At 28.0% G+C, this 57,671-nt stretch carries 57 protein-coding genes, 1 tRNA gene and 1 other RNA gene (2 of these 59 running past the window's edge); 38 read left to right on the forward strand and 21 right to left on the reverse strand.

The window, feature by feature from the left end; all coding sequences use genetic code 11:
- The 6 genes from BFL38_RS08135 to BFL38_RS08160 form a co-directional block, all read right to left on the reverse strand.
- On the reverse strand, positions 1-104 hold the 5' end (the start) of the coding sequence (locus tag BFL38_RS08135; RefSeq protein WP_069726590.1) for a leucine-rich repeat domain-containing protein. The gene continues 979 nt to the left of window position 1, outside the view; 104 of the gene's 1,083 nt are visible here — the first part of the coding sequence; its start codon is at positions 102-104; its stop codon lies beyond the left edge, outside the window.
- A 142-nt stretch (positions 105-246) separates the two neighbouring features.
- A complete protein-coding gene (locus BFL38_RS08140; protein ID WP_069726591.1) occupies positions 247-900 on the reverse strand; it encodes an invasin in 654 nt (217 codons plus the stop codon).
- 11 nt (positions 901-911) lie between these two features.
- Positions 912-1,577, reverse strand: a complete 666-nt coding sequence (locus tag BFL38_RS08145; protein ID WP_069726592.1) for a tia invasion determinant — start codon at positions 1,575-1,577, stop codon at positions 912-914.
- Between the two features lie 19 nt (positions 1,578-1,596).
- On the reverse strand, positions 1,597-2,304 hold the full coding sequence (locus BFL38_RS08150) for a hypothetical protein (RefSeq protein WP_069726593.1): 708 nt from the start codon (positions 2,302-2,304) through the stop codon (positions 1,597-1,599).
- A 15-nt stretch (positions 2,305-2,319) separates the two neighbouring features.
- Positions 2,320-3,303 carry a hypothetical protein gene (locus tag BFL38_RS08155; protein ID WP_069726594.1) on the reverse strand — a complete coding sequence of 328 codons (984 nt, stop codon included), beginning with the start codon at positions 3,301-3,303 and terminating at the stop codon, positions 2,320-2,322.
- 21 nt (positions 3,304-3,324) lie between these two features.
- Positions 3,325-3,825 carry a hypothetical protein gene (locus BFL38_RS08160; RefSeq protein ID WP_069726595.1) on the reverse strand — a complete coding sequence of 167 codons (501 nt, stop codon included), beginning with the start codon at positions 3,823-3,825 and terminating at the stop codon, positions 3,325-3,327.
- Between the two features lie 713 nt (positions 3,826-4,538).
- Here BFL38_RS08160 and BFL38_RS08165 point away from each other — a divergent pair.
- From BFL38_RS08165 to BFL38_RS08190, 6 genes are all read left to right on the forward strand, one after another.
- On the forward strand, positions 4,539-4,961 hold the full coding sequence (locus BFL38_RS08165; protein ID WP_008727228.1) for an HIRAN domain-containing protein: 423 nt from the start codon (positions 4,539-4,541) through the stop codon (positions 4,959-4,961).
- 47 nt (positions 4,962-5,008) lie between these two features.
- Positions 5,009-6,025: a DNA polymerase III subunit delta gene (gene holA / locus BFL38_RS08170; protein WP_069726596.1), complete on the forward strand. Its 1,017-nt coding sequence runs from the start codon at positions 5,009-5,011 to the stop codon at positions 6,023-6,025.
- 364 nt (positions 6,026-6,389) lie between these two features.
- Positions 6,390-7,064 (forward strand): late competence development ComFB family protein, encoded by a 675-nt coding sequence (locus BFL38_RS08175; protein WP_069726597.1) that lies wholly within the window; start codon positions 6,390-6,392, stop codon positions 7,062-7,064.
- Positions 7,065-7,125: 61 nt separating this feature from the next.
- The gene (locus tag BFL38_RS08180; RefSeq protein WP_069726598.1) at positions 7,126-7,677 is read left to right on the forward strand and encodes a hypothetical protein; all 552 of its coding nucleotides are present in this window, start codon (positions 7,126-7,128) and stop codon (positions 7,675-7,677) included.
- Between the two features lie 115 nt (positions 7,678-7,792).
- Positions 7,793-8,179, forward strand: a complete 387-nt coding sequence (locus BFL38_RS08185; protein ID WP_069726599.1) for a Fur family transcriptional regulator — start codon at positions 7,793-7,795, stop codon at positions 8,177-8,179.
- Between the two features lie 134 nt (positions 8,180-8,313).
- Positions 8,314-9,900, forward strand: coding sequence for a glycoside hydrolase family 57 protein (locus BFL38_RS08190; protein ID WP_069726600.1), 1,587 nt, complete (start codon positions 8,314-8,316; stop codon positions 9,898-9,900).
- A 183-nt stretch (positions 9,901-10,083) separates the two neighbouring features.
- On the opposite strand, the gene BFL38_RS08195 is transcribed toward BFL38_RS08190, so the two are convergent.
- The 4 genes from BFL38_RS08195 to BFL38_RS08210 all read right to left on the reverse strand — a co-directional run bounded on the left by BFL38_RS08195 (position 10,084) and on the right by BFL38_RS08210 (position 13,078).
- Complete coding sequence (locus tag BFL38_RS08195; RefSeq protein ID WP_069726601.1) at positions 10,084-10,485, reverse strand: hypothetical protein; 402 nt, start codon at positions 10,483-10,485, stop codon at positions 10,084-10,086.
- Between the two features lie 24 nt (positions 10,486-10,509).
- Positions 10,510-10,860, reverse strand: a transfer-messenger RNA (tmRNA) gene (gene ssrA, locus BFL38_RS08200).
- An 85-nt stretch (positions 10,861-10,945) separates the two neighbouring features.
- On the reverse strand, positions 10,946-12,769 hold the full coding sequence (locus tag BFL38_RS08205; protein WP_069726602.1) for a LysM peptidoglycan-binding domain-containing protein: 1,824 nt from the start codon (positions 12,767-12,769) through the stop codon (positions 10,946-10,948).
- Between the two features lie 30 nt (positions 12,770-12,799).
- The gene (locus tag BFL38_RS08210; protein WP_069726603.1) at positions 12,800-13,078 is read right to left on the reverse strand and encodes an acylphosphatase; all 279 of its coding nucleotides are present in this window, start codon (positions 13,076-13,078) and stop codon (positions 12,800-12,802) included.
- Positions 13,079-13,165: 87 nt separating this feature from the next.
- Here BFL38_RS08210 and BFL38_RS08215 point away from each other — a divergent pair, with 87 nt between their 5' ends.
- A complete protein-coding gene (locus BFL38_RS08215; RefSeq protein WP_069726604.1) occupies positions 13,166-13,801 on the forward strand; it encodes a class I SAM-dependent methyltransferase in 636 nt (211 codons plus the stop codon).
- Here BFL38_RS08215 and BFL38_RS08220 read toward each other — a convergent pair.
- Positions 13,792-14,469: a phosphatase PAP2 family protein gene (locus tag BFL38_RS08220; RefSeq protein WP_069726605.1), complete on the reverse strand. Its 678-nt coding sequence runs from the start codon at positions 14,467-14,469 to the stop codon at positions 13,792-13,794. The two genes, BFL38_RS08215 and BFL38_RS08220, sit on opposite strands and share 10 nt — an antisense overlap.
- Before the next feature lie 169 nt (positions 14,470-14,638).
- Between BFL38_RS08220 and BFL38_RS08225 the strand changes: the two genes are divergently transcribed.
- The 6 genes from BFL38_RS08225 to BFL38_RS08250 all read left to right on the forward strand — a co-directional run bounded on the left by BFL38_RS08225 (position 14,639) and on the right by BFL38_RS08250 (position 21,440).
- Complete coding sequence (locus tag BFL38_RS08225; RefSeq protein WP_069726606.1) at positions 14,639-15,391, forward strand: pyridoxine kinase; 753 nt, start codon at positions 14,639-14,641, stop codon at positions 15,389-15,391.
- Positions 15,379-16,422 carry a hypothetical protein gene (locus tag BFL38_RS08230; protein WP_069726607.1) on the forward strand — a complete coding sequence of 348 codons (1,044 nt, stop codon included), beginning with the start codon at positions 15,379-15,381 and terminating at the stop codon, positions 16,420-16,422. Before BFL38_RS08225 ends, BFL38_RS08230 begins: the two co-directional genes overlap by 13 nt.
- Before the next feature lie 207 nt (positions 16,423-16,629).
- Positions 16,630-19,770, forward strand: coding sequence for an efflux RND transporter permease subunit (locus BFL38_RS08235; RefSeq protein WP_069726608.1), 3,141 nt, complete (start codon positions 16,630-16,632; stop codon positions 19,768-19,770).
- A gap of 25 nt (positions 19,771-19,795) precedes the next feature.
- Positions 19,796-20,668, forward strand: coding sequence for a ribokinase (locus BFL38_RS08240; RefSeq protein WP_069726609.1), 873 nt, complete (start codon positions 19,796-19,798; stop codon positions 20,666-20,668).
- Between the two features lie 101 nt (positions 20,669-20,769).
- Positions 20,770-20,997, forward strand: coding sequence for a hypothetical protein (locus BFL38_RS08245; protein WP_069726610.1), 228 nt, complete (start codon positions 20,770-20,772; stop codon positions 20,995-20,997).
- Between the two features lie 29 nt (positions 20,998-21,026).
- Positions 21,027-21,440 carry a hypothetical protein gene (locus tag BFL38_RS08250; protein ID WP_008728865.1) on the forward strand — a complete coding sequence of 138 codons (414 nt, stop codon included), beginning with the start codon at positions 21,027-21,029 and terminating at the stop codon, positions 21,438-21,440.
- Positions 21,441-21,442: 2 nt separating this feature from the next.
- Here BFL38_RS08250 and BFL38_RS08255 read toward each other — a convergent pair whose 3' ends face one another.
- Both BFL38_RS08255 and BFL38_RS08260 read right to left on the reverse strand, forming a co-directional pair.
- Positions 21,443-22,153, reverse strand: a complete 711-nt coding sequence (locus BFL38_RS08255) for an LrgB family protein (RefSeq protein ID WP_069726611.1) — start codon at positions 22,151-22,153, stop codon at positions 21,443-21,445.
- Positions 22,150-22,515, reverse strand: coding sequence for a CidA/LrgA family protein (locus tag BFL38_RS08260; protein WP_069726612.1), 366 nt, complete (start codon positions 22,513-22,515; stop codon positions 22,150-22,152). The genes BFL38_RS08255 and BFL38_RS08260 overlap by 4 nt, the downstream gene beginning before the upstream one ends.
- A gap of 213 nt (positions 22,516-22,728) precedes the next feature.
- On the opposite strand from BFL38_RS08260, the gene rpmG reads away from it, so the two are divergent.
- From rpmG to BFL38_RS08315, 11 genes are all read left to right on the forward strand, one after another.
- Positions 22,729-22,905 carry a 50S ribosomal protein L33 gene (gene rpmG, locus BFL38_RS08265; protein WP_008723772.1) on the forward strand — a complete coding sequence of 59 codons (177 nt, stop codon included), beginning with the start codon at positions 22,729-22,731 and terminating at the stop codon, positions 22,903-22,905.
- 32 nt (positions 22,906-22,937) lie between these two features.
- Positions 22,938-23,010 (forward strand) — tRNA-Trp (locus BFL38_RS08270).
- A gap of 41 nt (positions 23,011-23,051) precedes the next feature.
- Positions 23,052-23,372, forward strand: coding sequence for a preprotein translocase subunit SecE (gene secE / locus BFL38_RS08275; protein ID WP_069726613.1), 321 nt, complete (start codon positions 23,052-23,054; stop codon positions 23,370-23,372).
- A gap of 5 nt (positions 23,373-23,377) precedes the next feature.
- On the forward strand, positions 23,378-23,965 hold the full coding sequence (gene nusG / locus BFL38_RS08280; protein WP_069726614.1) for a transcription termination/antitermination protein NusG: 588 nt from the start codon (positions 23,378-23,380) through the stop codon (positions 23,963-23,965).
- 46 nt (positions 23,966-24,011) lie between these two features.
- Positions 24,012-24,434 (forward strand): 50S ribosomal protein L11, encoded by a 423-nt coding sequence (gene rplK / locus BFL38_RS08285; protein WP_008723779.1) that lies wholly within the window; start codon positions 24,012-24,014, stop codon positions 24,432-24,434.
- Positions 24,435-24,508: 74 nt separating this feature from the next.
- On the forward strand, positions 24,509-25,210 hold the full coding sequence (gene rplA, locus BFL38_RS08290) for a 50S ribosomal protein L1 (protein WP_069726615.1): 702 nt from the start codon (positions 24,509-24,511) through the stop codon (positions 25,208-25,210).
- 105 nt (positions 25,211-25,315) lie between these two features.
- Positions 25,316-25,840 (forward strand): 50S ribosomal protein L10, encoded by a 525-nt coding sequence (gene rplJ, locus BFL38_RS08295; RefSeq protein WP_069726616.1) that lies wholly within the window; start codon positions 25,316-25,318, stop codon positions 25,838-25,840.
- A 60-nt stretch (positions 25,841-25,900) separates the two neighbouring features.
- A complete protein-coding gene (rplL, locus tag BFL38_RS08300; protein WP_008728857.1) occupies positions 25,901-26,287 on the forward strand; it encodes a 50S ribosomal protein L7/L12 in 387 nt (128 codons plus the stop codon).
- Positions 26,288-26,417: 130 nt separating this feature from the next.
- Positions 26,418-29,942 carry a DNA-directed RNA polymerase subunit beta gene (rpoB, locus tag BFL38_RS08305; RefSeq protein ID WP_069726617.1) on the forward strand — a complete coding sequence of 1,175 codons (3,525 nt, stop codon included), beginning with the start codon at positions 26,418-26,420 and terminating at the stop codon, positions 29,940-29,942.
- A gap of 19 nt (positions 29,943-29,961) precedes the next feature.
- The gene (gene rpoC, locus BFL38_RS08310) at positions 29,962-34,164 is read left to right on the forward strand and encodes a DNA-directed RNA polymerase subunit beta' (RefSeq protein ID WP_008728854.1); all 4,203 of its coding nucleotides are present in this window, start codon (positions 29,962-29,964) and stop codon (positions 34,162-34,164) included.
- Positions 34,165-34,254: 90 nt separating this feature from the next.
- The gene (locus BFL38_RS08315; RefSeq protein WP_069726618.1) at positions 34,255-35,196 is read left to right on the forward strand and encodes a TDT family transporter; all 942 of its coding nucleotides are present in this window, start codon (positions 34,255-34,257) and stop codon (positions 35,194-35,196) included.
- A 134-nt stretch (positions 35,197-35,330) separates the two neighbouring features.
- On the opposite strand, the gene hisD is transcribed toward BFL38_RS08315, so the two are convergent.
- Together hisD and hisG are read right to left on the reverse strand one after the other, a co-directional pair.
- The gene (gene hisD / locus BFL38_RS08320; RefSeq protein WP_069726619.1) at positions 35,331-36,605 is read right to left on the reverse strand and encodes a histidinol dehydrogenase; all 1,275 of its coding nucleotides are present in this window, start codon (positions 36,603-36,605) and stop codon (positions 35,331-35,333) included.
- Positions 36,606-36,617: 12 nt separating this feature from the next.
- Positions 36,618-37,238, reverse strand: a complete 621-nt coding sequence (gene hisG / locus BFL38_RS08325) for an ATP phosphoribosyltransferase (protein ID WP_069726620.1) — start codon at positions 37,236-37,238, stop codon at positions 36,618-36,620.
- Between the two features lie 282 nt (positions 37,239-37,520).
- Between hisG and BFL38_RS15160 the strand changes: the two genes are divergently transcribed.
- Entirely contained in the window at positions 37,521-37,661 is a 141-nt protein-coding gene (locus tag BFL38_RS15160) for a hypothetical protein (RefSeq protein ID WP_176720562.1), read from the forward strand.
- Here the strand turns inward: BFL38_RS15160 and BFL38_RS08330 are convergent.
- Positions 37,654-38,778 carry an ATP phosphoribosyltransferase regulatory subunit gene (locus BFL38_RS08330; protein ID WP_069726621.1) on the reverse strand — a complete coding sequence of 375 codons (1,125 nt, stop codon included), beginning with the start codon at positions 38,776-38,778 and terminating at the stop codon, positions 37,654-37,656. The genes BFL38_RS15160 and BFL38_RS08330 overlap by 8 nt on opposite strands.
- Before the next feature lie 174 nt (positions 38,779-38,952).
- Between BFL38_RS08330 and BFL38_RS08335 the strand changes: the two genes are divergently transcribed.
- On the forward strand, positions 38,953-40,692 hold the full coding sequence (locus tag BFL38_RS08335) for an RNB domain-containing ribonuclease (protein ID WP_069726622.1): 1,740 nt from the start codon (positions 38,953-38,955) through the stop codon (positions 40,690-40,692).
- 68 nt (positions 40,693-40,760) lie between these two features.
- Here BFL38_RS08335 and BFL38_RS08340 read toward each other — a convergent pair whose 3' ends face one another.
- Complete coding sequence (locus BFL38_RS08340; protein ID WP_069726623.1) at positions 40,761-42,566, reverse strand: methyl-accepting chemotaxis protein; 1,806 nt, start codon at positions 42,564-42,566, stop codon at positions 40,761-40,763.
- A gap of 187 nt (positions 42,567-42,753) precedes the next feature.
- A complete protein-coding gene (locus tag BFL38_RS08345) occupies positions 42,754-43,437 on the reverse strand; it encodes a pseudouridine synthase (protein WP_069726624.1) in 684 nt (227 codons plus the stop codon).
- A 323-nt stretch (positions 43,438-43,760) separates the two neighbouring features.
- On the opposite strand from BFL38_RS08345, the gene BFL38_RS08350 reads away from it, so the two are divergent.
- The 7 genes from BFL38_RS08350 to BFL38_RS08375 all read left to right on the forward strand — a co-directional run bounded on the left by BFL38_RS08350 (position 43,761) and on the right by BFL38_RS08375 (position 47,862).
- On the forward strand, positions 43,761-44,489 hold the full coding sequence (locus BFL38_RS08350; RefSeq protein ID WP_083249409.1) for a flagellar filament outer layer protein FlaA: 729 nt from the start codon (positions 43,761-43,763) through the stop codon (positions 44,487-44,489).
- Between the two features lie 18 nt (positions 44,490-44,507).
- Positions 44,508-45,212 (forward strand): flagellar filament outer layer protein FlaA, encoded by a 705-nt coding sequence (locus BFL38_RS08355; protein ID WP_069726626.1) that lies wholly within the window; start codon positions 44,508-44,510, stop codon positions 45,210-45,212.
- A gap of 140 nt (positions 45,213-45,352) precedes the next feature.
- On the forward strand, positions 45,353-45,499 hold the full coding sequence (locus BFL38_RS15165) for a hypothetical protein (RefSeq protein ID WP_176720563.1): 147 nt from the start codon (positions 45,353-45,355) through the stop codon (positions 45,497-45,499).
- A gap of 14 nt (positions 45,500-45,513) precedes the next feature.
- Entirely contained in the window at positions 45,514-46,014 is a 501-nt protein-coding gene (locus tag BFL38_RS08360; protein WP_069726627.1) for a hypothetical protein, read from the forward strand.
- 13 nt (positions 46,015-46,027) lie between these two features.
- Positions 46,028-46,822, forward strand: a complete 795-nt coding sequence (gene mazG, locus BFL38_RS08365) for a nucleoside triphosphate pyrophosphohydrolase (protein ID WP_069726628.1) — start codon at positions 46,028-46,030, stop codon at positions 46,820-46,822.
- On the forward strand, positions 46,819-47,292 hold the full coding sequence (locus BFL38_RS08370; protein ID WP_069726629.1) for a glutathione peroxidase: 474 nt from the start codon (positions 46,819-46,821) through the stop codon (positions 47,290-47,292). The genes mazG and BFL38_RS08370 overlap by 4 nt, the downstream gene beginning before the upstream one ends.
- Positions 47,293-47,433: 141 nt before the next feature.
- Complete coding sequence (locus tag BFL38_RS08375; protein WP_069726630.1) at positions 47,434-47,862, forward strand: ankyrin repeat domain-containing protein; 429 nt, start codon at positions 47,434-47,436, stop codon at positions 47,860-47,862.
- A 183-nt stretch (positions 47,863-48,045) separates the two neighbouring features.
- Here BFL38_RS08375 and BFL38_RS08380 read toward each other — a convergent pair whose 3' ends face one another.
- Genes BFL38_RS08380 through BFL38_RS08390 form a run of 3 tightly spaced genes read right to left on the reverse strand, consistent with a single transcriptional unit; the run spans position 48,046 to position 52,069 of the window.
- Positions 48,046-49,698: an amino acid ABC transporter ATP-binding/permease protein gene (locus tag BFL38_RS08380; RefSeq protein WP_069726631.1), complete on the reverse strand. Its 1,653-nt coding sequence runs from the start codon at positions 49,696-49,698 to the stop codon at positions 48,046-48,048.
- Between the two features lie 33 nt (positions 49,699-49,731).
- The gene (locus BFL38_RS08385) at positions 49,732-51,480 is read right to left on the reverse strand and encodes an ABC transporter ATP-binding protein/permease (RefSeq protein ID WP_069726632.1); all 1,749 of its coding nucleotides are present in this window, start codon (positions 51,478-51,480) and stop codon (positions 49,732-49,734) included.
- 31 nt (positions 51,481-51,511) lie between these two features.
- Entirely contained in the window at positions 51,512-52,069 is a 558-nt protein-coding gene (locus BFL38_RS08390; protein WP_069726633.1) for a TetR/AcrR family transcriptional regulator, read from the reverse strand.
- Between the two features lie 719 nt (positions 52,070-52,788).
- On the opposite strand from BFL38_RS08390, the gene BFL38_RS08395 reads away from it, so the two are divergent.
- The 5 genes in view from BFL38_RS08395 to BFL38_RS08415 are tightly spaced (at most 53 nt apart) and all read left to right on the forward strand, a layout consistent with a single transcriptional unit that may run on beyond the window.
- Positions 52,789-53,796, forward strand: coding sequence for a SagB/ThcOx family dehydrogenase (locus BFL38_RS08395; RefSeq protein WP_069726634.1), 1,008 nt, complete (start codon positions 52,789-52,791; stop codon positions 53,794-53,796).
- A gap of 53 nt (positions 53,797-53,849) precedes the next feature.
- A complete protein-coding gene (locus tag BFL38_RS08400; RefSeq protein ID WP_069726635.1) occupies positions 53,850-54,941 on the forward strand; it encodes a streptolysin associated protein SagC in 1,092 nt (363 codons plus the stop codon).
- 18 nt (positions 54,942-54,959) lie between these two features.
- Positions 54,960-56,306: a YcaO-like family protein gene (locus tag BFL38_RS08405; RefSeq protein ID WP_069726636.1), complete on the forward strand. Its 1,347-nt coding sequence runs from the start codon at positions 54,960-54,962 to the stop codon at positions 56,304-56,306.
- Positions 56,263-56,943: a CPBP family intramembrane glutamic endopeptidase gene (locus BFL38_RS08410; protein ID WP_256097229.1), complete on the forward strand. Its 681-nt coding sequence runs from the start codon at positions 56,263-56,265 to the stop codon at positions 56,941-56,943. The genes BFL38_RS08405 and BFL38_RS08410 overlap by 44 nt, the downstream gene beginning before the upstream one ends.
- Positions 56,940-57,671 carry the 5' portion of a SagF family protein gene (locus BFL38_RS08415; RefSeq protein WP_069726638.1) on the forward strand. The gene runs 15 nt beyond the window's last position, so only the first 732 of its 747 coding nucleotides appear in the window; the start codon lies at positions 56,940-56,942; its stop codon lies beyond the right edge, outside the window. The genes BFL38_RS08410 and BFL38_RS08415 overlap by 4 nt, the downstream gene beginning before the upstream one ends.

The following is a 57,671-nucleotide window of genomic DNA, read 5'->3' on the forward strand; positions in this document are numbered from 1 at the left end:
GGTGAAGATATTTGATCATTTGAATTTGAAGGCGATGTTGTACCATTGCTGCATGATATAAATAGCAATGATACAAATAATAAATATTTTATATAATTAAACATATATTATGCTCCTACTTTCTTTAAAGTAATTTTGATTCACTATTACATATAATATAATATAATAAATAAAAAAACAAGATAAAATATTTTTGCTTTAATTTATATTTTTTTGTACATTACTAATAATAAATTAAATAGAATATTATATTTTAGGAACTTTAAATCTTAATCCTAATAATACCTCATGATATCCATTGGCCTTTGTATCTATTAAATACCTATATCCTAAATCAATGGACATATATGTAAGTACATTAAAAGCAAATCCTCCATTGATTCCGAAAACTAATGTACTTTCTGCACTTCTCATTTTTATATTATTTGCAGTATTGTCGGTATTTTGACTACATTCACAATCTTTTATTTTTCCTCCTATAGATAAACCCAAATAAATAGTAAAAGGTGGATATTTATCAAGCAATGTTTGCTTATAACTTTCATCAGTTAATTTTTCTTTTATAAGGAAAAAGTTAATATCAAAATATACAGAACCTAAAAGTGTATGCAAAGATATATCATCAGACATACTTATTATTCTTCTTCCTAAATATTCAAATTCAAATCTTACGGGAGATGATTTATTAATACTAGGTATGCTGTATCCTAATGAAAATCCGCCTCCTAAATAATTAAAATACCCCTTTTCTCCATTTCCTTTATCATAATAATAATTTCCATCATGTGAGAATATTAATTTAGGCGTTATATATAAACCTGTAGGTATCATAGAAAATAGTTCTTGAGTTCCATAAAATAAAAATACAAGCATAAATACTATTATATAATGTCTTTTCATCTGAACAGCTCCTAAAAATTAAACCTTAAAGATGTTACAATATCATGACTGTATTTAGCATTTATATTAAGTAGTATTCTATAGCCTAAATCTAAACTAATTAATGGAGTTATATGAAATGCTAATCCTCCTCCAAATCCAAACATAAATTCAAATTTATTGTAATATGTACTTGTCTTGAAAATGCCATTATAATCAAAAGTTGAAGACAGAATATATGAGTTGAAAGCTCCTCCAAATAACATGCCTAAATAAACAGACATAACAGGTCTTTTACCATTATTTAATTTGCTTCTGACAGAGTCTTCATTGTTATAGTTTACATATAAGAAATTAATATCATAATACATGCCAAATAAAAAAGTATGTGTTTGTATGGATTGTATATTATTAGAATATGCATTTCCTGGTATTGGATTTCTATAAAGATATTCAAATTCTGCCCTTACAGTAGAGTATTTATGCAGTATATCAAAATTATATCCTATGGCAGCACCGCCTCCTATATACATATTCATAGTATTTTTTTTATTTTCTTTGTTTTGTATTCCAGAATCTCCAATATTAAATATAAATTTAGGTGATAAATAAGCTCCTATATCCATAGACATAAGCATATTAGTAAGGCATGCAGTCGATATACATATAATCAAAAATTTTTTTATTAAAAACTTCATAAAATGCTATCCTTAAACATCAAAACAATATTCCTATAGCAAATCTTGGCAGAGGAACAATTCTTATTATGCTTTTATATGAAAATCCTATATCTATTATTGATATATCAAAGAAAGGACGAACACCGCTGTTAATACCTAAACTTCTTGAAATATCTATTCTAAATCCCATCTCGCCTGATATATAAAAATCCCATATATTACTATTTCTATTAGTATAAGTTAATGTTTCTTTTTCCAATTCTCTTCCTTGAGTTATGAACAATGTTGTTCCTACTTTAGGCATTAAGAAAAAACCTGAAGCTCTGTCTTTACTATTAAAATAAAATCTGCCGCCTATAGAAAGCCCAAGTCCGTATACATTTCCACTGTATTGTCTTTTTGAATTATTATAATAAGTTTTCATAGAATAAAAGCCTGTATCTACATTGATATCTGCTTTTTCTGATACTCTAAAAGTGTATGTAAGATCTAATCCGAAAGTACCTTGAAGTTTCAAATTGTTGATGTCATTTGATGGAATTAAAAGATTTACAACAGAGGGAGCTAACAGCATATAAAAAATTGTAGTTCCGAAATTGACACCTATAGAATTTCTATGTGAATTTATTCCATTTTCATTGGTATTATTTCTGTGTTTTTCTACTACAATGTTTGAAATATCATTAGCAAATGTGATATTAGCAAGTATAAATAAAAATAAAATTATTAATATATTCTTTCTCATACCATTTATACCTCACTAAAATCTTAAGCTGAAACCTATTCTAGGGAATAGAGAAAATCTTATTGCAGAAACATAATTTATCCAAGAAGGAAAAGAATTCCAAGTAGGTATCATGGCATTTATATCAACTAAACCGCTTCCGAAAAATCCGATTCCCTCATGAATGTCTGAATAAAGCCCAGGTATTCCGGATCTTATATAATATCCTATTTCAAATAATGATATATCTATATAAGGTTTTACAGGCCATTCTCTTGTAGGGAATAACTCTATAGTCCAACCTAATTCATAGGATAGATACATTGTAGTATCAACGGTATGTCTTTTTGTATGCAGTCCCAAAATTCCATTTTCGGTTTCAATATCATATATTAATACCTCTACGCCAAATCTGAATGTATTTACAATTTGTCTGTTTTTACCTCCAAAAAATTTTATCCCTATTGTTGCCGGAAAATATATTAGAGATGCTTTGAGATAAGTATCTGAACTCACTAAAGTATCAATAATATTATCTGTAACATTATCTGTATTAGGAATATCTGTTCCAGGTATATTTACTTCAGGTACATTTAGTCCAGGAATAAAATCAGCCGCCAAATCTCCAGCTTTATCTTTAGGCACTCCAAGCTGAAATGACATAGCCTGCACTCCAAATCCTATTTCCACACCTATGCGGGGGTGAAGTAATAATGTATATGATACATTTGGAACATACCAAAAACTAGATTTAGCTTCTATAGCACTTAAATATTTATCAAATTGACTTAAATCAAGACCAGCTAAACCTGTAAAAGTTTGATAATTATCAAATATTGTATTAATTAAAGGCGGAATTAATCCAGCATATCCAGGATTTAAATTCACACTTACAATTTGTCTGCCTTTAATCCAGCTATAAGTATTAGTATCCGATTGTGTAGACATAGGTATGCCATTGGCATATAGATTAATAATTGATATATTAAATACTATAATAGCTGTAATAATTCTTTTCATATCGTAACCTTAAATAAGGAATTATTTAGATGTTGCTGTTTCAACTTTACCAAAATGTAATCCGCTTAGTATTTCTCCTATTTTGTTTTTTTCTTCTTCTGTAACTTGGGCAGTTCCTATTACATCTTCAGGTTTAATATTACTTGGGTCCTTGCTGTTTGCTATTCCATTAATAACTCCTATAGCATTTTCCTGTCCCACTATATTTATTATTTCTTTAACACCATCTGTACTTCCTCCATCTGTGCTAATAGTTACTAAATTTCCAAGAGGTGCTGCTATTACATAATCATTGCCGTTAGCAAAAATACCTGCTATTCCTAATATAGAGTCTTCAAATTTGTAATTTTGACCATCAAGAGTTAATGTATCTCCATTTATAGTAACGCCATTCCAACTGCCTTTTAATAGTTTGTTTAAAATGTATTCAGGTCCTGGCTGTGTTACTGTAAGTTCTGTTTTTTTACATGAAAATATAGTTAATAAAGCAAAAATTATTAATATATATTTATTAAATTTCATTGTGCTTCCCCTTAAAATAAAAATTATATTTTTAAATTATATAATTTTTATTAATAAAAACAACTAATAAAAATAACTAAATAAAAATCCATCAATATAACTCGGATATATATACATTAAAATTTAATATTTATGTAGTATTAAAATAAATAAAATATTATATTTGTTTTGATATACTTAACTAAGTTATTTTAAATTTTACAATATAATAAATAGTATTAATTTAATATTGTTTTGTAACTAATTAGTAAGATTTTTAAAATAGTTTTTGTTTTATATTCATATAAGTTTTTATTTGCTTAGTATATTTTACATATAATAAACTTGCTTCAAGACTAATTTTATTTATAATTGCGGTAACTAGCTGCCATTTTGTGCGTGCCGATGAGGTCAGTCTTGTTAAGCGTGTCTTCAGCAGATGTTGTTAGAGTAAAGACTGCATATTTATATAATAAAATAATAATTTATACAACATGTAAAACATTATTTTTATGGTTTATAAATTACGAAATTTTTATATATGATTTTTTCAGGTACTTTTGAAATAAGTCTAATATTCAACACTAGTATTAAAAATACTATAAATATTAATTGGTTTTTGAAATAATTTCATTAATATAATATGAATTGTATTATAAATGCTTGACAGAAAATTTGAATTGAAGTAAAATTCTTCAATACGCATTAAAGAATTAGGGTAAATTTCTTGTCTTATGGATAAAAATACAGAACATATAACTTGTCTAATTAATCATGAAGAGAGTTTTAAAAGGATTATTATAAATAGGAATTACAAAACAAAAAGATATTATATAGATTTTTTTGTTGCAGGATATAAATACAATAATGGTAAAGATGTTATAGATTTATTACTTAAAAATGAGCCTATAAATTTGCTTCGTGATATAACAAATCCTTATGATAGATTTGCTATAGCCATTTACGACAGAAGTTTTGATTTCAGGTTAGGATATGTTCCAAGTATTATATCTCCTTTAATATCATACAAGTTAGAAGATAAGCGAAATAAAGTATATGCCAGAATAAAGAATGTAAAATTAGATGCTATAGATGAGTGTAAAATAGAAATAAGAGTATTTATAGATATAGATAAAAATAAGAAGAAAGCTGTATGAGATATTATATTGATTATAAAAAAAATATATGATATCATATATTCATTATGAATAAAGTTTCAGTAAAAACAGAAATAGAATTTCAAAAAATTAAAGATAATTATATAAAAGAACCATTTAAACATTGTGTTTATATACTTACAGGCAAAGAAAGACTTTTTAAAAAAGCATTTATAGCAGCTATGCATTCAAGTATGTTTCCAGATGAAGGAGACAGTGAAATGAATTACAGTGTATTTTATGATAAAAATGATGCTGTAGGTTTTACTCCTTTAGAGGTAGCAGATACTCCTCCATTTGGCTCTAAATTAAGACTTATTATAATTTATAAATATAATAATTTTCAGGAAGATTTTTTAGATTATTGCTCAAATCCTTCAAAAACTTCTGTAGTCATACTTGAAACCGAAAGTTCATTAGATGAAGATCCTATATATAAATATTTTTCTAAAAAGAAAGAGGTCAATAATATATATTTTATAGATTTTCCGCTTCCTGATGAAAGAGATTTTAGGGGCTTAATAAATGCTTATATTATTAAGCAAGGAAAAAAAATATCTTCTGAAGCTATAGAATATCTTATTAATAATATAAATTTGGATTATGATTCGCTTTACTCAGAGCTTGGAAAAATATGCAGCTATAACGATAAAGAATATTTAAATGTTGAAGATATAGCAGATTTTACTTATGTATCAAAAAATAGGAATATATTTGATTTTTTAGATGCTCTATTTGAAAGAGACAGAAAAAAATGCTTCAGTATAATGCATAGATTGGATCAAGATGCCTCAAATTCTTTAACTTTAATGATGAATAATTTTTTGGCTGTATATTATATGAAGATATTTCCTCCCCAAACTACATTAGGTGAGATAAGCAAATTAACTAAGATTCCGGAGTTTATATTGAAAAAGAAAAAAACTTCATTAAAACTATTTTCATTGGAGGAAATAGTAAAAATAATATCCAAAATATCATATTTAAACACTTTAAGTGTTACAACACCTGTTAATATTTTTAAAGCTCATTTTGAATTATTTTTATTTACAATAACGAAATAATTTTATAATGCATTTTGTTTTTAGAGTAAAAATTTCATTAGAAAATTTATTAATTATTTTAAAATCATATAGTAATAATTATAAAAAATTAAAAGAGTTATTTATTATATTTGAAAAAAATTCTGTTCTAGTTTATGATAATTCATATAATTATTAATTAATAAAGATTTAAAATATATATTTTATATATTGATTATTTCTTATTTAATTTTTTAAATTAAGAAAATATTTTTTAATGGAAAGATTATATAAATAAATATTTTTTATATTACAATTTATAAATTTATTTTATATTAATAGAATTTTCTTTGACAAATAATCGTTTGTTTTGTATAATATTATATATATTTGGAGGGCGGTTTTTATGTATTTAGTAAATCTTATGGAACAAAAAGTTTCAAAACTAGCAGACTCATACTTAAAAGAAAAAAATATTCCCGTTAATACTAATATGCGTATGGATATAATAGCTTATACTTTGAATAGAGTTCAGCCTCAGTATGTTACAAGTGCTAGAGGAGTTCTTCATAGTTATAATAAAGATACTATACAAAGCAATACAGAAATATTGAGTATTATAGCAGATGCTTGTGAAATAGTTACTAGAAGAAAGGAAAATACATTACTTGAGTCGGTTCCTTCTATTGATGAAAGCGGATATTATTTAACTTATCCTAGTATAATGGGTAATATTACAGCTTCTAATAATTTTGGAAAAATAGAAAATGCTTTAGTTTATATATTTTCTGAAGGAAAAATACTTCAAGGTTATGGAGTTAATTTTCCTAATCCTGCTATAGTATCAAGCAATGTTCCAGGCAAATTTATGTTCTGCTTTATGCCGAAAAAAGTTGATTCTAATGAAGAGGTTGAAGTTAAGCTTGATATGGTTATAGAATCAGAAAAGTTTATGCAATATGAAAATGTATTAACTTACAAGTTGAAACCTTCATACTACAATGCAGGAGATATGCCGTTGTTTTGTATAGAAGAGGTTAATGATATACTGCTTATAGAAAATCATAATATAGCTAATTAACTATAATATATTTACAACTGTCAAATATATGCTGTTTGTTTAGAGATTTGAAGAGAAGTTGATGAAAGTAATTAGATTTATAGTATTTGCATGTTTTTTGGTTATTTTTATAGTTATAGCAAACATAATTCATAAGAATATTAATTCGTATGAAGTTGTAGACATAAAAAATCCGTTTACTTATTATAATTTAATAACATATAGTAATAATGAAATTAAGTCATTAGCTTCTTTATCATTTAAAGATTCATTTGAAAGTTTAGCTGAAATGTTTGATATAGATGCCTTCTTTGCAGTAAATAATATACTAAAAAAAAATATAAAGATTAGAGAAGATGATGCTCAATTAGTTGTATTTACCGGAAGTAATTATATAATGCAAATAACCATTAATAGCAGCTATAATGTTGATACTTTATTTGATAATATATTGAACAGTTTGAATTCTAATAATATACAATTAGAAAAGTATTCTTTAGATGATGAAGAGGGGGATATTTTAGCTGAAATTTATACTCATAAAACTGATAATTATAAAATAGTCATAACGAAGAGTTATATGTCAAATTCTAGTAATTTATCCATAGATTATGTTAATTTATTAGAATTATGATATTTTTTCTGTATTATTTGTATAAAAAATTATTTTTTTCTTGACAAATAATTTACTTGATATAATATTACTAAATAAGATTGATTATTAATTGCTTTAGTAAGGAAATTAGGTTATGAATAATACAAGAAATACAATACAAAAGCAGGTGATTTTAAATGCTGTTAGAGAGCTTAAAAATCACCCAACTTCAGAAGAAGTTTATAATTATATAAAACCAAACTTTCCATCTATAAGTTTGGGTACAGTGTATAGAAATCTAAATTTGCTGTCAGAAACTAAAGAGATTCAAAAATTATCTATAATAGATGATGCTGTTCGCTTTGATCATATAACTAACGATCATTATCATTTTCAGTGTGGTAAATGTAAGAAATTGTTGGATATACCTATGGAATATCAGAAAAAACTAGATGAATTAGTTTCCAAAGAATATGATGTAGATGTATTTAAACATGATATTGTATTTACAGGTACTTGCAAAAATTGTAAAGATTGTTAATTAATTTGTGAATTTTCATAGCATAAATTTATTATGATTTTTATTTTTTGATGATTAAGTATATTGAAAGTCTTGATTTTAATATTTATATTTTATATACTAATTATATAACATTTTAAATTTAAGGAATAATTATGTCAAAAGGCTATTTAGCTTTAGTGCTGCATGCTCACTTACCTTATGTGAGACACCCTGAACATGAAAATTTTTTGGAGGAAGAATGGCTGTATGAAGCTATCACAGAAACTTATATACCTCTACTAGATGCTTATGACAGAATGGTTAATGATGGTGTTAACTTCAAGATAACTATGAGCGTAACTCCTCCTCTTATGAATATGCTTGCTAATGAATTGCTTCAAAATAGATATGTTAATTATATAGAGAAGTTAATAAAATTATCAGAATTGGAGTGTGAAAGAACTTCATTAGATCCTAGTTTTCATTATACTGCTGAATTCTATAAAAATAAGTTTAAAAAGATAAGAGATATTTTTGTTTATAAATATAATAAAAATTTATTGAATGGTTTCAGATACTTTTTAGAGAGAGGGAATTTAGAGATAATTACCTGCGGTGCGACACATGGATTTTTCCCATTTATGCAGGAATATCCTAAAGCAATAGAAGCCCAATTAAAAATGGCTGTAAAAACCCATGAAAAACATTTGGGCAGAAAGCCTACAGGAATATGGTTAGGCGAATGTGGTTTCTTTCCCGGACTTGAAAAGCATCTTGCCAATAATGGTATTAAATATTTCTTTGTTGATACTCATGGTATAATGTATGCTGATAAAGTACCTAAATATGGAGTTTATGCTCCTTTATACTGTTCAAGAGAGAGTAGGGTAGCAGCTTTCGGAAGAGATATAGAGAGTTCAAGAAGCGTGTGGAGTGCCGAAGTAGGTTATCCGGGAGATTTCAGATACAGAGAATTTTATAGAGATATAGGTTATGATTTGCCTTTCGAGTATATTAAAGATTTTATACAGAGCAACGGACTTAGAAAAAATACAGGAATAAAATACTATAGAATTACAGGAAAAGACTGTCCAAAAGAGCCTTATAATCCAGAGTGGGCTATGGAGGCAGCTGGAGAGCATGCTGGAAACTTTATGTTCAACAGAGAAAAACAAATCGAGTATTTAGATTCTGTTATGGACAGACCTCCTATAGTTGTATCTCCTTATGATGCTGAACTTTTTGGGCATTGGTGGTATGAAGGTCCTATGTTCATAGAGTTTTTAATGAGAAAGATACATTATGATCAAAACACTATAGAAACCATTACTCCTAAAGAATATTTAGAAAGACATCCTGTAAATCAAATATCAATGCCTTCAATGTCAAGCTGGGGAGCTAATGGATACGGAGAAGTTTGGCTTAATGGTACTAATGGCTGGATATACAGGCATTTGCATAAAGCTGCTGAGAGAATGATAGAATTGGCACATGATTATTATAATGAAACAGGGCTTTATGAAAGGGCATTGAATCAGGCGGCCAGAGAATTACTGCTTGCTCAAAGCAGCGACTGGGCTTTCATTATGCATACAGGTACTATGGTTGAATATGCTGTTAATATGACAAAATTATATATAAAGAGATTCACAGACCTCTATTATGCTATTAAAAACAGAGATTTGAATGAAGAATGGCTAAGAAAAATAGAGTGGCGTGATGATATATTCCCAGAGATGGATTTTAGAATATACAGTTAAATAATTTTTTTAAGTAAATATAAAAGAGTATGCGTATTTATAATGCATACTCTTTTTTTAGCTATATAAAGACTTATTTAAAAATTACTTGACAATATTAGTTTTGATACAAGTTTAATTTATAAAGATTAAATGATTTTTTAGCATTATGAAAATGACAAGAAAAAATTATTTAGCTATAAATTACAATAATTTACTATTATATTTTTTTATTATAATTGATATGGGAATATTTTTATTTATTTCTTCTTCAAGATTATAATTGTTTAGTATGTATAGTAATTCATAACCATTCGGCATTATTCTTATATAGGCATCTGATAAATCTTCAATATTTACAGGATAATAAGGTATTCCTAAGCATTTATTATCATATAAAATCTGTATATGATTTATAAAATTATTTCTTTTATTTTGATAATCATTTTCTATTTTTGCATTTGATTCATTTAATTCGTTTTCTGATATTTTATTTTCATTGTATACATCGAATTGTTTTGATAAACTGCTTCCAATTATTTGATAAGAAGAACTATTATATATAAACTCAAAAATATCTTTAATAAGATTAAAATCTATTTTCATGATTGTAATATTATTATAAAAAATTTGGAGATGGCGGGACTCGAACCCGCGTCCTACGAAGCGTACCACATTCGTCTACATAGCATATCTTATCTTTAAGAATTTCGCCTTATAGGTAGAAGACAAGCAGAAAAACTACAAGACTAGCATGAGTATACTTAATATCAGGCTCATACGGCACCCAATACAAGTTCTATGTGTTTTGGCACCGAAAAAGTAACCCATAGACAAACTACTTAATCAGCGGCAGCTTTAATTAAGCTGCAAGTGCGTATTCGTCTGCACTTATTGTTCAGTATGATATTAACGTGCATACACCTAGCACGACTATGCAAAATATGTTCCAACCATCGCAGTCGAAGCCGGAGCATCCCCCCTTCAAAGATCAAACATGTATTTATGATATCATTTATACAAAAATTGTCAATACATTTTTAACATATATTTTTTATAAATTTTATTAGCTTTTTGGAAGAAGTTTTACAGGATCTATAGATCTTCCCTGATAAGAAATTTTAAAATATAATTCGCTTCTGTCTATCATACCTGTATTTCCTATATCTCCTATATAATCACCTTTTTTCACAATATCCCCAAGTTTAACATTTATTTTAGAAAGATGGGCATAAGAGGTATTATATCCGTTTTTATGTTTAAGTATAATAACAGTACCGAATCCTCTTATATTATCAGCATATTCCACGATTCCATCATCAGAAGCTATAACTTTATCGCCTACATCTCCTAATATATTTACACCTCTGTTTGCAAGTTTATCAGAAGCTACTCCATATCCTGAAATTATTATTCCTTTATAAGGCCATATAAAAGAACTTTCAGGCAATAAACTGTCATCATTAAAAGAGTATGGAACCATTTTGGCTATTTTTATTTTTATATTTGCTCCTGCATATAATTTATATTCATTCGCATTTTTTATATTATTAAGCTGCATTAAATCTCTTAAATCCATTTTATGTTTTTGAGCTATGGAATATAAAGTATCTCCGCTTTGTACTTTATAATTTGATATTACTAAAGCAGTTGTTTTTTTAGGATTAGCATATACTTTAAGAGTATCTCCAATTTTCAAAATATATTTATCATTTATATTATTTATGGAATATAACTCTACTAAATCCATTCCCCTTGCTAATGCTATTTCGCTTAAAGTATCTCCGTTTTTAACTTTATAATTTTCTAAGGTTCTATATGAAGATTGTTTTGAAGAACTGCTTATATTAATATTATCATATATTTTTAAAGTATCTCCGATTTTTAGTACATAATTATTATTAAGATTATTTAACTCAAGCAGGTCTTTTAGAGACATAGAATTTTTTAATGCTATTTCTCCAAGAGTATCTCCGTTTTTTACTTTATATGTTTTTATAGTTTTGCTTTGTGCATTAGATGTATTTGCTCTTGCATATATTTTTAATTTTTCACCTGTTCTTAATTTATATTTTAAAGGATCATCTATATTATTAATTTTTAGAAAATCATTTACGCTGATATCATTTTGAAATGCTATTCCATATAAGGTATCGCCGCTTTTAACAGTATAATATTCTATTTCTTTTTCTGCCTCTTTTTCATTATTTGTATTATTTTCTTTTTTAGATGATTTTACATACATAGTTTTACCTACATATAGTTTATATTTATCAGGATCATCTATATTATTTATCTTCAAAAATTCACTTGCTGTCATACCATGAGAGAAGGCTATTCCATATAAAGTGTCTCCGCTTTTTACTTTATAAGTATCATAACTTTCTGTATTGTTATTATTAATATTATCTATATTATTATTTGAACTTGAAGCATTACTTTCTTTTTGATTGTTTGCCACTTTAAGAGTTTCTCCAACTCTAAGATTGTATTTATTGGCATCTTTAATATTATTTATAGCCAGAAATTCATTAGCAGTCATTCCATGTGCGAATGCTATGCCAAATAGAGTATCTCCATTTTTTACTTTATAGTCTTTATATGAGCTTCCTTCCTCTCCTTTCAAGCCGAAAACTTTATTATCAGAATCATACACAAGAGTATAGCCTTTTTCTTTTACTTTTAAAATTTCTCCAACTTTAAGATTATATTTATCAGGATCTTTAATATTATTTATTTTTAAAAATTCATTTGCACTCATGTCATGGGCAAATGCTATTCCAAATAAAGTATCTCCATTTTTTACTTTATAATCTGTATAATCAGCAGCAAAATTTAGAGAAGCGAAAGTGCATCCTATAATAGAAGCATATTTAAAAATATTTTTCATAATTATTATTTTCAGTTCAATTCTGAGGCTTTAATTTGCTATTTCAAAAACATCATCCATAGGCGGATCAGAAGGCATAACTGTAACAGTTACCTCTTTAACACTAGACATCTGAGGTCCTATTTTGATTTTTTCTATAAACTCATCAATATCATTTTTAGTCTGTAAATATCCTATGACTTCTACAGAACCGTCATAATTATTCCATACTTTTCCGCTGACTTTCATTTCATCAGCTACCTGTTTGGCATAGTACCTGAAACCTACGCCTTGAACTCTTCCTTTTAATATAATATCTACTTTAAACATATATAGATTATCGGAAATATATTTTATTGAATTTATATGAATAAATAAAAATTGACAATTTATACGAAGGGTTATAAAATACTTAAAATGTACAATATAGAAATTACTATAAAAAATATTGATTTAAAATTTATTTCAAATGATAAGTTATTTTCGCCTAAAAATATAGATATAGGAACATTATCTATGATTGATGAGGTAAATTTTGAAAATGAGAATAAAATTTTAGATTTAGGATGCGGATACGGAGTTGTGGGAATATTAGCAGCAAAGATAATAGGTGAAAATAAAGTAGTTATGTGCGATATAGATTCTGAAGCTGTAGAAGCATCAAAAAATAATGCTGTTTTAAATAATGTTTCAAATATCAGTATTGTTCAAAGCGACGGATTAAAAAGCATAATTGATAAAGATTTTTCTATGATACTTTCTAATCCGCCTTATCATACAGACTTTTCTGTTGCTAAGCATTTTATAGAATCAGGTTTTTATAAACTAACATTGAATGGTAAATTCATTATGGTAACTAAAAGGCTTGATTGGTATAAAAATAAACTTTCATCTGTTTTCGGCGGTGTAAAGGTGAAAGAGAAAAATGGATATTATATTTTTATATCTGAAAAGAGAAATATGCTTGACTCAAATAAATTAAAGAAAAGATTAAAAAAAGAGAATAGAGATACTCTTAAAAGTATGAAATCTAATAAAAAGAATTATAAATGACCTATTATAGGAAGTCCTGTTATATAGAAAAATAATATATTAGCCAAAAAGCCTATTATAGTACCAAAAATTATACCGAATATTACATCAAAAGGATAATGAAGTCCTACATATACACGGCTGAATGCTATAAGAGATGCTATAGGGTAAAACAGCAAAGCAGAATATAAACTATAGCTTCCCATAGAAAATGATACCGAAAAAGCTACCATTGTATGACCTGATGGAAATGAATGCTTATCAGGAGGGTACATAAATGGTATTTTGGCATGCTTTTGATAGGGACGCGTTCTGCTGAAGAAACTTTTTATATATAAAAATAAAAATATGCAGATAAATATTCCCGTTACGGCTCTTGAAAAATATAAAGGGGCATAATCTATTCTAAACATATAAAATATCAAATAAATTATCATCCATATATATCCGTCTCCCATTCTGCTCATAAATTTCATAAAGGTTTTTACAGGACCTTTTCTATTATCTTTAAATATTTTTAAGAATAATTTACTGTCTATATTAGACATAAATCTTATCAATGGAAGATTATTTATATAGCTGAGCCTTTTTTGCTTTCTTCGCTTTTTTAGAATTTTTTTAATTTTTTTTCTAATTTTTCTCTGATTTTTTGGGCTATCATCATTAATGTTATTTTGTTTGTTTTCCATAAAAAGAAGTCCGATTTAATGATCTATAATAAAATACCATAAAATATAAATAAATCAACTATTAAAAAATATTATAATGTATATTAATTTTAAAATATTTAGTGAATTTTGTAAAGTTTCCGAAAATAAAATAAACATATAAAAAAATTCATTTTTAGGATATGAAAAGGTGCTTGTAGGAAATGATGCTTATGAAAAGTTTATCGATTATATAGAAAATATTATAAACTTTAATTTTTTATCTCATATACCCGGTTCTGATGATACTGTAGAAATGCAAAGAGAATCTATTATTAATATAGTGAAAAGATCAAATACTAATGAATCTTTTTTAGAATATATATCATATACATATACGATATTTGAAAATGATATAATCAGACAATTACTATCTATTTCTTGGATTAAAGGAAATGGGGAAGAAGATAAAATAATCAATGATGATAAGTTTGAACTAAATAATGAAGAATTAGTTAATTATGTATCTATACTTCTAGTTTTAAGAGATATAATGCATACAAGTTATATAGCATCTCTTCCTCTATATTATGAATATAAATATGAGCAGAAAGAGTTTATTGATAAAGCAAGAGAAATGATAGAACATTCTGTATCTAATATATCTACTTTAGAGAATATTAATCCCATATTTATATCAATAGCGGCAAAAAGTGTTCTTCCTTATTCTATGACAAATGATGAGCTTTCTTCCTCATCTAAGCTTATAGCAATACTTTTTAATTTATCAAGAATAATGGCTTCATATCCTTATACTGATAAGATTATTGAAAATACTCAGCCTATATTCTCAAGTGCTTTATATAATTTGGTGAATAATGCTTCTTTCTTGGGATTGGATTATAAGATGATAAGAGTGATATACGATAAAGCAAAGATAGGAGAAATAAATTGGAAAAATTAAGTAAATATAATATAAACTTTATAGTATCTGCTATATCATCTTTAGTTATAATATCAATGTGTGCTTATATGATTTTAAATTTACCGGCATATATCATGAAAATATTGATGTTTATAGAATTTTTATGTTCTTTTTATTTTGTATGTGTTTTATTTTACAAAATGAATAAATATTCAAGAATTGAGACTTTTTTTTATTTAATTATATATTTAGTTCCTTTTATACTGTCTATACTTGGACTTTTTTACATAACTAACTTTTTTTCTTTAAACAGAGTATTTTTAAGAGAAAATATTATATCTTCTTTTCTCACTAGAGGATATCATGTTCTTTTTATTTTTTATATATCACATATAATATACTTTTTTTATTTGTTTAGTATTGAGAATAAGAATACTTTTTACGCTTTGATATCTTCAAATTTTATTATAGTTATTTCTGTGATAATGGCTGTTATATTTATAGTATTATATGGAATAATAAATTGGGTTTTTGACAATAAGATAATAACTTCGTATGAAGATAAAAAAAATGAAATAATATATGAGGCAGGGCTTGCTTTTTCTCAGAATGCTGACAGGGATGAACTTGAATATGAGGGGTTTGCTAAAAGTTATGAGATGGTTCTTGTATATTATGATAATGAGTTAAAATACAGATCAGAAGATTGGGATAATTTTGAAAGAAGTAATTTGCTTTTTGAAGTTTCTATTATGCAGGGAAACGGATTTTTATTTATGGGAAGCGGAAAGGAATTTATTTATCCATATTATATGTTTATACTAATATATGTAATAATAAATTCTATTATACTAACATGTTCTATAATGTTCTTTAAATTATTCTTGGAGAGAAAATTTAATGGTTATGTTAATATTATGATAAAAGGTTTTAAAGAAGATAGTTATATATATGCAATAGATACTGATAAAATGGACGATACAGAAATAAAGAAATTGTCAGAATTATATAATAAAAAACTGCTTACATACAAGTATAGAGAAAGATTTATAAAGATGTTTACAAGATAAAATTTATTTTTTATATATAAAATTTTAGCATCAATAATCAGTTATTATCTATAGTATATAAAAATTATTAACCATTTAATAGCATTCTGTTTGATATTTTTTTAATTCTGTTTAATTAGAAATTACCTGAAACTTTTTTTTACATTTTATCGTCTAATATGCTATAATATTAAGATGATTTAAAAATATAAAATTAAGAAAACATTTATGAGAACAATAATAGAAACAGTTGTAAAAAGACCTGTAACTATACTTATGGTTATTCTATCAGTGATTATTTTAGGTATTGTAAGCCTGTCAAAACTTTCAATAGATTTCATGCCTAGTATAGAAGTTCCTTATGTAAGCATATATACAAGCTATAGAAATGCCGGTCCTGAGGAGATAGAAAAATCGGTTACCAAAATCATTGAAGGAGCTGTAGCTACGGTAAATGATATAAAAGAAATTACTTCTACATCAAGAGAAAATGCATCGGATGTAACAATAGAGTTTAATTGGGGAACAGATTTAAATGATGCTTCAGAAGATATAAGAGAAGCATTGGAACAGGTTATAGATTTGCTTCCGGATAATGCAGAAAAACCTGTAATAAGGAAATTTAGTACAGATGATATTTCATTAATGGAAGTTGCTGTTTACGGCATAAATGATCAGGCGGCTTTATATAATATAGCGGATAATCAAATAGCACCTCAAATAAAGCAGGCTAAAGGTGTAGCTCAGGCTGAAGTTTTAGGTGGATTAAAAAATGAAATAAAAATAGATGTTAATTTAAATAGATTAAAAGCATATAATATTAATATAAATGATATAGCTTCTGTACTTGCAAGGGATAATAACAACTTAGTAGGAGGACAGGCGAATCAGGGTTTTTACAGATATACAATAAGAACAATGGGAGAAATCAAAAGTGTTGATGATATAAAAAATACTATTATTGATTTGAAAACAGATGATTTAGGCAATTCTTCTATAGTAAAAATACAGGATTTAGCTGAGGTTTATGAAGGATATGATGATGATGTTAATATAATAAAGATTAACGGTGAAAATTCTATATCAATATCTGTAAGTAAAGAGTCCGGAGCTAATACGGCAGAAGTTTCTAAAAATGTAATAAAGCAATTAGAAGAATATAATTTTCCTCAAGGCATAAAATACGAAATAATGTTTAATACAGCAGATAGTATAAATGAGTCTATAGCAGGTGTTCTTGATGCTGCTTGGCAGGGCGGACTTTTTGCAATTATCGTTCTTATGATATATATGTGGAATATTAGAACTGTATCTATAATAGCCATATCAATACCTCTTTCTATAATAGTAACTTTTACTCTTATGTATTTTATGGATGTTACTTTAAATGTGATATCTCTTTCAGGACTTGTGCTTGGAATAGGGATGATGGTTGATAATTCCATTGTAGTGCTTGAGAATATATTTTATTACAGACATCATGGCTATGGAAAATATTCATCAGCTATTAACGGAGCTTACAAAGTATCGCTTGCTATTTCAGCTTCTACTTTTACTACTATTGCTGTATTTCTTCCTTTTTTATATATTGAGGGTATGGTTAGTCAAATTTTTAGAGATTTATGTATTACAGTTACAATATCAATGATAGCTTCATTGCTGGTTGCTATTTTGATAGTACCTATGTTCGGAGCAAGACTTATAACAAATAAAAAATTAAAACTTTTGTCAAAATTTGAAGCTTTAAGTAATAAATACATACATAATAATATGAAAAATCTTTATGATAAAATTCTGAGTTTTGCAATAAGACGAAAAAAAACAGTATTAATACCGTCTATGGTACTAGTATTTGCAGTGATATTCTTAGGTGTTAATTTTATTGGTAAGGAGGGATTTCCTGAAACAGATGAAGGTCAGTTTATGGTTCGCGTAACTATGCCTATAGGTACAAAATATGAACAGACAGAGTCATTTATTGGGCTTATGGAAAATGATATAAGAGAAATAGTTAAAGATGATTTAATTAAAATTCAATCAAGGATAAGAAAAGGAAATGAGGCAAATAGTGCTAATATAAGGATAGAATTAAAATCTAAAAGCAATGGAAGAAAAGGGAGTATTGAAGATTATATAGAATTGGTAAGAGAAAAACTTCAAATATATCCGGCAAAAATAAATGTTATGGCATTGGGTTCTAGTTCAGGAGGATCATCAGGAGAGGCTATAAAAATAGAGATGCTTGGAGATGATGTTGAGCAGGCAAAAGAACTTGGCGACAGAATAGTAAGTGCTATATCAAATATAGAAGGCATAAGAGGGGCAATGGTTGATATTGATGAATCAAACAGGGAACTTCAAATATATGTTAATAGAGACATTGCCGCTAAAATGGGACTTAAAGTTAATGATGTTGCAAGAATAATAAATACAAGTTTTGCAGGAAGAACAGCTACTACAATAACTCCTGAAAATTCTGACTTTACAGATGTAGATGTTAATGTTCAGCTTGAAAATATTGATAAGGTTACAATAGATGATGTAAAAAAGATAAGCATACCTGTAAAAGGTGTATTGATACCGTTATCATCAATAGCTGACATAGTAAAAAGTTACGGTCCAAATAGAATATACAGAAAGGAGCGAAAGAGGTATACAACTGTAATTGCCAATATTTATGAAAGACCTTTAAATGAAGTTATTACTGAAGTAAGAAACACCATAGATAATAATGTTTTTATACCAAATGGAATATATATAAATTACGGCGGAGATTTTGAAGATATGAATGAAGCATTCGGACAGTTAATACAGGCTTTGATTTTGGCTTTAGTTTTAGTTTATGCAATAATGGCTAGTCAGTTTGAATCTTTAATAGCTCCTTTTGTAATAGCATTTGCAATTCCTTTTGGATTTGCAGGTTCTCTTATTGCCTTGTTTATAACGAATACAACACTCAATGCTTATAGTGCTATAGGTTTTATAGTTTTAATTGGAATAGTAGTTAATAATGGTATAGTATTAATAGATTATATGAATCAGATAATGCATGAGCAGCATATAAAAGGAGATGAAGCTGCATTGCTTGCAGGAAAAAGGAGATTAAGACCTGTACTTATGACAACACTGACAACTATATTAGGTATATTGCCTATGACTTTAGGTATAGGAAGCGGAAATGAAATGTATAAGCCTTTAGCTACAGCCTTATTGGGAGGGCTTGTAGTTTCTACTATGTTTACATTAATTATAGTACCAACAATTTATGCAGCTATTAGAAACAAAATACCTCTTAAAGATTATGATAAAAAGGATAAGGAAAGTGCTAATGATTTTGCGGTTAATAATGCTTTAAATTCAAAATCATAAATATTTTAATTATTAGAGTTTATATATGAGCAAAAAAATTTTAATTATAGGAAGTATAAATAAAGATCTTGTTATAACAGCTCCTCGTTTTCCTAATGAAGGAGAAACTATATTAGGCAGCAATTTTTATACAGGTAATGGAGGAAAGGGAGCAAATCAGGCTTGTGCTATAGCTAAATTGGGCGGCTGTGTGAGTATACTAGGAGCTGTTGGAGATGACAGTTTCGGAAAAGATTTATTTTATGCTTTGGAGTCTAATAATGTTAATACGGATAATTTAATAATAAAAAAGAATGTTTCTACAGGTATTGCAGTTATCACGGTTACTGATTATGGTGCAAATAATATTATTGTGGCACAAGGAGCTAATGCTTTAATTACAAAAGATGATATAAAAGAAGAGCTGATATCTTTATATGATATTATAGTGCTTCAGCTTGAAATACCTTTAGAAATAGCTGAATATTCTGCATATATTGCTAAGAAACTAGGAAAAACGGTTGTTCTTAATCCTTCTCCGGCGGTAAAACTTAATAAAAATTTTTTAAGTTATGTTGATATATTGATGCCTAATGAAACAGAGATAGATATTATAGGCGGTGCAGATTATGCTTTTGAGTGCGGAGTAAAAAACATAATACTTACTTTGGGGGCTAACGGCTGCGATTTAATCAATAAAGAAAGAATAAAACATTTTGATGCTTATCAGGTTAATGTTTCCGACACTACTGCTGCAGGAGATAGTTTTTTGGGAGGAGTTGTGAGAATGATGGCAGATGATAAAACTATTGAAGAAGCTATTTCTTTTGCTATGAAAGTATCTAATATAACAGTTACAAGAAAAGGTGCAATAGATTCCATACCAACTTATGATGAAGTTATTTCTCAAAAGTGGTAATATTTTTATTTTATAAATATATTGTTTTTATATTATTGACATATTGACTTTTTTTACTATACTAAAAACTATATATAGTAAAACTAAAAGAGATTTTATTTATGAAAAAATATTTATTTATATTATCATTTATGCTGCTTGTTATGTTTTCAGAAAAAGAATGCAAAGGACCAGACGGAGACAGCAAACCAACACCTTTCAGAAAAGAAACAGAAATGATTTATAATAAAAGACATAATTTAAATTTAAACGATGTTTTTTATAGTATAATGATATTTGCCGTAATTTCTTTGCCTTCATTATATGTTATAAATAAAAAAATAAATTAAAGACTATTTGTAAAATTGCGGAGAATATTATGATAAATGTAGAAGATTTAATAGATGTAGAAGGTGCAAATATAAATGAAGATGATTGGAAATTGTATAAAGTATTTAAGCCTATGAAAATTTTTGGTAAAGAATTAGAAAGTTTATTTGATATAGGTGTTCATAAAGTTTTGAAATTAGAGGATATTATAAACGATTTGAAATCCCATATTAAATTATTGTCAGATTCAAGGGAAGAATTAAAGAATGCCTACGGCGATTTTATGTTTATAGATGTAGATGATAATTGGTATGATAATTTAGAAATATATAAAATCCTAATAAAAGTAAATGATGACGGCAGTATAGATTCCAAAGTAGATTGCGGAGATGATGAAAATATATTCAGTGTATATTTTAAGGATAATGATATAATTAATATTATGGAATCAAATATAAGATAGATTTAATTCCATATAATTAATAGCGTTTTATATAGTATAGGAAGTATTACAACAGTTAAAGCCCCAGCAATACCTATTGCAAGCCCAGACATAGCCCCTTCAGTCTCTCCGAGTTCTATAGCCTTACTAGTTCCTACAGCATGGGAACAAGTACCTATTGCAAGCCCTACTGCAAGAGGAGATTTTATTCTAAATATTTTGCATACAAAAGGTGCAGTGATAGCTCCTACTACTCCAGATATAATAACCGATAGAACAGTTATAGATTTCATTCCTCCCATATTTGCAGTTATATCTACAGCAATTGCAGTAGTAACGGACTTTGTCAGCAGAGAAGGAAATAATTCCTGAGATATTCCAAGTAATTTTGCTGAAATAAATATTCCGGTAATACCTAATGAACTTCCGATAGCTATACTTATTAATATTACAGCCAAGTTAGCTTTTAATATAGGCATATTTCTATATATAGGCAGAGCCAGTGCTACAGTTGCAGGTCCTACAAGAGCATTTATAAATTTTCCTCCGCTTTCATTATAAACTGTGTAAGGTACTTTCATAAAATATAGAGAAAAACCAACTAATATTACACTAGTTACTAAAGGTGTAAGTACAGGTAATTTAGTTTTTATATATATAATATATGCTATTATATATGCTATTAAAGTTATTACTATTGGTATTATAGGATTTTGTATAAATAATTCTTTCATTTTGATTTCCTTATTTTAGAGAATATTTTTTCTAAAGATTGAGCTGAGAGACCTGTTATAACCATTATAATTATAGTTAGCAATAAGCATATAATAACAAAAGGTATTATTTCTGCTTTAACATATTTGTATTCATCTATAATAGCCAAAGTTCCCGGTATAAAAAGCATTGACATATTTGCTATTAATAAATCGCTTGCTTCATCTATATGATTTTCTTTTATTATTCCAAATGCTAGTAATACAAAAAGAAGTATCATACCTATTACATTACCAGGTATAGGAAGTCTTAAAGTTTTACTAAATATATCAGCTATAGAGTATATAGAAAAAATAATTGTGAATTGTTTTATTAATTTCATTTTTTTATTTCCAAACTATAATAAAGTTTTATTTTTTGATAATAGATTATATAACTAATTTATTGTTTTTCAATAGCTTAATACTATTAAAAATAATGTTTTATATAAAAAATATTATTTTTATATTTAGTTATTGACATAATTTTTTTTTAGGTATATAATAGCATACCTTGTAAATTATAGGCTATCTAAAAATGTTTTAAGGAGCAAGAAATGGCAGGTGCTAAAGTAAAAACAGAACAAATCCATCTTCAATGCACAGAATGCAAAAGAAAGAATTATATAACAACAAAAAATAAACAAAATGTTCCGGAAAAATTGGAGTTAAAAAAATATTGTCCTCATGATAAAAAACATACAATTCATAAGGAATTAAAAGTATCAAGATAAATAATTCTGAAATTAAGAATGTTTATAAATTTGGGTCAGTAGTTCAATTGGTAGAGCACCGGTCTCCAAAACCGGGTGTTGCAGGTTCGACTCCTGTCTGACCTGATTGTATCTAAATCGTTGTAATATAATTTAAGGTAATGTTTATGGCTGATAAAAAGAAAAATAATATAATCGACTCCATCAAAGAGATAAAAAAAGAACTCTTTGAGAGAAGTGTTTGGCCTACTCGTCAAGATGTAATGAATCAGACAGTTATTGTTATAATACTTCTTGTTTTAGCATCAGCTTTTTTGGGAGCTGCTGATTATGTGGTAACATTTTTGACAAGGGCTTTATTAGACGGTTCTATTTTGGGTAGCTTAATATCTTCTAAAATCACATTAGTTCTTATTCTTGCCATAGTTGTTCTATTTGTGGTATATTTTGCTATTCGCTATATGAGAAAAAATAGATATAATAGGTGAAAAACATGTCTGAAGAAATATCTGATATAAAAGATTATAAATGGTATATAGTTCATACTCAGCACGGTTATGAAAATAAAGTTCGTGAGCGTATAGAGAAAAGAGCTAAAGAAAATGGTATGACTGACCTCATAGTTGATATATATATACCTTCAGAAACAGTAACTTCTACAAAAAATGGTAAGAAAGTTTCTAAAGAGGAATTTTTTTATCCGGGCTATGTTCTAGTAAAGATGATAATGAATGATGCAACACAGTCTATGGTTAGAAGAACTCCAGGCGTTGCAGGATTTATAGGAAGTCATGCTACAACTAAAGAGGAAGGTAATATTATTCCTACTCCTTTAAGTGAATCAGATGTTGCTCGTATATTCTCTGACAGAGAAGAAAAAACTAAAACAGGCATCAATGAAATTATTGGAATGGAATTTGATATAGGTGAAAAGGTTCAGGTAATAGACGGACCTTTCAATGGACTTAATGGTATAATAGAAAATATTAATTCTGATAAAGGAAGAGTAACAGTAAAAATAGAAATATTTGGAAGAAGCACTCCTACAGAATTGGAATTCAGTAAAGTAAAAAAGTTATAATTTAAAAAGATATTAATAAAAATAAATAAATCAAGAGGTAGTAAAAATGGCTAAAAAAGTGGTTGGTATTGTAAAGGTTCGCATACCGGGCGGAGAGGCAACACCTGCTCCTCCATTAGGACCAGCATTGGGTCAGAAGCAGATACAAATAGCCGCTTTCGTTAAAGATTTTAATGCAAAAACTTCCAAAATGAAAGGGCAGATATTAAATACCTACATAACAGTGTATGAAGATAAAACTTATACATTTGTTACTAAAGGTACATCTACTTCTACACTAATTAAGAAAAAATTGGGCATAGAAAAAGGTTCTGGAGAGCCTAATAAAACTAAAGTTGCTACAATCAATCAAAAGCAGCTTGAAGAAATTGCTCAGGAAAAAATGGCTTATATGTCAGCTAATGATATAGAAGCAGCAAAAAAAATAGTTGCGGGTACAGCCCGTGCTATGGGTATTAAAGTAGAATAATCATTAAGAAGCATACCATTTATTAATTAGAATAAATGGGAGTAAACGTTTGAAAGAAAAGGAAGAAAACAATTATGGCTACAAAAGAGAAAAAAATAGGTGGCAAACGTTACGACGCTATAAGAAAGCAAGTAGAGAAATTAAGACTCTATTCCGTAGATGAAGCTATTGAATTAGCTAAGAAAAACGCTACCTGTAAATTTGATGAAACTATTGAGGTAACAATAAACCTTAATATATTACCAAAACACTCAATAAGAGATACATTATCATTCCCAAATGCCTTTGGTAAAGAAAAAAGAGTAGTAGTATTTGCTCAGGGAGAAAAAGCTGATGAAGCTAAAGCAGCAGGAGCTGTAGAAGTTGGTTTTGAAGATTTAATAGATAAAGTTAAAGGCGGATATACTGACTTTGATGTTGCTATTTCTACTCCGGACTTGATGAAAGAAGTAGGTAAATTGGGACAAATTCTTGGAAGAAAAGGTCTTATGCCTAACCCAAAAACAGGAACAGTTACACTTGATATAGCACAGGCTGTAAAAAGTTTCAAAGCCGGAAGAATGGAATACAGAGCTGATAAAAATGGTATAGTAAGAATGGGTATTGGTAAGGCTTCTATGAATGTTTCTCAATTAAATGAGAATTTCAAAGCATTCTATGATGAAATTTTAAGAAAAAAACCTACAGACTTAAAAGGTGAATATATCAAAGCAGTTGGTGTAACATCTACAATGGGTGTGGGTATAAAAATAGATCATAAAAAAATCAAAATGTAATTAATTTAGCGATAAACCTGTTTTGTTTTTGGCGAAGTCGTATTTTGTGATCCCATTATATGAATAGTTACAGCAAAATGGTTTAATATAATAGAGGTGGTATTTATGCCTAATAAGAAAAACATTGAAACAGTATCATTGCTTAAAGAAACTATGGGAGCATGTGCTGGTTTGGTATTCTTCGATTACAGAGGGGTAACAGTAGCACAGCTTACAGATTTAAGACGCGAATTAGCAAAGACTTCTTCTTCAATGAAAATATGTAAAAACTCTTTGGTTGATATTGCTTTAAAAGAGTTAGGCAGAGAAGTAAAAGATGAGATGTTCATTAATCCTACTGCTGTAGTATTTGCTAAGGAAGATGTTCCTAGTGCAGCTAAAGTGATAAGTGAAGCATCTAAAAAGAATGATAAAATCAAAATCAAAGGCGGTTATATGGGGGCAGATTTGCTTGACCCAGCACAAGTACAAGTTGTAGCAAATATTCCGCCAAGAGAAGTTTTACTATCTCATCTTGTTACAGCACTCGAGTCTCCTATATCAAGTTTTGCAAACAGTTTGCAAAGTATTATATCAGAACTTGCTTATGTGCTTGACAGTGTTGAAGAAGAAAAGAAAAAATCAGCTTAATATATTAGCTGACAAATTATTAATTAAAAAATTATTTTTACAATTTTAAGGAGATAAACAATGGCTTTAAGTAAAGAAGAAATATTACAAGCAATAGAAGAAATGAAAGTTATAGAGCTTCATGAATTAGTAGAAGCTATTAAAGAAAAATTTAATGTAACAGCAGCTATGCCTGTAGCAGCAGTAGCAGCAGCTCCAGCAGGCGGTGCAGCAGCTCCAGCTGAAGAAGAAAAAAATGAATTTGACATCATTCTTACAGGTTTTGATGCAGCTCAAAAAATTGCTCTTATTAAAGAAGTTAGAGCAGTTAGCGGCTTAGGCTTAAAAGAAGCTAAAGATGCTGTTGAAAAAGGCGGAGAAACAATCAAATCAGGCGTTTCTAAAGAAGAAGCTGCAGCTATTAAGAAACAATTAGAAGCAGCAGGCGGTAAAGTTGAAGTTAAATAATTATTTTTGTCAATATATCATTAACATTTAATGATTCGTATATAGGAAGGGTATGAGTATTTATACCCTTCTTATTAGTGTATTTAATAATTCAGTAAAACTAAAAGCGTAAAAGCGGAGATCTTTTAATATGGCCAATAATATTCAGATAGATAATAAAGTATATCCGGAAAGAGGGGTAGAGTTCGCAAAAAAATATAGGATGGAAAACGGACGTGTAAACTTTTCACGAACCGCTTCTGTAATAGAACCTCCCGATCTCCTCGCTATACAAAAAGAATCTTATGAAAGTTTCCTTCAAAAGGATGTACCTGAAAATAAGAGAAAAAATGAGGGATTACAGGAAGTTTTAACTTCTATATTTCCTATAGTATCGTCTAATGAAAAAATGCAGATAGAATTTATTTCTTATTCTATAGGAGAGCCTAAAATTACAGAAAAAGAGGCTAGAAGGAGAGATAAAACTTATTCCTATCCTTTTAAAATAAAAGTACAATTAACTGTAAGAGACCCTGAAAGAATCATAGAACAGGAAATATTTGTGGGTGATATACCTGCTATGACTGACAGAGGTACATTTATTGTTAATGGTGCTGAACGTGTTATAGTTTCTCAGATTCATAGATCTCCAGGTGTCGTTTTCAACCGCAGCGACAGAGATGCTATGTTTGTAGCTAAAATAATTCCAGACAGAGGTACTTGGTTGGAATTTGAGCTTGATACCAAAAAAGATATAATGTATGTTAGAATAGACAGAAAGAAAAAACTTCCTGTTACTGTATTTTTAAGAGCTATTGGTATCACAACTAATGAAGAAATTTTGAAATTATTTTATGAAGTTGATAATATTTCATTAGAAAAACTTTCAGATGAAAATTCTAAAGAGGCTTTAATAGGCAGAAGATCATATTCAACAGTGTATGATACAGAAAACCCAGATGAAATAATATTGAATCCTGGTGAGCTTATTAACCCTAACTTGGCTGAAAGACTTTTAATGAGCGGTATTAAAGAAATATCCGTATTAAATATGGAAGCAATAAAAGATAATGTAACCATAATTAATACTTTAGATAAAGATACAACAAAAAATCAAGAGGAAGCATGCACTAAAATTTATAATGTTATAAGACCGGGAGAACCCGCTTTAATAGAAAATGTTGTGAGGACTTGTAATGATTTAGTGTTTGACCCTAAATCCTATGCTTTAGGAGATGTAGGCCGTTATAAATTAAATAAAAGATTAAACTTCCCTGAAAGCGAACAGGATAAAGTTTTAAGACATAAAGATATAATAGAAACTATTCGTTTTTTAATAAAGGTATTTATAAATGAAGAACAGTTAGATGATATTGACCATTTAGGAAACAGACGCGTAAGAAGTGTTGGTGAATTATTATCCATACAAATAAAAGCTGGTTTCACTAGAATGGAGCGTATAGCTAAAGAAAGAATGCAGATGCAGGATATGGAGGCAGTAACTCCTCAGTCTCTTGTAAGCATTAAACTTATACAGGCTGTAATTAAAGAGTTCTTCGGTACAAACCAATTATCTCAGTTTATGGATCAGAATAATCCATTATCGGAGATTACACATAAAAGAAGATTAAATGCTTTAGGTCAGGGCGGTCTTACAAGAGACAGAGCAGGTTTTGAAGTAAGAGATGTACACCATACTCACTACGGAAAAATATGTCCTATTGAAACTCCTGAAGGTCCAAACATTGGTCTTATAGTTTCACTTGCCACTTATGCTAAAATTAATAAGCATGGTTTCTTAGAGACTCCATACAGAAAAGTAATTGACGGAAAAGTAACAGATGAAATAGAATATCTAACAGCTCACGATGAGGAAAAATACCATATTGCTGATGCTAATGCTCCTTTAAATGAAGATGGAACTTTCAAAGATAATCTTATTTCAACAAGATACAGAAGTGAATTCCCATATTCTTCACCAGATCAGGTTCAGTATATGGATGTTTCGCCTCAGCAGATTGTATCACTTTCAAGTTCTTTGATACCATTCTTAGAGCATGACGATGCTAACAGGGCTTTAATGGGTTCAAACATGCAGCGTCAAAGTGTTCCTTTGCTTTATCCGGAAGCTCCTATAGTAGGAACAGGTGTAGAAGCTAAAATCTGTCAGCCTGGTACAGGAATAGCAGTTCATGCAAAAAGAGCTGGAAAAGTAATTAAAGTTGTTCATGATGAAATTATAATTAAGCCTACAAAACAAAACAGCAATGATGATTTAGATGTTTATGAATTAGTAAAATACCAAAGAACTAACCAAGACACTAATTACCATCAAAGACCTGTTGTAAATGTAGGCGATGTTGTTAAAGCGGGAGGACTTTTAGCTGACGGACCTGCAACAGATCATGGTGAGTTAGCACTTGGAAGAAATGTTCTTGCTGCTTTCATGATTTTTGAAGGCTATAACTTTGAGGATGCTATACTTTTAAGCAGAAGATTAGTTCAGGAAGATGTGTTTACTTCCATACATATAGAAGAGTTTTCAGTTGAAGCCCGAGAAACAAAATTAGATAAAGAAAATATTACTAGAGATATACCTAATGTATCGGATGCAGCTTTTAAAAATTTAGATGAAAGAGGTATTGTAAGAATAGGTGCTAAAGTAAAAGCAGGAGATATATTAGTAGGTAAAGTAACACCAAAAGGTGAAACAGAAATAACTCCGGAATACAGACTTCTTCACTCAATATTCGGTGAAAAGGCAAGAGATGTAAAAGATACTTCTTTAAGAGTTCCTCATGGTAAAGAGGGTACTGTTATAGATGTAAGAGTATACAGTAGAGAAAACGGTGATGAATTAAAGCCTGGAGTAGAAGAAGTAGTAAAAGTATTTTTGGCTAAGAAGCGTATAATACAGGAAGGCGATAAAATGGCAGGCCGTCACGGTAACAAAGGGGTTGTTGCCAGAATCATGCCTATAGAGGACATGCCTTTCTTAGAAGACGGTACTCCTGTAGATATATGTCTTAACCCATTGGGTGTACCTTCTCGTATGAATATAGGTCAGGTAATTGAGATGCTGCTCGGTTGGTCTGGTCATAAAATGGGACTTAAATATGCTTGTCCTGTATTTGAAGGACCTAAAGAGGAGGCTTTAAGAGAGGCATTTCTTGCAAGCGGTATGAATGCTAATGGAAAAGTTAGACTCTATGACGGAAGAACAGGAGAGCCTTTCAAAAATGAAGTTGCTGTAGGATACATGTACATGCTTAAACTTAATCACTTAGTAGAAGATAAAGTACATGCTAGAAGTACAGGTCCTTACTCACTTGTTACTCAGCAGCCTTTGGGAGGTAAATCTCAATTCGGAGGTCAGAGATTAGGAGAGATGGAAGTTTGGGCATTAGAGGCTTATGGAGCTGCTAATATGCTTCAAGAGTTCTTAACTGTTAAATCAGATGATATGACAGGACGTGCTAGAATATATGAATCCATTGTTAAAGGTGATGTGATATCCTCTCCGGGTATACCAGAAAGCTTTAATGTATTAGTTCAGGAACTTAGAGGTTTGGGACTTAATATTACTATTCATGATGAAGAAGGCAATCAGCTTCCTTCTACTGAAAAAGAGCTTAGACAGAAAAATAAAAAGAAAGAACCAAAGATTTGGAAATAATTAGGAGAAGTTTAAGTATATGCAATTTTCAAATTTTGACCAAATAAAAATTAGTATAGCAAGCCCTCAGGTTATGAGAGAATGGAGTTACGGTGAGGTAAAAAAACCAGAAACTATTAACTACAGAACTTTAAGACCTGAGAGAGACGGACTTTTTTGTGAGAAAATATTCGGAACTACTAAAGAATATGAATGTTACTGCGGTAAGTTTAAAAGCATTCGTTATAAAGGTGTAGTTTGCGATAAATGCGGTGTTGAAGTTACTCATTTTAAAGTTAGAAGAGAGAGAATGGGACATATAGAATTAGCGGCTCCCGTTGCTCATATATGGTATTATAGAAACACCCCTTCAAGAATAGGACTTCTTCTAAATATGAATATAGCCCATTTAAGAAGCGTACTTTATTTTGAAAGGTATGTAGTTATTGACTCAGGCGACAGCAGTTATTCTAAAGGTGATTTATTAACTGAAGATGAATATAACGAAGCTTTAGACAGATATGGTGATAATATAAGAATAGGAATAGGTGCTGAGGGCATAAGAGATATGCTTAAAGACCTTGATATGGACGAAGAGATTAGAAAGCTCAGAGAGGAAATGATTAAAAAAGGCGAGAAGAGCGACAGACGATTAAGAAAGCGTCTTGAAATCTTTGAGGACTTTAAGGCTAGCGGAAATGATCCTACTTGGATGATACTTGATGTAGTTCCTGTAATTCCTCCTGATTTAAGACCTATGGTTCAGCTTGACGGCGGACGCTTTGCTACTTCAGACTTGAATGACCTTTATAGAAGGGTTATAAATAGAAATATTCGTTTAAGAAGATTATTAGTTTTAAGAGCTCCTGACATTATCATAAGAAATGAAAAAAGAATGCTTCAGGAGGCTGTTGATGCTTTATTTGATAACAGCAGAAGAAAGAAAGTAGTTAAGGGGCCTGGAAACAGACCTTTAAAATCTCTTTCAGATATGCTTAAAGGTAAACAAGGCCGTTTCAGACAGAACCTTTTAGGTAAACGCGTTGACTATTCAGGTCGTTCTGTTATTGTTGCTGGTCCTAGACTTAAAATGCATCAATGCGGTCTTCCTAAAAAAATGGCGGTAGAATTATTCAAGCCATTTATTATGAAGAAATTAGTTGAAATTAATTCAGCCCATAATATAAAATCTGCTAAAAGATTTGTAGAGGAGGGCAGAGAAGAAGTTTGGGGAGTATTAGAAGATATTGCTAAGGAACACCCTGTACTTTTAAACAGAGCTCCTACACTTCACAGACTTGGTATTCAGGCATTTGAACCTGTTCTTGTTGAAGGAAAAGCCATTCAGCTTCACCCATTAGTTTGTCATGCTTACAATGCTGACTTTGACGGCGACCAGATGGCAGTTCATACTCCGCTTTCTGCAGAGGCTCAGATTGAGGCTTGGACTTTGATGCTTGCTCCTCATAATATATTAAACCCTGCTAATGGTGAACCTATTGTTAACCCTACACAGGATATAGTTCTTGGTATAAGCTATCTTACTAAACTTAGAACAGGAAGTAAAGGTGAAGGAAAGATATTCTCATCTCCTAAAGATGCTCTTCTTGCTTATGATAATAATTTAGTTGAGCTTGAATCCAGAATTAAAGTTTTAATGAAAAATAAAGACGGAGAGGAAGAGTTTATTGAAACTTCTGTTGGAAGATTAAAATTCAATGAAGTTATTCCTGAAGATTTTAGATATCAAAACAGAGATTTTAACAGTAAAGATTTAGCTAAATTCATTCATGAAGTATATTTAAAACATGGTACAGCAGTAACAGTTAATATGCTTGATGATATTAAAGAACTTGGCTATCAAAGTGCTACAGTATTTGGTTCTACTATTTCTATTGCTGATATACTTATACCTCCGATGAAAAAACATGAAATAGAAGAGGCTACTAAACAGGTAGAGTTCATTGAAAATCAGTATATGAATGGTATTATCACTACCGATGAGAAAAAACAGAAAGTTATGGACCTTTGGACTACCGTTGAAGGTAAAATAACTGAAGCTATGATGGATAATTTAAGACAAGACCAAGACGGATTCAACCCTGTATATATAATGGCTGATTCCGGAGCTAGAGGTTCTAAACAGCAGATAAGACAGCTTGCTAGTATGCGCGGTCTTATGGCTAAACCTTCTGGTGAGATTATTGAACTTCCTATTATTTCAAACTTTAAAGAAGGTCTTACTGTACAGGAATACTTTATTTCTACTCACGGTGCTAGAAAAGGTCTTGCCGATACTGCATTAAAAACTTCAAGTGCTGGTTATCTTACTAGAAAATTGGTGGATGTTGCAATAGGGGTTGTTGTTTCAGAGCATGACTGTGGTACTGTTAAAGGTATTGCTATAGAGGCCATAAAAAACGGAGATGAAATTAAAAAATCTCTTAAAGAACGCGTTGTGGGATTCTTTACAAGTGAGCATATTTATCATCCAATCACAAAAGAGCTTATATGTTCTGCTAATACTGAAATTACTGAAGAGATTGGTGATTTAATAGAGAAAGCAGGAATAGAAAAAATCAGTATAAGACATCCTCTTACATGTGAAAGCAGAATGGGTGTTTGTCAGAAATGTTATGGAAGAAGTTTATCTACTAATAATCTTGCTTCTATTGGTGAGGCTGTTGGTGTTGTTGCTGCTCAAAGTATTGGTCAACCGGGTACTCAGCTTACAATGAGAACTTTCCACATCGGCGGTGTTGCCACTCAGATGGTAGAAGAAAATGAGATTAAAGTTAATTATCCTATATATATAGAACAATTCTCTAACTATGTTGTTCAGCCTAATGGTGTTAAAATCACAGCAAGAAAAGGTGATTTAATTATAAGAAGAGTTTTGGAAAAATGGGAAAAATCTTCATTAAAAGATATTATTGCTGAGCATAATGCAAAAGTTCTTATAGGAGATGTTATAGCTACACTTAAAGATGGTACAGAAATTAAAGCTACTCATAATGGTACTTTCAAAATCACTGATGATGATAAATATATAATGATTACAGGTGATAAGCATACTAATGTTATTAAAGTAGGAAGTGAATATAAAGTAGATGAGCATGTATTCATAGAAGCTAATACAGTTATTGCCAGCTTTGATACTTATAACGAACCTATCATCTCTGAAAAAGCAGGTATTGTAAGATATCAGGATATCATACCTGGAAGAACCTTAGTTGAAGAGATAGACGATCAAACAGGTAATAAAACTAATATTATTCAGGAATTCAAAGATGCAAGTATGCAGCCTAAAATCTTGATAGTTGGTGATAATGATACTTTTGAAACTGATATACCTAATGGTGCTCAGCTTATGGTTGAAAATAATCAGAAAGTTGAAGTTGGAGAGGTTATTGCTAAAACTACTCGTATACAGCAGAAAAGTAGAGATATTACAGGAGGTCTTCCAAGAGTACAGGAATTGCTTGAAGCTCAGAAACCTAAAGACACTGCTATTATTGCTGGTATTGACGGTGAGGTTGAAATAGGCGGTTCTCATAAGGGTAAAAAAGTAGTTAAAATCAGAAATGAATTTGATGAAACTAAACACTTGGTTCCTCATGGTAAAATGCTTCTTGTAAGAAATGGAGACCAAGTAAAAACAGGTACTCAATTATGTGCAGGTAAAATAAACCCTCATGATATATTAGAAACTCAAGGTGATTTGGCTTTACAGACTTATTTACTTGAAGAGATTCAAACTGTATACAATCAGCAGGGTGTAGGTATTAATGATAAGCACTTTGCTCTTATAATAAGACAGATGCTTAGAAGACTTGAAATAACTGATCCGGGCGATACTAAATATATTGTTGGTCAGTATGTAGATAAATATGAATTTGAAGAAGAAAACAGACGATATGAAGAAGCAGGCGGTTCTCCTGCAAGCGGTAAGCCTGTGCTTTTAGGATTAACTAAAGCTGCTCTTAATACAGAAAGCTTTATATCTTCTGCTTCATTCCAAGAAACTACTAAAGTATTAACTAATGCCGCTATAAAAGGAAAAGTTGATAAATTGCTTGGACTTAAAGAAAATGTTATTATAGGGCATTTAATACCTGCTGGTACGGGAGTTAAACTTTATAATAAACTACATGTATACAACAAGCAAAGCGGTGATTTAGATAAGAAAGATAATATTGATAATAATACCAAAGAAGAAGAAGTTATGCAGATAACTGTATAAATAAATCTTTTAATAAAGGAGGTTTTCATATCATATATGAGAACCTCTTTTTATAATTCTTAATATATTCAAATAATAAAGTGTAATAAAATGATAAACAAAATTAATAAAATGCCTTTGGCTCTTACAGGTTTAGCACTTGGTGTAGGAGGTATATTTAATGCTTGGACTATATTTACAGGTATTAAATATTTTGCCTATATTGGTGCTGTAATTTCATCTGTTTTAATACTTACAATTATAACAAAGATATTTTCATCATTTGGGGCTTTTCTTAATGATTTAGAACATCCTGTTGCAGGAAGCACTATTCCTACTCTTGATATGGCTGTTATGGTGATATCGTCTTCGGTGGTTCAGTTCATAAGACCGCTTGGTATAGCTATGTGGTTTATTGCAATTGCTGTGCATATAATATTTGCTTTTACATTCATAGCACATAGAATTAACTTAAAAGATTTAGAGCATATGCTTCCTAGCTGGTTTGTTCCGCCTGTTGGTATAGTTGTTGCTGCTGTTTCTGGTGCTAATATGGGTTTTCCTCAAGTATCTCAAGTAATAGTTTATATAGGTACTGTTCTTTATATTATACTATTTCCTTTTATATTTTACAGAATAATTTTTCATGATCCTTTAGCTGATGACAGGTTTCCTGCTTTTGCTGTAATGGGGGCTCCTGCTAATCTTTGTCTTTGTGGTTATTTGACAGCTTTTCAAACTTATAACACTGCTTTGCTTAATTTTCTTTTGGCTTTGGGATTATTTACTACATTTAAAGTATATTTATCCCTTATAAGAGCTTTTAGAATTAAGTTTATACCTTTGTTTGCAGCTTATACTTTCCCATTAGCTGTTGGGGCTCAGGCTTTGCTTAAATATGCTAATTATTCAAAAAGTATTAATGGTGAGTATTTTTATATATGGAATATTATTTCTATATTTGAGCTTATAGTTGCAAGTATGATGATACTTTATGTTTTCATCAATATGATGTTCTTTGTTCATAATAATGTTATAAAAGAAAGTAAATAATATTAATTATAATTTTTGTATTTATTTATATAATCAGTTAATAATATATTTGGCCTCTTTATATAAATAAATACTATTATAATTATTTGTAAAATAATACCTATATGCTAAAATAAAAAAATATATATATATAATTAAAACCTTACTTTTACAGAATTGGCATGTGCTTCTAAACTTTCATGCTCTGCAAAGTTAATTATATTGTCTTTCACTTTTTCTAATGCATCTTTAGTGTAGTAAGTTATATAAGATTTTTTTATAAAGTCGTCTACTGATAAGGGAGAAGCAAATTTTGCTGTTCCGCTTGTAGGTATTACATGGTTAGCACCAGACAAATAATCACCCAATGCCTCAGGAGTATAATCACCCAAAAATATTGATCCTGCATTTTTTATCTTGCTTAATATAGAGAAAGGTTCTTTTATGCTTATCTCCAAATGTTCTGGGGCTATTTCATTGCTTATGTATACCGCTTCATCTATAGTTTCAGTTATTATTATTCTGCCGTTATTTTCTATAGATTCCATTGCTATATCCTTACGGCTTAATTTTTCTAATTGTTTATATAATTCTTCTCTTACTTTTTCTGAGATATTTTTACTTGTTGTTATTAATATGCTTGAAGCTAATTTATCATGTTCAGCCTGTGCAAGCATATCAGAGGCTATATGTATTGGATTTGCAGTCTCATCTGCTATTATTAATACTTCGCTAGGGCCTGCCACCATATCAATAGATACCTCTCCATATACAAGTCTTTTAGCCATAGCAACATATATATTTCCAGGTCCTACTATTTTATATACTTTTGGTATAGATTCTGTGCCGTAACTTAAAGCCGCTATCGCCTGAGCACCGCCTGTTTTAAAAACTTTATTTACACCTGCTATTTTTGCTGCTGCTAGTATATTATCATTAATTTTTCCTTCTTTGTTTGGAGGCGATACTAATATTATTTCATTTACTCCAGCTACTTTTGCAGGTATAACATTCATAAGCACTGTTGAAGGATAAACTGCTGTCCCACCCGGTATATAAACTCCCACTTTTTCTATAGGGTTTATAATCTGCCCCATAACAATACCGTCCTCTTCATTAGTTATAAAGCTGTTTCTTAATTGTTTTTTATGGAATTTTTCTATATTGTTATAAGCTAGTTTTAATGTTTCTCTGAACTTCTCATCAACTCTGTTATATGCTTCTTCTATCTCTTTTTCTGTTACTCTTAAATTATCTATTTCAGCATTATCAAACATCTTTGCGTATTTTTTTAATGCATTATCTCCGTTTTGCTTAACATCTTCAAGTATTGCTTTTACCTTTTCATTAACATCATCATAACTGAATTGACTTCTAAGTAATATATCATCTAATGATTTGCATTCTTTATAATTAATTACTTTTATCATAATACTAATTCCTTATAAAACTTCTTCTATATTTTGTACTATTTTTTTTATTAAGTCATTTTTAAACTTATAGCTTACTTTATTCACTATGAGTCTTGCACTGATATAATTAATAATATCTTTTATGATTACAAGATTATTTTCTCTTAAAGTGCTTCCAGTCTCTACTATATCAACTATCACATCAGATAAATTGAGTATAGGTGCTAATTCAATAGAACCGTTTAATTTTATTATCTCAACATCTCTGTTTATAGAATTAAAATAATTTTTTGATATATTTACATACTTTGTAGCAACTCTCAATCTTCTTTCTATGTCCTCTTTGTATCCATTAACTGAAGCCATACAAACCTTACATTTTCCAAATTTCAAATCGAGAAGTTCATATACATCATGATTATTTTCAAGAAGTATGTCTTTTCCTACAATACCAATATCAGCAACTCCCTTCTCAACATATATTCCTACATCTGAAGGCTTTACTATAAGGTATCGTACATTTTTATCCTTATTTTCAAATACTAATTTTCTGTTATCTTCTAGTATTTCTTTATTTTCGTAACCTATTTTTTCAAACAGTTTATATACTTTATTTACTAATCTTCCTTTGGGTAATGCTATATTAATCATATTTATATTCTTTTTTATTATTTTTGTATTATTAAATTATTTAAAAAATATTATAATGTATAAGAAACATTTTTTCAAATAGTAATAAAATAGTTTTTATTATATTTTGTAAAAATTAAAGATTAATGAACAAAATGGTTGCTGTATAAAGTATAATATTAATTTTTATAATATAATTAATATACTATAATAAGTAAAAATAAATTTATAAAATAATATTTATTTATTTTTCTTGACAAGCTGAACATTATTTATATACTTTAAAATAAAGGAGTGTATTGTATGCCAAATAAAAAAATAAAAAATTTACAAAATACTAAAACCGCGTTAACCGAACATAAACTAGATGATGGTACTATAGTAAAACTTAATCCTATAGTTACAAGAGTAGTTTTATATGATAATAAAAATAAAATTAATTAATTTTTATTAAATTATTATTTTCAAATATGTATTTTTCTTTGTAACTATATTCTGTATTGTAGTCATCACTATATATATCTGTTCTTACTTTTTTTTCTTCCTCTATAAGACTTTGTACTTTGCTTAATAAGATTATTTCATCTCCGTTTTTATATAATATTAATATATCGAAGTCATATTCATTTTTATCTATATCGCTTGTATATAATTTATCCATATAAACAGCAAAACCTATTGCATTTTTTTTATTTTTATCATTTCTAGTATGTGCATTAAATTTTGCAAGGAGTTTATCGTATCTTCCTCCGGAAAGGACTGCATCGTTGCTTTCTTTTATATATCCTTTAAAAATTATTCCATTATAATATCCAAGTTTACTTTCTATTGAAAAATCTAATAAAATTTTGTCGAAGTTATCATAATTTTCAAATACCGCTGACAGCATTTTTAATTCATTATATGCTTTTTGCATTTTATCATTTATTATTATACTTTCTATTTTTTTTAATATTTCTTTATAGCTTCCGCATAAATCTATTAGTGATATTATATAATTTTTATATTGCTCATTTATATTATTGCATATTAATATTTTTTCTAAATCATGTTTATTTTTGCTGTATATAAAATTAAGTATTTCTAGTTTTTTATCTTCATCTAGGTTTAGTTCATCTATCAAAGCAAACATAAAATCTATACTTGATATTTCTAATATATATTCATCATTTATAGATTTTAAACTATCTATTGCCATGCTTATTATTTCTAGATTTGAATATGTGCTTAGAGTTCCTATTATTTCTACGCCTAGCTGCTGTATTTCTTCATATTCATTTGAAACTGAATCTATTTTATAAATATCTTCTATATAATAAATTTTATTTGTGTATTTATTATTATCTTTTAAAACTTTTTTTACTATTGATAATGTAACATCCGGTCTTAAAGACTGCAAATTTCCATTTAAATTCATAAATGTGAGTATATGCTCTGTTTGAAGAAAATCTTTATAATTGTTGTATAAATTGTAATCTTCAAATTTACTTAATTTAATTTTTTTGTATCCGTATTGTTCATATATTTTTGTTAATTTAGATGCTATATTATTTTCATTCATAATTTGATTCTTCTTAAATATTTGAATTTTGAATACATATTATAATCTAAAAAATAAAAATTACCATAATAAAGCAATTAAAATAATATTATTTATATTATATTTTTTAGTGTAATTTGAAATAACTATAAAAAGAGTATATTATTATCTATAAATTTAATAAAAGGAGTGTTAATGAAAACAGAAGAAGAATTAATAAAAAAATTAATGAAAAATCAAATGGATTATAATATATTTATAAAATTTAATTCAAAAACAGCTTTAGAAAAAACATCTCTTACTAACTTAATAAGAAAAGCTATAAGCAGCGGATATATAGAGAAGACAGCAGGTAATTTGCTTCGAGTAACAAAAGAGGGAAGACAATATATTAATAAACTAGAAGGTAAAGAAGAAGCTCCTAAAACTATAAAATCTGTACGGGTACATGTTGATCCTAAAGATGCTAAATCAGATTCTGAGATTATAGCTAAATCTTATAATATAAAATTAAATTTCAGTGAAGAATTATTAAAATTGGCAGAAGAAATAAATAATAATGCTGATTTTACAAATATAGAAGATGATAGGATTGATTTAAGAAGTTTAAAGACAATAACTATAGATAGTGAAAGTTCAAAAGATTTGGACGATGCCTTCAGTATAGAAAAAACTGATAATTATAAAGTGTATATTCATATTTCTGATGTAAGCCATTTTATAGAGATTGACTCCCCTTTAGATTTGGAGGCTAGGGCTAGAGGAAATTCCACTTATTTAATTGATACAGTTTATAATATGTTTCCTGAGGTTCTTTCTAACAATATAATTTCTTTAAATGAGAATGAGGACAGATTTGCTATTACATTTATTGCTGATATAAATAATGAGGGTGAAATATTATCTTCATCTGTTTGTAAAAGTGTTATAAGATCTGATAGAAAATTATCTTATGATTATGCTGAAAAACTTATAAAAAAAGAAGAGAAAGATGAGGATTGGCTTTTAGAACTTATTGATAATGCTTTAAATATAAAAAATATTTTGTATAAAAAAAGGAAAGAGGGCAGGGGTGTAGAATTTGAAAATCAGGATATCAAAATAGTTCTTAATGATGACGGCATTCCTATAGAGTTTTATGCAGAAGAAAAAAAGGAATCTATGTCAATAATAGAGGAATTAATGCTTCTTGCCAACAGTAAAATAGCTGAAAAGTTATCTAATTATGAGGGAGTTATATACCGTTATCATGGACTTCCTGATGAATATAGATTTAATAATTTTAAAATACTTGCTCATACTAAGGGTTATGAATTAAAACAAAATCCTGATAAAAGCTATGATATAAAAGGATTTATAGATAATATCAAAGGAAAACAGGAAGAAAATTTACTTATACCTGTACTTCTTCGTTCTATGACGCCTTCTTCTTACAGCATAGTAAATAAAAGTCATTTTGGCTTGGGACTTGATTATTATACTTATTTTACATCTCCTATAAGAAGATATGCTGATTTGCTTATACATAGAATAGTTAAAGATACTATTTTATCTGATAATAATTCTATAAGTGATAGATTAAAAAATATATGCAAAGATTCTATTGATAGTTTATCTATGCTTGATAAAAGTTCAAAAAAGGCTGAGAGATATCTTATTCAAATAAAAGCGGCAAGGTATATGAAAGACAGACTTGGAGATGAGTATTATGGTATTATAAGTTCCATATCTCCAAAAGGAATATATGTTGAAATAGAAGGTTTGGAGATAGAAGGCTTTATAGAGGCTATTTATGTTGGCTCTAATTATAGATTTTATCAGGATATGCAAAGTGTATATGTTGATAAAGTAAAGGCTTATGAGTTGGGTGATAGAGTAAAAGTATTAGTTACCAAATCCAATGTAGAAAACGGAAAGATATTTTTCTCATTGTAGAATTTTATAATTTAAATATTTTTTATAAAAAAGCAGGGAATTAAAAGTACCTGCTTATTTTATTATTATTATTTTACTTTAAAATATTCTATTTCATTAATAATATCTTTACTCATATTTGATATTTCAGAACTAGATGTTGAGTTTTGAGTGGCTAAACTTGAGTTTTCCTGAGTAATATTATTTAATTCTTTTATAGCGGCATTCATTTGTATTATTCCGTCCTCTTCCTGCATTATAGACTGAGATATATCCTGAAGCTCATTTTCCATTTCTTTTACCAAATCATTAATAGTATTTAGTATAGAAGATGATTTACTTGCTGATTCATTTCCGATTTCTACTCTTTTTACAGTTTCATCTACAATAGAAGTAATATTATTCGCAGCTTCATTAACAGTCTGAGCTAAAGATCTTACCTCACTTGCAACTATGGCAAAACCTCTTCCCTGTTCTCCAGCTCTTGCCGCCTCAACAGCAGCATTTAGAGCAAGTATGTTAGTTTGAAATGCAATAGATTGTATAAGTTTAGTTATTTCAGATATTTTTTTGCTGGATTCAGATATTTCGTGCATATGAGCAGATATTTCATTAACTGCTTTTACGCCTGTATTTGTAGTTTCCATTATTTTTACACTTTTATCTTTTGCCTGTAATGAATTAGAACTTATTTCTTTTATAGAACTTGATAAAGACTGCATTGAACCGGTAAGCTCTTCTATAGTAGCTGCCTGAGTATTAGTTCTGTCAGATAAATATTCACTGCTTGATGATATACTTTCTATTTCATTATTTATTGTATTAAGATTTGACTGAAGTTTTGACACAACATTTCCTATAGCGTCTTTCATATTATTGACATAAGAAACTAAAGAGCCTGATTTATCATTTTTATTTTCATTATCTTTACTGTCTATAATAAAGTTTCCTTTGGACATTTGCTCTATACTGTTCATAGCTTTATCGAGCATCTGAGATATAGGTATAACTACAAAGAATGCTAATGTTGTTTGTATTGTTATTAAAATAATAATAACTAAAAGATATGCTAGCATAATATTTCTTATTCTATTATTGATGGCATTCATATCACCTCGTATTACAATTTTATAAGGGGTGTCTCTTAATGGTTTTATAGTGTACCATTCATTTCCTACTATATGCATTACAGCTTTATTAGGGTCTTCTAATGATTTTGCATCTTTAAATAATGGCTCCTGATATATATTATGATTATCATCAAATATATAGTCCTTATTCTCATGGGACATATAAAGTCCTGCTGAAGTCATTATATTTACCTGATTATCGCTAAGAACTTTTTTTGATATATTATTCATTTCTAAGAAGTCTATACCTATAACTCCTTTTAGTGAATTATTAGTGTATACAGCTAATGCCAATGTTATACATATTCCGCCGGTATTAGCATCAACATAAGGTTCTGTAATAAATATACCATTTTTGGTAAGAGCACCTTTATACCATAATCTTGAAGTTTGATCATAGGTGTTAGGATAAGGGCTTATACCATTAACAAAAAGTCCTCCGTCTTTGTATGGTATTTCATTTCCGTATAGTATGTCATATATGTTTTTATTTGATTTTAATATGCTTTCAAGTGTTTTTCTTATATTTGTAAATGAGTTTTCATTTGCTTCAAAGTATCCTCTTAATGTATACATTACATCATATACTTTTTCCATTTCTGTAGATATTACCAATTCAGTATTATCGATCTCTACCAATGTATTTTTTATAAACTCATTAGTATATACAGTTTTATAAGCAAAAAACATAATAATATATGCTAGAAGTAAGAAAACAGCAAAAGGAATAATTAATTTAAATAATAGCACTTTATTATTTTTCATAGAAATAACCTTAAAATAAATTCTTCAAGTAGAAAGTATATAAATTTTTTTTCATGTGTCAATTATATTTAATAAAATGAGAATATATTAAAGTATATTTGATTTTTATAAAAATAATTTAACATTTATATATGTTAATCATATATATGGCTACAAAATTGTAAATCTTTGTAAAATCTAAAAAATACTAATTTTTTAATATAGATTCTATTTCATTTTTTGTAAGCTCTTTAAAAGAACCTTCTTTTAAGTCATCTAATAATATATCAGCTATTCTTAATCTTTTTAGTATTATTACTTCAAAACCTACTTTTTGGCACATTCTTCTTATTTGCCTATTTTTTCCTTCTGTTAAGATTATGTAGAAAGAATTTTTATTAACTCTTTTTACCTTTGCAGGTTTGAGTTTTTGTCCGTCTAAAGAAATCCCATACTCTAATTTTTTTAAAGCCCCATCTGGTATACTATCATTAACTTTGACAAAATATTCTTTTTCGCAGTTTGTATTTTCGCCTATTATCTTTTTAGCAAATACCCCATCATTAGTAAAAAGTATAAGTCCTGAGCTGTCTTTATCTAGTCTTCCAACAGGATATATATTATCAAAATCATTTTTGATTAGATTATATATAGGCTTTCCTTCATTTTTATTTGATGAAACTACATAACCTCTAGGTTTATTTAATTTTATATATATTTTATTTTCTTTATATTGTTCAATGCTGCATTCTACATTGTCATCTTCATTAACTTGAGTTGCCGGGTTTGTTATAATTATGCCATTAACTTTAACATTTCCGTTTTGAATAAGCCTGTCAGCTTCTCTCCTGCTTGCAATATTTAAAGATGCTATATATTTATTTAATCTCATTTATCAGTCTTTTTAATAAAAAATTATATATATAGTACCATAATATAATTTTTAATCAAATTTTAATAATATTTTCTAAAATTATGCAGTTATGATAACGATATATATATTAGAATTTTATATTTTTATAGTTGACAATTTTTATTGATTATAATATAATTGTGCTAAGTTATTGGATATAATTGCTTAGCTATAAATATTAAGGAGAGTGCGCTATGAAATTCTATAGAAGTACGAGAGATTTTTCTCGCTACCTCATAATCATTTGTCTATTCATAAGCATAAGTTCATTTGCTGTTTATGGACAAACTTCTAGTGTTTACATGGAAACTAGATTGCTTTACAACTTTGAAACATTAGATGAATGGCAGCCAATATCAAATGCTAGCCGCTTTATGTTCAGAGGTGATAGAACAAATGAAAATGGTGTTGTAATGAAATATCCTAACATGAGATTGTTCGCTACAAAACCATATGGTATGGGTAACCAAAGTTATAATTCAACTAATTCATTATCAGTAAGTGTTTCTTTTTTCAGAAAATCTTATAACTTCTTTGACTTAGTTCCAACAGTACAAAAAATCATACCAGGTAAAGCTCAAACTTTTGATGTTTGGGTATGGGGTGGTAATTATGACTATACTATGGAAATGATATTTGAAGATTATCTTGGTTATACTTATACATTGCCTTTGGGATCTATAAGATATATAGGTTGGAGAAATATGAGTACATCAGTACCATCATTTATTCCTCAAGAAGAACCTTATGTTCCTAGAGCTAAAGGTTTAAGATTTATGAATTTCCGTTTCTGGTCATCACCAGAGGAAAGAGCAGATAACTTTGTAGTTTTATTGGACTATTTCCAAACAGTAACAGATACATTTAGAGAGTCTTATGACGGATCTGATATTGAAACTACATTAGGTCAGGAAGTTGGCGGAAGATCTTCTGAACAATATACAGAAGGCGGAGCTCAAGTAGTAGGTGAAAGCAATAGCGGTACTGCCAGCGGAGATACTACTACAGAACAGCCACAAGAAGCGCAATAATTAAGGAGAAAAACGAATATGAAAAGATTAAGTATCTTGATAACAATGTTAATTCTAACTGTTGCATTCTTGTTGTTTGCCCAAGATGCGGCTCAAACAGGTGAGCAAACTACTCAAAATCAAGGTGAAGATGGTAATAACTTCGTAACTGAAGCTATCACTAACTACTTAATAGATGATTTTGAATTTGCTAATACTTGGCAAGCTTCTATGCCTAGAGATTATGGCGTAGTTAGTATTATTCGTCGTGAAGGCGGTCCAGCTGATGTTGTAGCTGAAGGTGCAGAAAATAATAAATACATTTTAGGTGCTAAAGTAGAATACTTCAGAACCGGTTATCCTTGGTTCTCTGTTACTCCACCTAGACCTGTGAAAATACCTGGTTATACTAAAGAAATTAGTGTTTGGGTAGCTGGTCGTAACCATAATAATAAAATGAGTTTCTATCTTTATGATATAAACGGAAAACCTCAGTCTGTTGGTAATGAAGCTCTTAACTTTATGGGTTGGAAAAACATAACTGTACAAGTTCCTGCTAATATAGAACAAGAAGACTTCAGAGGTCAAGTTGAACAAGGTATTAGCTTTATGGGTATACATGTTAAAGTTGATCCTAGAGATTCTTATGGTAAATACTATATCTATTTTGATCAATTAATGGCTAAAACTGATATGTATTTAGAAACTTATAGAGAAGAAGATGATCCATTAGATACTTGGTAATAATAATAACAAGTTGAAATGAATATGATAGGTGAAGTATTATTAATAGTACTTCACCTTTTTTATTTGTATAAATAACTTGAAATTAATATCATTTTATATTAAACTACTAAGATATATACAACTTAAAAGAGAGTTTTATGTCTAATATTAATATAAATTTACTTCTTCTTATTGGATTTATATTGTTAGCTGTATATTCTATAACAACTAGAATTGTAAATAACAGGGCAAGTAAAGATAAAAAAGAAAATGATAGCGTTGATGAAGATAATAATTTAAAATAATAAAAAGGTGTCAGATGAGTGAATTAATTATATATGTAATAATAGCTATTATATGGGCTATAGTGAGTTTGGTACAAAAAGCAAATAAAAAAAATAAACAAAATAAAATACCAAAACAGAATACTCATAAAAATAAGAAAGTTAATAATAAAAATGAAGAAGAAATATTTAGAGAATTACAAAAGAATATTCATACTTTAAAAAAGTATAATGATGAAGTTCTTAGAGAAAATACCAAAAATGAAGATGTATATACTAGTCATTATGAAACTTCAAGCAATGATAGAGAAATATTGGAGCTTCAGGAAAAATATAATTCTAAAATATCTCAAATTAATTCTATAAAAAAAGAAGATGTCAGCACTAATTTTAATAATATTATAACATCAGAAAACAAAAGGCAAGTCAATCATATGCTTTCTTCATTGGATATAAAAAATGCTGTAATATATAATGCTATACTTGAACCTAGAAGAATTAATTATATGAAAGTAAATATATCAAGACTTAATTAGAAGAGTTGTAATAATGAAATCATTTGAAGAACTTATATCTGTAATACAAACTTTAAGAGGCGAGAATGGATGTGCTTGGGATAAGGTACAGACTTTTGACAGTTTAATTCCTTGTTTTTTGGAAGAGGCTTATGAACTTGTAGAAGCTATTAATAATAGAGATTATGAGAATATTAAAGAAGAGCTTGGAGATGTACTTTTGCATGTTGTATTTTTTTCTGAGCTTGCTAAAGATGAAAATAAATTTAATATAGATGATGTTTGCAAAAATATTAATGAAAAACTTATAAGAAGGCATCCTCATGTATTCGGTGATAGTGATGTGAAAGATGTTCAGGGTATACTTAAGCAATGGGATAAGATAAAAAAAGAAGAGAAGGGTATTGATGGTGTTGATGAGTTTAAAAGTGTACTTGATGGTATACCTAAATCGCTTCCTATTATGGAAAAATCTTATAAATTAATGAAAAAAGCCGCTAGTGTCGGATTTGAATACGAACATATTGATGATTCTTTGTCAAAGATAGAAGAAGAACTTTTGGAAGTTAAAGAAGCATATAAAGAGAAGGATAAAGAACATTTGGAAGAAGAAATAGGGGATTTGATTATGACTGTTCTTGATTTTGCTCGTATGAATAAGATTAATCCTGTTAATTCTCTTATAAAAGTTAATGAAAAATTTACAAAGAGATTTCAATATGTTGAAAAGTCTGCTTATGAAATGAATAAAAAATTAGAAGATATGTCTTTAGATGAAATGGATAAACTTTGGAATGAATATAAGAAAAAAGAAAGAGAAAATCAATGAATATATATGATTTTTATGTTAAAGATATCAATGGTAATGATGTATCTTTATCAAAGTATAGAAATAAAGTTATTTTGATAGTTAATACTGCTACTAGATGCGGGTTTACTAAACAGTATGAGTATTTAGAAAATATATATGAAATGTATAGTAGCAGAGGCTTTGAAATATTAGATTTTCCTTGTAATCAATTTTTAAATCAGGCACCGGAATCAGATGATAAAATAGATAGTTTCTGTAAAATAAGATATAATACATCTTTTGATAGATTTAAAAAAATAGATGTTAAAGGAAAGAATATAGAGCCTTTATATTCATATCTTATTAGCAATAGCAATTATTTATTTAATAAAAATATAAAATGGAATTTTACAAAATTTCTAATAGATAGAAATGGAAATGTTGTAAGGAGATTTTCTAGTTTTTCATCTGCAAAGAGCATAACTAAATATATAGATAAAATTATATAATATTTTGTAATTATATTATACTAAATCTGTTTTTATAGGGTTGTTTTATTAATTTTTTACATTCATATTATGGACTTTTTATTGCAAGAATTCTAATTTTATATTATAATGTTATCATATTAAATGCAGAGGTTTTGCTTAATGGCTATTAATGCTAATTTATATAAAACATCCAAATTGTATGACTTGCTTACTAAAATCATTAAAAAGAAAAATGATGAGGATTTTAATTTAGAGGATCATATAAATAAATTACTAGAGCTTATATCAAAAAGTACAGAGGAAGAAGTAAATTATGCAGATAATAAAATAAGCTGTCTTCATCTTGCCGTGCAGATAGGCAATGCTGATGTAGTTGCAGCTTTAATAGAAAGAGGTGCCAATGTTAATGTAATTAATGACAGAGGAGTTAGCCCATTGCATACAGCTATTATCAAAAACCAGCCTGAAGAAGTTATAAAAATATTACTAGATAATGGGGCAGATTATAATATTGAACAAGCAAATTTTTCAGCTGTTGATTTGGCTGCAATAATTGGGGTTCCATATATGCATTTATTTAAAAAATAAATTTCTTACTATTAATTTTGATTATGTATAATATTTTCTATATTCTGTAATGTTTGTATTTATTTTTTAAATATTATTATTTAGAAATTCAAAATGATTTAAATATGGATATAATCAAAATCTATTTTTATTCATTTTATAAAAAATTAGCATACGGATTTCGATTATATCCATAATTTAGTTTTAACTTACCCTGTCTGTTTTCATCTTATAAATTTTATCAGCTATATTCAAAGTTGAAAGTCTATGTGAAACTAAAACAACAGTTCTATTCTCACTATTATCTTTTATAGATTTCAATATAACAGCCTCATTCAAACTATCAAGATTACTTGTAGGCTCATCAAGAAGTATAAAAGGAGCTTTATGTAAGAAACTTCTTGCTATACCAATTCTTTGCTTTTCCCCTCCTGATAAAGTGTCCCCAAGTTCTCCTACATTTGCATCATAACCATCAGGCAAACTCATAATAAATTCATGTAATGAAGCTTTTTTGCATGCTTCTATAACCTCTTCTCTTGATGCATTTTGATTTGCTATTTTTATATTATTTTCTATTGTGTCTTTAAAAATAGAAGTTTCCTGAGTTACATAGCTTTCCATATCTCTAAGCGTATCTGTATTAATATCTTTTATATTTGTATTTGATATTTTAATACTTCCTTCTTTTATATCCCAAAAACGCATAAAAAGTTTAAGAAGTGTAGATTTTCCGCTTCCGCTTTTACCGCTTATTCCTATTATTTTATTAGGCTCTATTTGCAAATTGTAATCATTTAATATTTTTTCTCCTTCATAATCAAAATACACATCTTCGCATTTAACACCATTGAAAGAAAGTTCTTTTTTACCATCATAAACTTCTTCTATAATAGGTTTTTCTTTAAGTAAGTTTAATACTCTCTCACCGCTTGCTAAAGTCATAAATAAATTGTTTGATAAATTACTTAATGCTATAACAGGTCCGAAAGAACTTGCCATTGCTATAGTAGGTATTATAATAGCAGTAAAATTTGATTCTTTTGATATTATTATACTTATAACAAGAACAGCCAATGTAAATAATGATACAGCAGAAGTTGTAAGCCCTGATATTACGCCTTCATATTTTTTTAATTTTTTATTTAATTCCATTAAGTCATCAGTTTTACTCTTTATATTTTCTATTCTTTTCTCACCGTATCCGAATTGAAGTATTTCTTTTATTCCCCATAAACTGTCAAGAAAATAACTATTTAATTTTCCAAAATTATTTCTATAAGCCATACCATCATTTTTTCCGAATTTTGATGAAAAATATGGAATAATAAAACCTATAGTAAAATATCCCAGAAAAGCAATAGCACCTAATATAACATTAAAACTTCCTATAAATATTGTCATGATAATTGAAGTTAATACTCCTATAGCTATAGGTGAAATAGTATGGGCATAAAACACTTCTAATAATTCTATATCGCTTGTAATAAGTGCTATTAGATTTCCTTTATCTCTTCCTTCTAGTTTGGCAGGAGATAATTTTCTTAAAGCCTTAAAAACTTTATCTCTTATTAAAGCAAGTAATTTAAAAGCTATAAAGTGATTGCTAAGCTGTTCTATATAGTGAAAGAATCCTCTTAAACAAGCAAGCATTAAAACTATTATAAATATTGTTTTTATTGTGAATAAAGAATTCAGTCCAATATATGTTAATATAGCATATCCCCCGAATATGGTTATTGATATAGCACATAAAAATCCTAAAACTCCTGTAGTGATAGCTAATATCATAACATGCATAAGCGGAGCAATTAATCCAATTAGTTCCGCCATAATTTTTATACCGCTTCTACGCATTATAAACTCCTATTAAATTATTAATGATTAATATTAAATTGCTATGCTTAAACTTTCGCCTTTAGTTATGCTTTCCAAATTACTTTGTTCATTGAAGATTTTTGCATATTCTCCGTTTAAGCTCATCAATTTATCATGATTTCCTTCTTCCATTATTATTCCATCTTTTAAGAAATATATATGATCAGAAGGCACACAGTTATAAAGTCTATGAGATATTAATATAACAGTCTTTTCTTTGGCAATATCTCTTATAACCTTCATAATGCTTTCCTCGCTTTCAACATCAACATTAGAAGTAGCCTCATCAAATATATATATATCAGCATTAAAAAGTATAGCCCTAGCTAAAGCTAATCTCTGTCTTTGTCCTCCGGATAAATTAGCAGCCTTTTCCATTATTACTGTATTAAGTCCGTTTTCAGTCTGTAGAAAATCATAAAGTTCAACTTTTTTTAATGCCTCATTCATCTGATTTTCTGTTATTGTGCTGCCTGCCATTTTTAAATTATCATATACTGTTCCTTCAAACAAATAACTATTATGATCTACAGAGGCTATTTTTTTGTATAAATCATCTTTATTTATTGTATCAAGCTCTATGTTTCCAATTTTTATTGAGCCTTTATAATTTTCATTTCTTAATGATATAAGCCCAGCAATAGTGCTTTTACCGGAACCTGAAACTCCTACTATAGAAACAAATGATTTTTCTTTTATAGTCATATTAATATTTTTTAATATAGTTTTTTCTTTATTGTAGGCAAAACTTACATCTTTAAATATAACCTCTTTATTGTCTTTACTAATATTATTTATTCTTTTATCATCATCTTTCATATCAAGTATTTCAAACATCTTATCGCTTGCCGATATGCCATTCATAGCAATATGAAAGAATGAGCCTAAAAGTCTTAATGGAATAAAAAACTCTGCAGAAAGCATTATTATAGTAAATGTGCCGGCAAGATTAATATTTCCTTTCATATATTCAAGTACAGATATTATCACTCCCAAAGCAGCTCCTCCATACGCTATTATATCCATTATAGTTGTAGAATTAAGCTGCATAAAAAGAAGATTCATAGTAGCAATTCTAAATTTTTCAGCTTCTATATTCATCTCTTCATTTTTCTTTTTATCAGCTTTATATATTTTTAAAGTGGTAAGTCCCTGCACATCTTCTAAAAATATCTCTCCCAAATTGCTGTAGCTTCCCCAATATTTTTTTAATATTTTTTTAGCAATTTTTACTATAGCAATAATTGATATAGGTATAAGAGGTACACATATTAAAAGTATAACAGCCGATTTTATGCTTATAGTAGAAAGTACGCAAAAAAGAACTATAGGAGCTATCATACTATAGAAAAACTGCGGAAGATATCGTCCGAAATAAGTTTCTAATTGATCAACTCCCTCCATAGATATTTGTACTATTTCACTTGTAGAAAATTTTTCTTTATATCTGCTTCCTAGTGTAAGAAGTTTTGAATACATTTTTTCTCTTAAAGTCTGCTTTACTCTTCCAGAAGCATGATATGACATGTCGGCCATTAAAATATTAAATCTGAACCTTAATATTATTATAACAAAAATAGCAATAGCCGTTTTTAATATATCTTCTTTTAGTACATTACCTTGTGAAGCCTTCTGTATAATATCGGCCATGAAAAATACAGCTGTTATATTCAGAGCCAAATTTACAAGCTGTATTATAACATGCCATGCTATGTATTTTTTAGCATTGCCCATTAATGATATTAATCTTCTATTAATCATAATTTTTCCTTTTATTTTTTATTTATATATATTAATAAATGGTTCTTTTTATTATTTCTTTTATTACAGAACCATCATAATTAGCATTAATCATAGAATTTATAATAAATGATAATATTGTATCTATAAATTTATCAGCTGTAAAATTATTATTAAATGCATCTTCCCTTACTTTTTTATCATTCATAAGAGTTTTATATAATCCGTCTTTAATATGTTTTTGTACTTTATTCATCATATTAATGCCTTTGCTTTTATTTTTTCCAAAGAGCATAGTGGAATGCATAGATAAAAAATTAGGATATTTTTTGTTTCCTTTATCCAAACTTTTGAATATAGTATCAACAATATCTAAAAAGTTATCAGATTCCAAACAAACATTTAAAGGATGAAATATATCAAGCCATACGCTTACTATAACAGCAATAGTTAATTCCTCTTTAGACTTAAAATAATTATATATAGATCCTACAGCAATATTAGCTTCTTCAGCAACTGAACGCATATTAATAGAATTAATACCTTTTCTTTTTATTAATTCTCTGCTTGCTTTTAATATATCTTCTTTTGAAGTTATAATATTATTCATTAAATAGTCCTTTTTTATATAGTTTTTTTTAATATATTATCTTAGCCGAATATTAATTTTATCAGCTATGTGCAAGTTTTGCTTGTTCAAATACATAATAAGCATTGCTATATATTGAACAATGTTCAGTATTATTTAAAAATAAAAGTTCAATACATACTGCTTAATACTTTTATATTGAACATTGTTCATTATAAACCATATTTAAATTTTGTCAATACAATAATTTGTAATATTTTATAATATGCACATTATATTTTTTATGAGTATTTATATATATTTTTACTTCTGTTATAAAAGTCATGAAAAAGTTTATTATATGTTTTTAATATTTGAATATATTTATATAACCATATTTTTGTATAATAAGAATTGTATAAAAATTATAAAATATATTTTATAGTTTTTTAAGTAATTTTATAGAGCATTTAATATTTGTTATTATGGTTATATAGAACTATAAAATATATTATTTGTAGTTTTATTACTAAAATATAGCCTTTATTACATAATGAATAGAATTTTAATTAATTTAGTAAAAAATATTAAATTATAATTTAATATTTTTTACTAAATTAATTATTTGCTGTTTATAATAATATAATTATAAATATTTTTTACTAAATTAATTATTTGCTGTTTATAATAATATAATTATAAATGTTTTTTAGTAAATTAATTATTTGTTGTTTATAATATAATTAGAGATAGTTGTTTATATGAAAGATAAAAAGTTAAAAAATGAATTAAAAAAAGTAGAGGTATCAAAAGAAGAATTAGAAGCAAAGGAAATACCGTTGCTTTTTAGTATTGTAAATTTTTCTTCCAATATACCGGTTTCTATTTATGCAGATACTATAGGGATGAAAACTTCTGAATCATCATACAGGGCTGCGATGCATTCAGAAGTAAATAGAAATATTAGTGAGGAATATCTTTTAAACTCTAAAAAATCATCAATAGATTTATCTACTATGTTAAATGTTGTAAGTTATTCATTATTTCCTATAGATGCGGCTTTAAGTAACAGGGTATTATTAGAAGAAGAAGTGCATAAAAAGGGAAATGCATTGAAACTTCCGCTGTATAAAAACATTAATGCCCCTATAGGATCTGTAATAAGGTCAAGAAGAAGTAGAAGAGATTTTAAAGGCAATCCATTAACATTAGTTGATTTATCTACTTTGCTTTATTATGGAGATGGGATTTCAGGAGATTTTGATTTTAATTTAAATAAAAATGAATATGGTACAATAACTTTCGGAGATAAATATATATCAAAGGTGAGAACAGCTCCTTCAGGCGGAGGACTTTATCCTATATATCTTTATATAGTCGCACTTAATATAAATAATCTTGATAAAGGTATATATAAATACATGCCTTTTACTCATTCGCTTGAAAAAATAAAATTATTTAGCAATGAAGATTTAGAAAATTATTATAATAATAATTTTTTCGGAGGCGGTATAGATTTAAGAAAAGTAGCATTATCTGTTTATTATGTTTATAGTTTGTATGAGAATTCGAGGAAGTACGGAGATATGGGACTTCAATTTGCTTTGATAGAAACAGGAGAGATTGCTCAAAATATACAGCTTACTGCTGCTGCAAGCGGTATTTCTGCATGTGATATTGGAGGATTTAATAAAACTTTATCCGAAGATTTACTTAATATTGACGGTAATACAAATCATGTTGTGCATTTGACTTTACTTTCAAAATAAAATAATTAAATTTATGTTATATAAAATATATAAAAAATAATAGGTTAGTGAAAATGGCTAAAAAAAATATTAAACTTTATGATAATGTAAGTATTTTCTTTAATTCTGATGATGAGATTAGATTTAGAAAAGGAGTATGGAATTTTGAGGAGGCTTCTTTAGGGCTTAATGAATTAAATGATGATATAAAAGAAGCTGTTATGTTCATTTCTAAAGAACTTTTTGATGATAAACTAATTTCTTTTGATGATATAGTAAAGAAATTTTCTCTTAATGATAAAGATAGTAACTTTTTGAATGATATCATATCTTCTCTTATAGGTAATAGATTTTTAGAGTATGATGATAAAAAAAATAATATGCTTAATACTGTTTATGAGTTTATAGGAGAATATTTTTATGATATACCAGATGAAAGTAAGGTTCAGAAGAATAAAATAATGTTCATTACTGATAATGACAGATTAAAAGAGTATGCAAAATTAACATCAGAAGATTTGTATATGAATGTCATCATGATGGATATTGATGATATAAAAAAAATAGAGAAAGCAAATCTTACAGATACTACAGATGCCATTGAAAATATAGAAGAACATAAAGAATTAATAAAATTATTTGATGATATTTCCTGTATTGTTGTAAGTGTTGAGAAGCCTAGATTAAATTTACTTAGAAATATAAATAGACTTCTTCTGGATAAATCTATACCAATAGTTATATCAATATTAGATGGACCATTTTTAAATATTACTACAATAAAAGGTAAAGAAACCGGATGTTATGAATGTTTTGAAAATAGAGTAGTGGCTAGAAATGAAAGTTTATCAGTTTATAATAAATTTGTTAAGCAGACTATGAATTTTAAATATAATGCTAAAAGAACTTATATAATACCTATTTTACAGACATTTACTTCTCTTGCATTATACGAAGCATTTTTATTTGCATCTATAGGTAAATGCAAACTATCAGGGCGAGTTATTAATGTTTATATACCTTCAATAGAGATTCAAATTCAGGATTTACTTAGAGTACCTTTCTGTCCTGTTTGCGGTCATATAAGTAAGGCTAAATATAATGAGATGTATACTTCTTCAAAAGAGATAATAGAAAAATTTTCAAGCAAAGTAATAATAAAATGATTAAATAATGGACAATATATGATTAAATATTACCCAAGCCATAAAAATATATTAAATAAATACAATTCTATTTGCGGCCATCAGACAGGTATTATGGATTCTCTTATTATAATGCAGGCTAATTCTGTTATTGCTAAAAATATCAATACATGTACTGCTATGCTTCCGGATTATCATAAAATATTATTAGGCGATAATGCTGAAGTTAATTATCATCTTTCAGGTTATGGTATTTATAGAGATGAGGCTGTTATTAGATTATTGGGAGAAGGCATTGAAAGATATGCATTATTTACAGCAAATTTATACTTTGAAGAAAAATTAAAATATGCCTCCTATAATCAATTAAAAGAAAAGTATCCTGATAATATAATACCTTTTGAATATGTTAAAATATATAGCGATGAAGACTGTAATAAATTAAATAGTATAGGTATTTTAGAAAATATAACAGAAGATGATGTATTGTCTTGGGTACTTCTTCCTTCTTTATTTGACAAAGAAAAAGAGTATTATGTACCTGCACAGAATTTCTTTTTATCTCATATTATTAGAAGGGATAAGAAGGAAAAGATATTTATAGGAGGATTTTCAAAGGGAAGTGCAAGTCATAAAAGTATTCCGCTTGCCTTGAAATCTGCTGTCAATGAAATTATAGAATGCGATGCATGCATGATAAAATGGTATACAGAGAGTAAAGTCAAAGAAGTTATTATTGATGATGATATTCTTAATGAAGTTATAAATAGTATTTTAAAAGATATTGATTATAATATTAGAGTTTTTGATTATACAGTTGATAAAAAATTAGGATATGTTTTTACTGTTATGCTTGTAAATAAAAGTGAAAAATCTCCTTATATTGTTGTAGGGGCTTCTTCGGGGCTTAATCCTAGAAAAGTTATATACAGAGCCTTTATGGAGGCTTTAGCTATACTTACATTAAATATTAACGGACCTTTATCAATGCCGGCGGATTATTTGGATACTGTATCTGAAAAAAATTATCTTAATCTTGACAGTAATGTCAATTATTGGGCTGATGCTGGCAATAAAGATAAGAATTTAAAATTTATTAACAGTAAAGTTCAGGAAAAAATCGAATTAAAAAAATATAAAAACCTTGAAGTAAATACTGAGTCTGATTTGGAGTATTTATTAAAAGGTCTTTATAATGTATCTAAATATGCAGTTTATTTGGATATTACATCTGCCGAAATATCGGATAAAGATTTGCATGTTATTCGTGTATATATTCCGGAGCTTGTTCAAATGTCAATGCCTGCTTTCCCTTACAGTAAGCACCCTAGAATTATTAATAATGGAGGAATTTCAAATAATGAATTTCCACACCCATTACCTTAGTGCTTTTCTTGTACTGCTTGCCATTTCTTTTCCTACTTCTTTGGTAGGAATATTTTTCAAATTAAATTTAGGAAAGATTAATACTATACTTCCAAATAGTTTAAGTTATCTTTTATTTGTGATAATGGTATTTTTTACAGGATATATAGGAATAATTAATTATCATATTGATATTTATTTTGTTGTTTTAGCTTTTATTATGTCCTTTGTATGTATTGGATTAGAAATATTTGAGGCAATGCTGATTCATTTTTTTAAATATAAATTCTGGATAAAAAGTATAGAAGTTCATGAAATAATAGAAAAAAATAATATATTATTTGATATAATAATAATATTCATAGGTGCTTTATGTGAAGAGGTGATTTTCAGGCAGGTTTTTTTTAATATCACTTATAATATATTTAATATTAATATTCATATTATTATTATACTTTCAGCATTTGTATATTCCATTAATCATATATATTTCGGAGCTAATGCTGTATTTCAGAAGTTTATTGTAGGTATTATTTATTCTTTATTGTTTGTATTTTCTTCTTTTAGTATAATAGCACCTGTAATTACTCATTTTTTACAGAACTTTATTTTATATATACTATCATTTAGAATAAATAAAAGAGAGGCATTAAATTGATATTTTTAACTCTTTTACCTTATATAGCGGTATCTTTTATATTAGGCATTATAATCAAGTTTTTAGAACATACTAATATAATTAATAATATTTGTTTTAAATTAATGAATCATAGCAAGCTTGAATATGATGAAATGTATGTTTATGTAAGCACTTATATATATTGGCTATTAATGATTTTTTTTGCTGTTATAATAAGTTTAGTACAAAAACAAAATATTTTATTCTATTTATGTATAGAAAGAAAATATGTAATTTATATTTTTATAAATATTTTTGCTGTTATATCTTCTTTTGAATTTATTATGAGTGTAATAAGTATATTAAATAGAGATATAAAAGTAAATACTATCTTTAATAATATATTATTGGTTCCTTCAGTATATATGCTTTATTCTTCAAGAAGAAATCCTAAATGGACTTTGATAATGTTTGCCAGTATAATTAAATGTTTATTCTTTAACGGAGTAATATACTCAGCTGTGAAAATGAAGTTTAGCGATTACAGTATATTTTTTATTATTTTCATAGTAAGTATTTTATTTTCATTAGAAGAAATTTTGAGAGTAAATAGTATAAAGCAGGCATTGATATTTACAATAGCTTGTTTTGTTGTTACAGCTATTAATACTATCTCATTTGAGTATAGCGGAAGTTTAATTCCTTCTATATTTGCCAATATATCTTTTACGCTTTATTATTTTGGGCAGTTTGAGAATATGGGCAAA

Origin of the sequence: Brachyspira hampsonii, from assembly GCF_001746205.1 — a bacterium.
GTDB classification, from domain to species: Bacteria; Spirochaetota; Brachyspiria; order Brachyspirales; family Brachyspiraceae; genus Brachyspira; species Brachyspira hampsonii_B.

Coding starts and splice junctions, on each gene's coding strand:
- secE (WP_069726613.1), top strand. CDS start 23,052: ATGGCTGATAAAAAGAAAAATAATATAATCGACTCCATCAAAGAGATA.
- BFL38_RS08355 (WP_069726626.1), top strand. CDS start 44,508: ATGAAAAGATTAAGTATCTTGATAACAATGTTAATTCTAACTGTTGCA.
- BFL38_RS08240 (WP_069726609.1), top strand. CDS start 19,796: ATGAGCAAAAAAATTTTAATTATAGGAAGTATAAATAAAGATCTTGTT.
- rpmG (WP_008723772.1), top strand. CDS start 22,729: ATGGCAGGTGCTAAAGTAAAAACAGAACAAATCCATCTTCAATGCACA.
- BFL38_RS08175 (WP_069726597.1), top strand. CDS start 6,390: ATGTATTTAGTAAATCTTATGGAACAAAAAGTTTCAAAACTAGCAGAC.
- BFL38_RS08195 (WP_069726601.1), bottom strand. CDS start 10,485: ATGAAAATAGATTTTAATCTTATTAAAGATATTTTTGAGTTTATATAT.
- rplA (WP_069726615.1), top strand. CDS start 24,509: ATGGCTACAAAAGAGAAAAAAATAGGTGGCAAACGTTACGACGCTATA.
- BFL38_RS08180 (WP_069726598.1), top strand. CDS start 7,126: ATGAAAGTAATTAGATTTATAGTATTTGCATGTTTTTTGGTTATTTTT.
- BFL38_RS08205 (WP_069726602.1), bottom strand. CDS start 12,769: ATGAAAAATATTTTTAAATATGCTTCTATTATAGGATGCACTTTCGCT.
- BFL38_RS08315 (WP_069726618.1), top strand. CDS start 34,255: ATGATAAACAAAATTAATAAAATGCCTTTGGCTCTTACAGGTTTAGCA.
- BFL38_RS08145 (WP_069726592.1), bottom strand. CDS start 1,577: ATGAAGTTTTTAATAAAAAAATTTTTGATTATATGTATATCGACTGCA.
- BFL38_RS08140 (WP_069726591.1), bottom strand. CDS start 900: ATGAAAAGACATTATATAATAGTATTTATGCTTGTATTTTTATTTTAT.
- BFL38_RS08220 (WP_069726605.1), bottom strand. CDS start 14,469: ATGGAAAACAAACAAAATAACATTAATGATGATAGCCCAAAAAATCAG.
- holA (WP_069726596.1), top strand. CDS start 5,009: ATGAATAAAGTTTCAGTAAAAACAGAAATAGAATTTCAAAAAATTAAA.
- rplJ (WP_069726616.1), top strand. CDS start 25,316: ATGCCTAATAAGAAAAACATTGAAACAGTATCATTGCTTAAAGAAACT.
- BFL38_RS15165 (WP_176720563.1), top strand. CDS start 45,353: ATGTCTAATATTAATATAAATTTACTTCTTCTTATTGGATTTATATTG.
- BFL38_RS08150 (WP_069726593.1), bottom strand. CDS start 2,304: ATGAGAAAGAATATATTAATAATTTTATTTTTATTTATACTTGCTAAT.
- BFL38_RS08185 (WP_069726599.1), top strand. CDS start 7,793: ATGAATAATACAAGAAATACAATACAAAAGCAGGTGATTTTAAATGCT.
- BFL38_RS08210 (WP_069726603.1), bottom strand. CDS start 13,078: ATGTTTAAAGTAGATATTATATTAAAAGGAAGAGTTCAAGGCGTAGGT.
- BFL38_RS08330 (WP_069726621.1), bottom strand. CDS start 38,778: ATGAATGAAAATAATATAGCATCTAAATTAACAAAAATATATGAACAA.
- BFL38_RS08405 (WP_069726636.1), top strand. CDS start 54,960: ATGATTAAATATTACCCAAGCCATAAAAATATATTAAATAAATACAAT.
- BFL38_RS08360 (WP_069726627.1), top strand. CDS start 45,514: ATGAGTGAATTAATTATATATGTAATAATAGCTATTATATGGGCTATA.
- BFL38_RS08160 (WP_069726595.1), bottom strand. CDS start 3,825: ATGAAATTTAATAAATATATATTAATAATTTTTGCTTTATTAACTATA.
- BFL38_RS08235 (WP_069726608.1), top strand. CDS start 16,630: ATGAGAACAATAATAGAAACAGTTGTAAAAAGACCTGTAACTATACTT.
- BFL38_RS08400 (WP_069726635.1), top strand. CDS start 53,850: ATGGCTAAAAAAAATATTAAACTTTATGATAATGTAAGTATTTTCTTT.
- BFL38_RS15160 (WP_176720562.1), top strand. CDS start 37,521: ATGCCAAATAAAAAAATAAAAAATTTACAAAATACTAAAACCGCGTTA.
- BFL38_RS08245 (WP_069726610.1), top strand. CDS start 20,770: ATGAAAAAATATTTATTTATATTATCATTTATGCTGCTTGTTATGTTT.
- rplK (WP_008723779.1), top strand. CDS start 24,012: ATGGCTAAAAAAGTGGTTGGTATTGTAAAGGTTCGCATACCGGGCGGA.
- BFL38_RS08345 (WP_069726624.1), bottom strand. CDS start 43,437: ATGAGATTAAATAAATATATAGCATCTTTAAATATTGCAAGCAGGAGA.
- rpoC (WP_008728854.1), top strand. CDS start 29,962: ATGCAATTTTCAAATTTTGACCAAATAAAAATTAGTATAGCAAGCCCT.
- BFL38_RS08410 (WP_256097229.1), top strand. CDS start 56,263: ATGGAGGAATTTCAAATAATGAATTTCCACACCCATTACCTTAGTGCT.
- hisG (WP_069726620.1), bottom strand. CDS start 37,238: ATGATTAATATAGCATTACCCAAAGGAAGATTAGTAAATAAAGTATAT.
- BFL38_RS08370 (WP_069726629.1), top strand. CDS start 46,819: ATGAATATATATGATTTTTATGTTAAAGATATCAATGGTAATGATGTA.
- BFL38_RS08165 (WP_008727228.1), top strand. CDS start 4,539: ATGGATAAAAATACAGAACATATAACTTGTCTAATTAATCATGAAGAG.
- BFL38_RS08250 (WP_008728865.1), top strand. CDS start 21,027: ATGATAAATGTAGAAGATTTAATAGATGTAGAAGGTGCAAATATAAAT.
- BFL38_RS08255 (WP_069726611.1), bottom strand. CDS start 22,153: ATGAAAGAATTATTTATACAAAATCCTATAATACCAATAGTAATAACT.
- hisD (WP_069726619.1), bottom strand. CDS start 36,605: ATGATAAAAGTAATTAATTATAAAGAATGCAAATCATTAGATGATATA.
- BFL38_RS08390 (WP_069726633.1), bottom strand. CDS start 52,069: ATGAATAATATTATAACTTCAAAAGAAGATATATTAAAAGCAAGCAGA.
- BFL38_RS08380 (WP_069726631.1), bottom strand. CDS start 49,698: ATGCGTAGAAGCGGTATAAAAATTATGGCGGAACTAATTGGATTAATT.
- BFL38_RS08215 (WP_069726604.1), top strand. CDS start 13,166: ATGTACAATATAGAAATTACTATAAAAAATATTGATTTAAAATTTATT.
- nusG (WP_069726614.1), top strand. CDS start 23,378: ATGTCTGAAGAAATATCTGATATAAAAGATTATAAATGGTATATAGTT.
- rplL (WP_008728857.1), top strand. CDS start 25,901: ATGGCTTTAAGTAAAGAAGAAATATTACAAGCAATAGAAGAAATGAAA.
- BFL38_RS08375 (WP_069726630.1), top strand. CDS start 47,434: ATGGCTATTAATGCTAATTTATATAAAACATCCAAATTGTATGACTTG.
- BFL38_RS08395 (WP_069726634.1), top strand. CDS start 52,789: ATGAAAGATAAAAAGTTAAAAAATGAATTAAAAAAAGTAGAGGTATCA.
- BFL38_RS08340 (WP_069726623.1), bottom strand. CDS start 42,566: ATGAAAAATAATAAAGTGCTATTATTTAAATTAATTATTCCTTTTGCT.
- BFL38_RS08385 (WP_069726632.1), bottom strand. CDS start 51,480: ATGATTAATAGAAGATTAATATCATTAATGGGCAATGCTAAAAAATAC.
- BFL38_RS08190 (WP_069726600.1), top strand. CDS start 8,314: ATGTCAAAAGGCTATTTAGCTTTAGTGCTGCATGCTCACTTACCTTAT.
- rpoB (WP_069726617.1), top strand. CDS start 26,418: ATGGCCAATAATATTCAGATAGATAATAAAGTATATCCGGAAAGAGGG.
- BFL38_RS08155 (WP_069726594.1), bottom strand. CDS start 3,303: ATGAAAAGAATTATTACAGCTATTATAGTATTTAATATATCAATTATT.
- mazG (WP_069726628.1), top strand. CDS start 46,028: ATGAAATCATTTGAAGAACTTATATCTGTAATACAAACTTTAAGAGGC.
- BFL38_RS08260 (WP_069726612.1), bottom strand. CDS start 22,515: ATGAAATTAATAAAACAATTCACAATTATTTTTTCTATATACTCTATA.
- BFL38_RS08335 (WP_069726622.1), top strand. CDS start 38,953: ATGAAAACAGAAGAAGAATTAATAAAAAAATTAATGAAAAATCAAATG.
- BFL38_RS08350 (WP_083249409.1), top strand. CDS start 43,761: ATGGAAACTAGATTGCTTTACAACTTTGAAACATTAGATGAATGGCAG.